We start from the raw sequence: 56,327 nt of genomic DNA, 5'->3' as shown, positions 1-56,327 counted from the left end.
GATGTGGGCGATCTTCTTCGCCCCGAACTGTTCAGGCCATCAAGGATCAGGGTTGGCGGGAGGACATCCCGACCACAGCCCGGAAACCGGCCGCGGCGAACCGGACCATATAGTCGCCGGCCGTTTCTAGATCGCCGGATCGCGCCCGCCCGTTCGACAGCCGGTCAAGACGCCCCGTCTCGCCCAGGGTCAGGGTCAGGGCGCCCGACAGATTGTGATAGCCCCAGTACAGGTCGACCTCGCTGGCGCCTGGCAGCACCTTGGCGATCAGCTCGATCAGCCGGTGGATGGCCGGGTCGAAATAGCGCGCCATGGTCTCGCCGCCGAAGCTGGGGTTGGCGTTGGTCTGAGCCACCAGGGCGGAATAGTGTTTCCAGCCCGGCCCGCCCTTCAGCGACCATTCGAACGGCGGCCGCAGGAAGGCTTCCAGCAAGCCTTCCAGCGTCATGTCGTCGCCCGCCGTCTCGGCATAGCGGTCGATGGCGGCGACGCGATCGTCGTTCCAGACTTCGGCCCGGCGCAGGAAGACGGCGTCGAACAGCTCGCGCTTGGCCCCGAAATAGTAGTGGACCAGGGCCGTATCGACACCCGCCTCGCGCGCCACCTCGCGGATGGTGACGCCGTAGAAGCCGTGTTTGGAAAACAGGTCCTCGGCCGCATCCAGGATCAGATCGCGCGTCTCGCCCGCCGCCTTGGCCTCGGTCTTGGGCGGGCGGCCGCGCCGCGCCGGCGCAGCGCCCGCCGCCTTGCGGCGCGCGGCGGCGACGGGGCGGGGAAGGGGGGCGGCGGCGTCCGGCTTGCTCATCCGGCAAGGCTAGGCGCACGACCGCGACGGTGCAACGGCGCCACGGTCGGCGACCCAAGTGACGCTGCGTCAGTCCAGTGTTTGACAGACGGCCGAAACCGGGTAGGTTCCGTGAAAATCATTGAACGCTGAATAAAAGCGTCCATCGGGCTGGAAACGACAAAGGGGTTTAGGATCATGAACCGTCATGTGAAGTGCGCGCTGCTGGCCGGCGCGGCGTGGGGCGTGCTTGCGGGGGCCACGGTCGCCCAGGACGCGGAGGCGACCGCTCAGGCCGCGAACGCCCAAGATGCGGCGACCGTCGACGACATCGTCGTCACCGCGCGCCGCCGCGCGGAAAGCCTGCAGGACGTCCCGGTCGCCGTGACCGCCGTCAGCGGCGAACAGCTTGAGGCGCGCGGCGCCCTGGACATCACCGAACTGGCGCGCTCGACGCCCAGCCTGACGCTGAACGCCGCGCGGGGCTCGAACTCGACCCTGATCTCCTTCATTCGCGGCGTGGGCCAGCAGGATCCGCTGTGGGGCTTCGATCCCGGCGTCGGCCTGTATATCGACGACGTCTATGTGGCCCGCCCGCAGGCCGCCGTTCTGGACATCTTCGACGTGGAACGGGTCGAGGTGCTGCGCGGTCCGCAAGGCACGCTTTACGGCCGCAACACCATCGGCGGCGCCATCAAATACGTCACCAGCCGCATCAATGCCGACGAGCCCGAGGGACGCCTGCGCGCCTCCTACGGCAGCTATAACCAGCGCGACGTGATCGCCAGCGCCCAACTGCCCTTCAGTGACGAGTTCAAGGTCTCGGCCGCCCTGGCCCGCTATCTTCGCGACGGCTACGGCAAGAACCTGAACACCGGCAACGAACACTACAACAAGGACGTGACCGCCTTCCGCGCCAGCGCGGAATGGAGCCCGACCGACAGCCTGTTCTTCCGTCTGGCCGGCGATCTGGTGAACGACGACTCCAACGCGCGCCACGGCCACCGCGAGTTCGCCCCGTCGCCCGCCGACGTCTATGACACCAACGCCGGCGCCGGCGACAAGAACCGCGTCCAGACGCGCGGCGTGTCGCTGACCGGCGAATGGGAGATGAGCGACATGTTCACCTTCAAGTCGATCACCGCCTATCGTGAAGGCCTGACGCGCGGCAACATCGACTTCGACAACCTGCCCCAGCCCATCCTCGACATCCCCGCTGCCTATGACGACGACCAGTTCAGCCAGGAGTTCCAGGTTCTGGTCAGCGCGGGCCGCCTGAACGGCGTCGCCGGCGTCTTCTACATGGACGCCAACGCCTCGGGCGCGTTCGACACCGTCGTGGGTCTGGCCAATCTGACGACCCTGACCTCGGGTTCTGTGGCGACCAAGAGCTACGCCGCCTTCGCCGACTTCTCCTATGACTTCACCGACGCCCTGTCGCTGTCGGTCGGCGGACGCTTCACCAAGGACGAGAAGGAAGGCACCGTCTTCCGTCAGCAGTATCTGGGCATCCGCAGCCCCTATTTCGGCAACAACGCCGCCGTGCCGCTGGGCGCGCCGCGCACCAACTACACCCGCACGCGCGAGTTCGAGAAGTTCACGCCGCGCGTCTCGGTCAACTACAAGTTCGGCCCCGATCTGACGGCCTACGCCTCGTGGGGCGAGGGCTTTAAGTCGGGCGGCTTCGACATGCGCGGCGATGCGGTCCTGTATCCCGCCACCGTCAACGGATATGCGCCCGAGACCGTCGAGACCTACGAGATCGGGCTGAAGGGTTCGCTGCTGGATCGTCGCCTGACCTTCGCCACCGCGATCTTCGATTCCAGCTACGAGAACCAGCAGATCACGACCCAGTATCCGGCCGGCGCGACCGTCGCCTCGGTGGTGGACAATGTCGGCTCGTCCTCGATCCGCGGTTGGGAGTTCGAAGGCCGCGTGCGCGCCACCGACGCCCTGACGTTCAACGCCTCGCTTAGCTACATCGACGCCAAGTTCCACCAGTTCCTGGCCTACATCCCGACGGCCTCGGGCAATACGTCCTGCCCGACCCTGCCGGGCTGCGTCGTCGACGTATCCTCGCAGCGCGACTTCCAGAACACGCCGGAATGGACCGGATCGATCTCGGCCAACTACAACTGGGTCATGGAGAACGGCTCGTCGATTGCCTTCATCCCGTCGGTCGCCTATCGCGGCGCCTATCAGCAGTTTGAAACGCCCGCGCCGCTGCTCGATCAGGACGCCTACTGGATGTATGACGCCAGCATCGTCTGGACGTCGTCCGACGACCGCCTGACCTTCGGCGTCCACGGCAAGAACCTGGGCGACGAACGCTATCGCGTCGGCGGCTACACCTTCCCCGGCGCCCTGACTGGCGACTCGATCATCGGCTTCTACGGCCCGCCGCGCACCGTCACGGCGACCCTGGGTCTGAAGTTCTGATCCACATCCATAACGCCTGACGACGAGGGGCGGCGGTCTCCGGGCCGCCGCCCTTTTTGCTTGTGGGGCCTATTTTGCACAGGGCGGACTTGCGGCTAGGCTCGCCGCAACGAACAAACAAGACGCCGAGGGGAAACGCCGATGACGACGGAGACGCTGACGGTCCAGGAGGCGCGGCCCGAGCGGCCCGGCTACCGCTACTATGTGCTGGCGGTTCTGATCCTGATCTACATGCTGAACTTCCTGGATCGCCAGATCATCGGCATCCTGGCCGCGCCGCTGAAAGAAGAGTTCGGCATGTCCGACAGCCAGTTCGGCCTGTTGGGCGGCATCGCCTTCGCCTCGGTCTATTCGACACTGGCCATTCCTCTGGCCTGGCTGGCGGACCGGTTCAGCCGGGTCTGGATCATGACCGGCGCCCTGGCCGTCTGGTCGGGCTTCACCGCCCTGTGCGGCATGGCCGGGTCGTTCGGCCAGCTGTTCCTGTGCCGGATGGGCGTGGGCATCGGCGAGGCGGGCGGCGTGGCCCCGGCCTATTCGCTGATCGCCGACTATTTTCCGCCGCATCAGCGCGCGCGGGCCATGGCGGCCTTCGCCTTCGGCATTCCGCTGGGCATGGCGGCGGGCACCCTGGTCGGCGGCCTGCTGGCGGCGACCTACGGCTGGCGTACGGCCTTCATCGTCGTCGGCCTGCTGGGCGTGCTGGTCGCGCCGCTGCTGCGGCTGACGGTGCGCGATCCCAGGCGGGGCGGAACCGATGCGATCAAGACCCCGGCCCAGGTCGCGGCCCTGGCCGCCGCCCCTGTCGGCACGGACCGGGCCGGCAAGATCGCCGCCCAGATCATGCTGGGTCTCGGCGCCGGTCTGCTGATCCTCGGCGCCTTGAGCTGGCTGATGGGCATGTCGCTGGGCAATCCGCTGGTGCTGGCGTTCGGCGGCCTGCTGGCGGTGGTGATCGGCGTTTCGCTGATGATCGCGCGGCGCACCGCCTCGGTGGTGATCCGCAAACCCAGCTTCTGGCTGCTGGGTCTGGGCGCCGCCTCGTCGTCGGTGTGCGGCTATGGCGTGGCCGGGTGGCTGCCGCTGTTCTTCATGCGCAGCTTCGACCTGACGCTGAAACAGACCAGCCTCTACTATTCCGGCATCGCCCTGATCGGCGGCATCCTGGGCATCTGGCTGGGCGGCATGATCGCCGACAAGCTGTCGAAGAAGGGCAAGGGCGCCTATCCGCTGACGCCCGCCGTCGCCTTCCTGATCTCGGCGCCGTGCTTCATCCTGGCGATGAACTCGCCCTGGCTGATCGGCCTGGTTCTGCCCGGCGGCGGCAGCCACGTGCAGCAGCTGACCCTGGCCTTCCTGATCTTCCTATTGCCGACCGGATTGAACCTGGCCTGGCTGGGCCCGATCACGGCGGCGGTCCAGCATCTGGTGCCGGCGGCCATGCGCTCGACGGCCTCGGCCCTGTTCCTGCTGCTGAACAATCTGCTCGGGATCGCGGTCGGCTTCTACTATTTCGGCTGGATGAGCGACCTGCTGGCCCCGCGCTTCGGGGAGGAAAGCCTGCGCTGGGCCATCTACACCGGCATGGGCTTCTATGTGCTGGCCGCGATCCTGCTGATCGGGGCGTCGCGCACCCTCAAGAAGGACTGGGTCGACTAAAGGGGGGCTGTGGACGGTTGCACCTGCGAAGCGGTGGGGCCTATAAGCCCCGCAACTCTCCCAGCAGCGGTTGCGACGGTCCCCCATGAACATTCACGAATATCAGGCCAAGCAGGTCCTCAAAGGCTTCGGCGCACCCGTGGCCGAAGGCGTCGCGGTGACGTCGGTCGATCAGGTCGAGGCGGCCGCCAAGTCGCTGCCCGGCCCGCTCTATGTCGTGAAGTCGCAAATCCACGCCGGCGGACGCGGCAAGGGCAAGTTCAAGGAACTGCCGGCCGACGCCAAGGGCGGCGTTCGCCTGGCCTTCTCGGTTGAGGAAGCCGTCGCCCACGCCAAGGAAATGCTGGGCAACACCCTGGTCACCGCCCAGACGGGCGACGCCGGCAAGCAGGTCAACCGCCTCTACATCGAGGACGGCGCCGACATCGATCGTGAACTGTACTGCTCGCTGCTGGTCGATCGCGCCTATGGCCGCATCGCCTTCGTCGTCTCGACCGAAGGCGGCATGGACATCGAAACCGTCGCCCACGACACGCCCGAGAAGATCCAGAACATCGTCATCGACCCGAGCGCGGGCGTGACCGACGCCGACGTCGCCGCCATCACCGCCGCCTACGGCCTGACGGGCGCCGCGGCGGAAGACGCCAAGTCGCTGTTCCCCGCCCTGTACAAGGCCTTCGTCGAGAAGGACATGGACATGCTGGAGGTGAACCCCCTGATCGTGATGAAGGACGGTCACCTGCGCGTTCTGGACGCCAAGGTCAGCTTCGACGGCAACGCCCTGTTCCGCCACGACGACATCAAGGAACTGCGCGACGAAACCGAAGAAGACGCCAAGGAAATCGAGGCGTCCAAGTGGGACCTCGCCTACGTCTCGCTGGACGGGAACATCGGCTGCATGGTCAACGGCGCCGGTCTGGCCATGGCGACGATGGACATCATCAAGCTGTACGGCAAGGAGCCGGCCAACTTCTGCGACGTCGGCGGCGGCGCCGGCAAGGAGAAGGTCGCGGCGGCCTTCAAGATCATCACCGCCGACCCGAACGTCCAGGGCATCCTGGTCAACATCTTTGGCGGCATCATGAAGTGCGACGTCATCGCCGAGGGCGTGGTCGCGGCCGTGAAGGAAGTGGGCCTGAAGGTGCCGCTGGTCGTGCGTCTGGAAGGCACCAACGCCGAACTGGGCAAGAAAATCCTGAACGAGTCGGGCCTGACCATCCAGGCCGCCGACGACCTCGACGACGCCGCCCAGAAGATCGTCGCGGCGGTCGGCTAAGGCTTCGGCCTTACTCGCCACCGCCCCGCTGACACATCGAATTCAGAGCACAGACCCATGTCCATTCTCGTCGACAAGAACACCAAGATCATCGTCCAGGGCCTGACCGGCAAGACCGGCGGCTTCCACACCGAACAGGCCCTGGCCTATCACGGCACCCAGATGGTCGCCGGCGTGCACCCCTCCAAGGGCGGCACGAACTGGACCGGATCGCACGGCGAGAGCCTGCCGATCTACGCCTCGGTCGCCGAAGCCCGCGACGCCACGGGCGCCGACGCCTCGGTGATCTACGTCCCGCCATCGGGCGCGGCCGCCGCGATCATCGAAGCCATCGACGCCGAAATCCCCTTCATCACCTGCATCACCGAGGGCATCCCGGTAATGGACATGGTCAAGGTCAAGCGCCGCCTGGAAGGCTCCAAGTCGCGCCTGTTGGGCCCGAACTGCCCCGGCATCCTGACGCCGGACGAGTGCAAGATCGGCATCATGCCGGGCAACATCTTCAAGAAGGGCTCGGTCGGCATCGTGTCGCGTTCGGGCACCCTGACCTATGAAGCCGTGTTCCAGACCACCAACGAAGGCCTGGGCCAAACCACGGCCGTCGGCATCGGCGGCGACCCGGTCAAGGGCACCGAGTTCATCGACGTGCTGGAGCTGTTCCTGGCCGATGAGGAAACCACCTCGATCATCATGATCGGCGAAATCGGCGGCGGCGCGGAAGAAGACGCCGCCCAGTTCCTGATCGACGAAGCCAAGAAGGGCCGCAAGAAACCGATGGCCGGCTTCATCGCGGGCCGTACCGCTCCGAAGGGCCGCACCATGGGCCACGCCGGCGCCGTCGTCTCGGGCGGCAAGGGCGATGCGGAATCCAAGATCGCGGCGATGGAAGCCGCCGGCATCCGCATGTCGGAATCGCCCGCGCGCCTCGGCAAGACCCTGGTCGAAGTCCTGAAGGGCTGATGCGCCCCGCCTGATCGCTTTTCGGCATCAAAAATGCCGTGAGATGCATCGATGGACGCCCTCGGCTCGAGCCGGGGGCGTTTTTTCTTGGGCCTGCGACCAATTTCCTACCAAATTGCCCCGTTTCGGTCATGACCCGTCAGGAAACGACGCCTATATGACGGGCGCGCCCCTCACGGAGATGTGTCCGTCGGGGCTCAGGGATTGCGAAACGATGGCGGACGATGCCGGTCGGCTGAACCAGGTCTTTGCCGAGACCTCATTCCTTTACGGGTCCAATGCGGCCTACGTCGAGGAGCTTCAGGAGAAGTGGGCGAAAGACCCCGGCTCCGTCTCCGCCGAATGGAAAGCCTTCTTCGACCAGCTGCGCGACAACGCCGCCCTGGTGACGGCTTCGGCCGGCGCCGGGAGCTGGGGCCGCGGCGTGGCGACCGAGCCGACCGAGGAGACCGGCGTCTTCGACGGCCGTTGGCCGGCGCCCAAGCCCGATCCCAAAAAGCCCGGCGCTGCGCCGGCTGCTGCTGCGCCCAAGGCCGCGTCCGCCGACGTCTCGGCCGATGCGATTCGCGCCGCCGCCCACGATTCCATCCGCGCCCTGATGCTGATCCGCAGCTATCGCGTGCGCGGCCACCTGCAGGCCAAGCTGGACCCGCTGGGCATCGAGCAGCCGGTCGAGAACCCCGAGCTGACGCCCGAATTCTACGGCTTCAGCGGCGCCGATCTGGATCGTCCGATCTTCCTGGACGGCGTGCTTGGTCTTCAAACCGGCACGATCCGCGAAGTGCTGGAGATCCTGAAGCGCACCTACTGCGGCAATATCGGCATCCAGTTCATGCACATTGCTGAACCGGAAGAGAAATCCTGGCTGCAGCAGCGGTTCGAGGGCGCCGACAAGTTCGAGCAGAACGCCTTCTCCAAGGAAGGCAAGCTGGCCATCCTGTCCAAGCTGGTCGAGGCCGAAGGCTTCGAACGCTTCCTGCACAAGCGCTTCCCCGGCACCAAGCGCTTCGGTCTGGACGGCGGCGAGGCCATGGTCCCGGCGTTGGAGCAGGTCATCAAGCGCGGCGGTTCGCTGGGCGTCGACGAGGTGGTGCTGGGCATGGCCCACCGCGGCCGCCTGAACGTGCTCGCCGCCGTGATGGGCAAGCCCTACAAGGTCATCTTCCACGAGTTCCAGGGCGGCTCGGCCGTGCCGAGCGACATCGAGGGTTCGGGCGACGTCAAATATCACATGGGCGCCTCGTCGAACCGCGAGTTCGACGGCAACCACGTCCACCTGTCGCTGACCGCCAACCCGTCCCACCTCGAGATCGTCAACCCGGTCGTGCTGGGCAAGGCGCGCGCCAAACAGGCGTTCGACATTCGCGAGGCCAACGAGGGCGTGCCCGAAGGCCAGTGGGCGCTGGATCGCTCCAAGGTCGTGCCGCTGCTGATCCACGGCGACGCCGCCTTCGCCGGCCAGGGCGTGGTTGCGGAATGCTTCGCCCTGATGGGGCTGAAGGGCTACCGCACCGGCGGCACGCTGCACTTCGTCATCAACAACCAGATCGGCTTCACCACCAGCCCGCGCAACTCGCGCTCGTCGCCCTATCCGTCGGATGTGGCCCTGATGGTCCAGGCCCCGATCTTCCACGTCAACGGCGACGACCCCGAGGCGGTCGTCTTCGCGTCCAAGGTGGCCACGGAATACCGCCAGAAGTTCCACAAGGACGTGGTGGTGGACATGTTCTGCTACCGCCGCTTCGGCCACAACGAAGGCGACGATCCCACCTTCACCCAGCCGCTGATGTATTCGAAGATCCGCGCCCAGCCCTCGACCCGCGAACTGTATTCGCAGCGTCTGGTGGCCGAAGGCGTGATCAGTCAGGCCGAGGTGGACGCCGAGGTCGAGCGGTTCGAGAAATTCCTCGACGAGCAGTTCGAGGCCGGCAAGACCTGGTCCGCCGAGAAGGCCGACTGGCTGGACGGCCAGTGGCAGGGCTTCCAGTCGCCCAAGGACGAGCTGCGCGGCGACACCGCCGTGCCGCTGGCCAAGCTGACCGACCTGGGCCACCGCCTGACCACGATCCCCAACAGCGTCGACATGCACAAGACGCTGAAGCGCGTCATCGACGGGCGCCGCGAAGCCATCACCTCGGGTCAGGGCCTGGACTGGGCCACGGCCGAGAGCCTGGCCTTCGCCAGCCTAGTGGATGAAGGTTTCCCGATCCGTCTGTCGGGTCAGGATTCGGTGCGTGGCACCTTCTCGCAGCGTCACTCGGGCATCATCGATCAGACGACCGAAGAGCGCTACATCCCGCTGAACAACCTGCGCGAAGGCCAGGCCAATTTCGAGGTTATCGACTCGGCCCTGTCGGAAGAGGCGGTGCTGGGCTTCGAGTACGGCTATTCGCTGGCCGACCCTAATACGCTGGTCATGTGGGAGGCCCAGTTCGGCGACTTCGTGAACGGCGCCCAGGTGGTGATCGACCAGTTCATCAGTTCTGGCGAACGCAAATGGCTGCGCATGAGCGGCCTGACCATGTTGCTGCCCCACGGTTATGAAGGCCAGGGACCGGAACACTCCTCGGCCCGTCTGGAGCGGTTCCTGCAACAGTGCGCCGAAGACAATATGCAGGTCGCCAACTGCACCACCCCGGCCAACTATTTCCACATCCTGCGTCGCCAAATGCATCGGCCGTTCCGCAAGCCGTTGATCCTGATGACGCCCAAGTCGCTGCTGCGCCACAAGAAGGCCGTCTCGTCCATGGCGGACCTGGCGGAGGGCTCAGCCTTCCACCGCGTCCTGCACGACGACGCCCAGACGCGGCCCGAGATCGCCGGCATCACGATCAAGGCGGACAAGGACATCCGCCGCGTTATCCTGTGCTCGGGCAAGGTCTATTACGACCTGCTGGACGCGCGCGAGAAGAAGGCCAAGGACGGCCAGGCGGTGGACGACGTCTACATCCTGCGTCTGGAGCAGTTCTATCCGTGGCCGATCCAGTCGCTGCGCAAGGAACTCGCCCGCTTCCCCAACGCCGAACTGGTCTGGTGCCAGGAAGAGCCGAAGAACATGGGCGGCTGGACGTTCGTCGATCCGTGGCTGGAGCTGACGCTGGACAAGCTGGACGTGAAGGCCAAGCGCGCCCGCTACGTCGGCCGTCCCGGCTCGGCCTCGACCGCCGCCGGTCTGATGAGCCGGCACCTGAAGGAACTCGAAGCCTTCACGACCGAAGCCTTCGCCTGATACACGTATAAAAGACCGACTAGAGACGAGCTGGACCTGACATGGCCGACATCCTGACCCCCGCCCTCGGTGAATCCGTCACCGAAGCCACCATCGCAAAGTGGACCAAGAAGGTCGGTGATCCGGTCAAGAAGGACGAACTGCTGGTCGAGCTGGAGACCGACAAGGTTTCGCTGGAGGTCGTCTCGCCCGCCGACGGCGTGCTGGGCGACATCAAGGCGGCGGAGGGCGACAACGTCGTTCCCGGCACGGTCCTGGGTTCGGTGACGGAAGGCGCGTCCGCCGCCGCCGCTCCGGCCGCTGCGCCCGCCGCTGCCCCTGCCAAGGCCGCCAAGGCTGACACCAAGGCCGCGCCGGCCGCCGCCGCCATCGACATCACCGTGCCGGTCATGGGCGAGAGCGTCGCCGAGGGCTCGATGGGCAAGTGGGTCAAGAAGAACGGCGACACGGTCAAGAAGGACGAGCTGCTGGTCGAAATCGAGACCGATAAGGTCGCGGTCGAGGTGTCGGCTCCGGCTGACGGCGTTCTGACGATCGCCGCCGACGAAGGCGCGACCGTGACGCCGGGCCAGAAGATCGGCTCCATCTCGGGTTCGGGCGCCGCCGCATCGGCTTTCGCCGCCGCTCCGGCCCCTGCCGCCGCGCCCGCCAACACCGGCTCGGCTCAGGTTTCGGGCGCCAAGAACGAAACCCTGTCGCCCGCCGTTCAGCGCGTGGTCGGCGAGAACAATCTGGATCCCAAGGCCATCAACGCCACGGGACCGAAGGGCAACATCACCAAGGCTGACGCCATCGCCGCCATCGGCCAGGCCTCGGCTCCGGCCCCCGCCGCCGCCGCTGCGCCCGCCGCCCCGCGCGCCGACCAGCCGCGCGAAGAGCGGGTGAAGATGACGCGCCTGCGTCAGACCATCGCCCGTCGTCTGAAGGAATCGCAGAACACGGCCGCCCAGCTGACCACCTTCAACGAGGTGGACATGACCAACGTCATGGCCCTGCGCGCCCAGTACAAGGACGTGTTCGAAAAGCGCCACGGCGTGAAGCTGGGCTTCATGTCCTTCTTCACCAAGGCCGTCGTCGCGGCCCTGCATGAGATCCCGGCCGTCAACGCCGAGATCGACGGCACGGACATCATCTACAAGAACCACTACGACATCGGCGTCGCCGTCGGCACCGACAAGGGTCTGGTGGTTCCGGTCCTGCGCGACGCCGACACCCTCAGCCTCGCCGGCATCGAAAAGGGCATCGGCGCCCTGGGCAAGGCCGCGCGTGACGGCTCGCTGACCATGGATCAGATGCAGGGCGGCACCTTCACCATCACCAACGGCGGCACCTATGGCTCGCTGATGTCGACGCCGATCCTGAATGCGCCGCAGTCGGGCATCCTGGGCATGCACAACATCGTCCAGCGCCCGATGGCCATCAACGGCGAGGTCAAGATCCGCCCGATGATGTATCTGGCCCTCAGCTACGATCACCGCATCGTGGACGGCAAGGAAGCCGTGACCTTCCTGGTCCGGGTCAAGGAACTGCTCGAAGATCCGGCGCGGGCCCTGCTGGACCTCTGATTTCCTGAAAGGCGGCGATGATCTCGCCGCCTTTTTCTTTGCTGCGAGGCGCGACCATGCTGACCCTCTACGCCGCGACCGGATCCTGCAGCCGGGCCAGCCATATCGCGCTGGAAGAGTCGGGGCTGGCCTATGAGGTGCGGTTGGTCGACTTCGCCAAGGCCGAGCAACGCGAGCCGGCCTATCTGGCGATCAATCCCAAGGGGCGCGTTCCTGCGCTCGCGACCGATCAGGGCGTTTTGACTGAAAGCCCGGCCATTCTGGCGCACATCGCCGCCCTGTCGCCGCCTGGCCTCTTGGCGCCGACCGATCCCTTCGCCTTTGCCCGGATGCAGTCGTTCAACCTCTATCTGGCCACCACCGTCCACGTCGCCCACGCCCACGGTCGTCGCGCCGCGCGCTGGAGCGACGATGCCGCCGCACGGGCGTCGATGGCGGCCAAGGTCACGCAGAACATGCGCGACGGCTTCGCTCTCATTGAAGCAGACCTGACCGGCGAATGGGCGATGGGCGACGCCTATACGGTCGCGGACCCCTATCTGTTCACCTTCGCCGGCTGGCTGGAAAGCGACGGCGTCGACATCGCCGAGTTTCCGCGCGTCCAGGCGCATTTCGAGCGCATGTCGGCGCGTCCGGCGGTCCAGCGCGCCCTGGCCGCCAAAGCTTAGCGCGCGCGCTCGCAGACCAACGGTTGTGTCTAATTTGCGCCGGTCGTTAACGATCCGAATCGGCGTCGCATTTTCCCTGATTACAACCGCCGAAAATGGCGCCTTATTTCGGACATGGAGTGGGCGGCGCGCGCAATAGGGATGTTCTACGTCTTGGGCGGACTGATGCTTTTGTATCAGGCCTGGCTCAACTGGCGTCTTCAACGGGCCTTGTCCGGCGTCATCGCCGTTCCCGCAGACGATCAGATCGCAGACGGGGTGATCGCTCTGGGCGGCGTGGTGGTGCTTATGTCGGGCGTCGCGCTGGCGGCGCTCAGCGCCTGGGCCGTAGTCGCCTTCCTCGCCGGTTGGGCGATCCAGGCCGCCTATCTGCTGTGGATCAACCGCGCCGATCTCGACAGCCCGCTGGCCAGCGGCCGGTTGAAGTCGGTCCACGCCTTCGCCGCCTACACCGCCGTCACCGGCGTGGTGCTGTGGCTGCCGCTGACCGGCGTACTGGGCTGATCAGCCGAACTCGGCTTCCAGATCGGCCAGACGCGCCGCCTGGTCCTCGGCGATCAGGGCGTTCAGCAGCGGATCGATATCGCCTTCCATGATCTGGGGCAGGCTGTGCAGGGTCAGGTTGATGCGGTGATCGCTGACCCTCCCTTGCGGATAGTTGTAGGTGCGAATTCGTTCCGACCGGTCGCCCGACCCGACCTGGGACTTGCGGCTGTCCGAACGGGCCAGGTCCTTGGCTTGGCGCTGCATGTCGTACAGGCGCACGCGCAGGTTCTTCATCGCCTTGTCGCGATTGACGTGCTGGGACTTCTCCGACGACGTCACCATGATGCCGGTGGGCAGGTGGGTGATGCGCACGGCGGAATCGGTCGTATTGACGTGCTGGCCGCCCGAACCCGACGCGCGGAAGGTGTCGATGCGGATGTCCTTGTCGTGGATTTCGATCTCCACGTCCTCGACCTCGGGCAGGACCGCCACCGTCGCCGCGGAGGTGTGGATGCGCCCCTGCGACTCGGTCGTCGGCACGCGCTGCACCCGGTGAACGCCGCTCTCGAACTTCAGACGGCCGAACACGCCATCGCCTGTCACCGTGGCGATGATTTCCTTATAGCCGCCGGCGTCGCCCTCGGTCGCCGAGTCCAGCTCGATCCGCCAGCCGCGCGTGGAGGCGTAGCGCGAATACATGCGGAACAGGTCGCCCGCGAACAGGGCCGCCTCGTCCCCGCCGGTGCCGGCGCGCACTTCCAGCACGGCCGAGGCGTTTTCGTCAGCGTCGCGCGGGGCCAGCAGCAGGGCGACCTCACGCTCCAGCTCGGGCAGCCGGTCGGTCAGCGCCCGCAGCTCTTCCTCGGCCATCGCCGCCATTTCCGGATCGGCCGTCATGGCCTCCAGGTCCTTCATTTCGGCGCGCGCGCGCGCCAGGCCCTGGACCGCATCGACGACGGGCTTCAGCTCGGCGTGCTCCTTGGACAGCCGCACAATCTCGGCGCCGTCGGTCGCCGAACCCATGCGCGCCTCCACCTCGTGGAAACGGTCGAGCACCTGATCGAGACGGGCCTGGGGCAGTCGCAAGAGGGAAATGTCCTGAGAAAAAGCGGAGCGCCGTCCTTACCCGCCGGGCGGGCTCGTGTCGATTGCAGCCGTATCGGGGGCGCGGGCCAGCGCCGGCGCCGCGCTTGTGATCGGCGATGACGGCCGGGTCACGATGGCGTCAATCGCGGTGACGCAATCGGCTCGAAGCCATTAGTTGAGATCGAACAATCGTGAGGAGGACGCCATGTTCGATCGCCCGCCCCCGTCGCACCCCGACGCCGCCGAGGTCGCCGAAAGCGTCGATCGCCTGTGCCGCCTGTACGACAGCCGTCTGGCCGAGACCGGCGGCGACCTGTCGCCCGAGGACGCCCGCGAACTGAAGGCCATGGCCGCCATCTATGATCTGGACACCGACCGCCCGTCGACCGAGGTCTGGCGCGACCTTCGCGCGGTGGTCACGCGTCAGACGCCGCTTGACGCCACGGCGCCGGCCGAGGTCGAGGCCCTGACCCTTCTGGTGGTCGAGGACGATCCCGACGCCGCCGCCTCCCTGACCGAACTGCTGACCGAGGCGGGCCATAATGTCGTCGGTCCGTTCCACAGCGCCGCCACCGCCGAGGCCGCCGCTGCGCTGCACAGCATTGATGCGGCCCTGCTGGACATCAATCTGTCGGGCGAGATGACCGGGGTGGAACTGGCCCGCGTCCTGACCGACCGCTGGGCCGTGCGGGTTATCTTCATTTCTGGCGATGTCGCCGCCGCGGCGAAGAATGCGGACATGGCCGAGGCCCTGGTGTTGAAACCCTATAATGGCGCGCAGATTCTGGAGGCGGTGGCGCGCCTCGCCTGAGGGTCGGGCCAGCCACCGCGGCTTGCGTCTAAGGCGCAGGCGGGCGATCACGGATCATGCTGTCGAACCGGTCCCGCTACGCCCTGCGCGCCATGGTGCATCTGGCCGGTCTGCCGGACGGCGGACCCGCGACCATCGCCGAGATCGCCGAGGCGGCGGCGGCTCCGCGAAAGTTCCTGGAGGCCATCCTGCTGGATCTGCGCCGTCAGGGTCTGCTGGCTTCGAAGCGGGGCAGGGCGGGCGGCTATGCGCTCGGCGCGCCCGCCGACGCGATCAGCTTCGCTGACGTGATCCGCGCGCTGGAAGGCCCGCTGGCCCTTGCGCCCTGCGCCTCGCGCACCGCCTATGGTCCGTGCGAGACCTGCCCGGATGTCGAGACCTGTCCGTTGCAGCCCGTGCTTCAGGACGGGCGCGACGCGATCGCCGCCGTCTTCGAGGCGCGAACCCTTCTGCAAGCCGCCGTCACTTCTTCTCCTATTGACCGACTAGGGAAATAGCCCGCACCGTTGGACTAAGTTCTGAGGACGCCATGCAAGATTTCCTGCTCTTCCTCGCCGTCGGTTTTCTGGCCCAAATCGTGGATGGGGCGCTGGGCATGGCCTATGGCGTGATCTCCTCCACCGTCCTGCTGTCGTTCGGCGTGCTGCCCGCGACGGCGTCGGCCAGCGTTCACGCCGCCGAGGTCTTCACCACGGCGGCGTCGGCCGGGTCCCATACGGTCAACAAGAACGTGAACTGGAAGCTGTTCGTGCCGCTGGCGCTCGGCGGCGTCGTCGGCGGCGGCTTCGGCGCTTTTGTCCTGACCAGCGTCGACGGGGATTTGCTGAAACCCTTCATCACCACCTATCTGGCCATCATGGGCGTGGTGATCATCTGGCGCGCCACCCGTCAGACGCGCGAGCGGATCTTCCCGCGCAAGTTCGCCGGCCCCCTGGGTCTGGTCGGCGGCTTCTTCGACGCCATCGGCGGCGGCGGCTGGGGACCCACGGTCACCACCACCCTCCTCGGGACGGGCCAGGATCCGCGCGTCTCGATCGGCACCACCAATACAGCGGAGTTCTTCGTCACCTCCGCCATTTCCGCAACTTTCCTGGTCGCCCTGCTGACCGGACATTGGCAGGAGGCCGAGGGCTTCTCTACCCACGCCATGGCGGTGCTGGGCCTGATCCTCGGCGGCCTGATCGCCGCCCCCTTCGCCGGCGTCATCGCCCGCATCGCCCCGCGCCGCGCCCTGACCTACGGCGTCGGCGCCGTGGTGCTCCTGTCCGCCGGCTATCAGGCCCTGCGTCTGTTCAAGGTGATCTGAAACAGAAAACGGCGGCGGGCTCGCACCCGCCGCCGTCTCACGTTCAATCGCGGGTCTTCGGCTATTGACCGCCCGGCGCGCCGGTGGTCGGGGCCGGAGTGCGGGCCGCTGCCGCCTCTTCGGCCGGCGTGCGCAGGGTGACGACCAAAGGATTAGGCTTCAGGTCGTTCATGGCGCCGGATGTGGCGTCGATGGCCCCGCCGATGATGCCGCCGACCAGAATATTGCCGGCCATGGCCGTTCCGCCGGCGCCGGAAACGCTGCTGGTGATCTCATGCGTTTGCGAGACATAGCCTTCCTTGGCGACCGTGATGCGGAAGCCGTCCTTGCGCGGCATGCGGAAGGTGCAAGGCGTCGCCTGGCATTCAAAGCCGTTCGACGTGCTGACCTGGGCCCCGGGCGGCGTGCTTTCGACCGTGAACTGCTGGCTGGAGCCGCGCGTGACGGTCGCGCAGGCAGGCAACGAAAGCGCCACGCCGGCAAGCGCGAGCAGACGCACGCCAAGGCGTGCGGCGTTTTTGGAAATCATGGGCCCCTCAGTGGATTAACGGGTCGGCCCCCCGGCCGAACCTGACGCACAGGTCGCACGCAGACCCGTTGTCGTCAATCACAGGTTTGTGACGCGCGCCAAGTTTCTGCAACCAGAGCGGAGCGACCGCTACTCCGCCGCCTGAAGCTCTGCCGCGCGTGCGGCGTCCAGTTCGGCGGCCTTCTGTTCGACCAGGTCGACAATGTGGTCGATCATACCGTCGTTGGCCTGTTTGTGGGCGATCTTGCCGTTCAGATAGATCATGCCCGCACCTTTGCCGCCGCCGGTGAAGCCGATGTCGGTATAGAGCGCCTCGCCCGGTCCGTTCACGACGCAGCCGATCACCGACAGGCTCATCGGCGTCGAGATATGGGCCAGCTTCTCTTCCAGCACCGCCACCGTTTCGATGACGTTGAAGCCCTGACGCGCGCAGGACGGGCAGGCGATGATGTTGACCCCCCGGTGGCGCAGACCTAGCGACTTTAGGATGTCGAAGCCGACCTTGATCTCCTCGACCGGATCGGCGGCTAGAGACACACGGATGGTGTCGCCGATCCCGGCCCACAGCATCGACCCCAGGCCGATGGCCGACTTGATGGTGCCGGTGCGCAGCGGCCCCGCCTCGGTCACGCCCAGGTGCAGGGGGCAGTCGATGGCGTCCGCCAGCTGCTGATAGGCGGCGACGGTCAGGAACGGGTCGGACGCCTTCACCGAAATCTTGAACTCGTGGAAGTCGTGGTCCTGCAGGATGCGCGCGTGGTTCAGGGCGCTCTCGACCATGGCGTCGGGGCAGGGCTCGCCGTATTTTTCCAGCAGTTCCCTTTCCAGCGAACCGGCGTTGACGCCGATCCGCATCGAGCAGCCATTGTCCTTGGCCGCCTGGATCACGTCGCGGACGCGGTCGGCCGAACCGATGTTGCCCGGATTGATGCGCAGGCAGGCGGCGCCCGCCTCGGCCGCCTCGATGCCGCGCTTGTAGTGGAAGTGGATGTCGGCGACCAAGGGGACCTTGGCCTCGCGCACGATGGTCCTGAAGGCGGCGGTCGATTCCACGTCGGGGCAGGAGACGCGCACGATGTCGGCGCCCGCCTCTTCCAACTGACGGATCTGGTCGATGGTCGCCGCCGCATCCGTCGTCGGCGTATTGGTCATCGACTGTACGCTGATCGGGGCGTCGCCGCCCACCAGGACCGAGCCGACGCGGATCTGGCGGCTCTTGCGACGCTCGATGTGGCGCCAGGGTCGGACGTGGGTGTGGTCGCTCATGGGAGCATCATATAGGCCGATGATGACGGCGGGACCACGGCCGTCGTGTCAGTTCGGCGCCGGGGCGGGTGAAGAGGGCATCGACGCGGGGGAGGGCGTCGCGGCCGCCTGGGTCCGGGCCTGAGCGGCCTGAGCCTGGACCTGGGCACGCGCCTGGCTGGCGGCCAGCGCCTTGGCCGCCTGATCTGCGCGGCTGTTCAACTGGGCCAGCGGCGTCAGGACGCCGGCCAGCGGTCCGCCGTACTCGCCGTTCAGGAAGACGTCGAAGGCGGCCGGGTCGGACACGTCCACCGTCGCCGCCACGCCGATGGGCGCGCGCCAGGCCTCGCCCGGCGCCATCTGGCGCGCGAACAGGGCCTGACCGTCGCCCAACCGCACGACCAGGGCGCCGGCCGTCTTGGCCTGGATCACCACCATCGAGGCGTTGGCTGAGGCGCCATAGACGGCTCCGCGGGGGTTGAACGCCTTCTGCACCGGCTCGGGATTGGCGGCGGCGGCGATCACGGCCGGATCGGTCGGATCGACCCCGGTCAGTTCGGCCTCCAGCCCCGGGGTGATGTAGAGGGCCGGCGTCGTCTGGTCGGGCGGGGCGGACATGGGCGCGCTGAGCGCGACCTGCGGATCCGGATCGGCCGCCCCGGTCCAGGTCTTCGGCACGGCGGCGATATCGGACGGATGGGCGGTCTGATGCAGGCTGGCGCGCTGGAACACGTTCCAGCCGATGACGGCGACCACCACGGCGGCGACGCCGGCGACGATGCGCGGCGAATGACGTTTCACATCCTCGAAGGCGATGCCGATGGGCGCCTTCAGCGGCACGGAGGTGTCCGGACTCTCGCGCTTGAACCGCTCGACGGCGGTCTGTTCGTCCAGCGCCAGGGCCGAGGCGTAGGCCCGCACATAGCCCAGGGCGAAAACGCGCGAGGGCAGGGACGACCAGTCGTTTTGCTCCAGGGCGGTCAGGAAGCGGCGATGCACCTTGGTCTCGGCGGCCAGTTCGGCCGGCGACTTGCCCGACCACTCGCGGGCGGCCCGAAAGCCGTCGCCCAGGGTCGCGGCGTCGACGAAGGCGGCCGTCGGATCGGGCCGGTCCGCAATGCTTTCGATCGCCTCGGGGGCGACCCCCGCATTCAGCGTCATGACGCCTGACCCCATGTCCGGGAAACACAGCGCCGACGCGCCGTTCACAGGGCCCGAGATAGACGATTGCGCGCCGACCAGCAACGCCGCCCGTGCGTGCAGACGTCTGCGATCAGACCGCGACGTTCAGCTTGCGCGCCAGGGATTCGATCTCGTTGCGGACCGAGCCGGTGGACAGGTTCAGCAGATTGGCCATGCCGCGCCGGGCCGCCGACAGGTCCGCCGACAGGATCATCCGCTTGACCGGCCCGACACCGCCCGCCGGCGCCGACAGGCGGGTGAAGCCCAGCACGATCAGGGCGAAGGCCTCCAGCGGCCGCCCCGCCAGTTCGCCGCAGATCGAGACCGGCGTGCCCGTATCGGCGCAGGCCTTCTGGATAGTCTGGAGCGCCCGCAGGGTCGGCGGCGACAGCGGGTCATAGCGATCCGACACCAGCGGATTGGTCCGGTCGGCCGCGTACATGTATTGGAACAGGTCGTTGGTGCCGATGGAGACGAAATCCGTCAGCGGCAGCAGGGCGTCCAGATGCCATAACAGGGACGGGCATTCGACCATCGCCCCGACGCGCAGCAGGGCGGGCAAGGCGCGCCCGCGACGCCGCGCCCAGGCGCATTCGATATCCACCAGCTCGCGCGCGGCCCGGAACTCGTCCACCGTGGCGATCATCGGGAACATGACGCGCAGTTCGCGCCCGGCCCCCGCCGCCAGCAGCGCCCGAAGCTGCATCCGCAGCAGTGACGGCCGATCCAGACCCAAACGGATGGCGCGACGGCCCAGCGCTGGGTTCTCTTCGCGCTCGGCCTCAAGATACGGCAGGACCTTGTCGCCGCCGATATCCAGGGTGCGGAAGGTGACGGGTTTGTCGCCCGCCGCGTCCAGCACCAGCTTGTAGAGCGCCGTCTGGGCGTCCAGCCGGGGCAGTTCGTCCGAGACCATGAACTGGAACTCGGTGCGGAACAGGCCGATGCCCTCGGCGCCGGTCTCGATCATGTTTTCCAGATCGACCGCCAGGCCGGCATTGGTCAGGACCGTGATCCGCTGCCCGTCCAAAGTCACGGCCGGCACGTCGCGCAGCTGGGCGAACTCGGCCTGGCGCTGTTCGCGCACGGCCATGCGCGACTGCACCGCCTCCAGCATGTCGGGACGGGGGCGCAGATAGGTCTCGCCGGTCTCGCCGTCGGCGATGACCATATCGCCTTCCGACAGCCGGTCGCGCAGGCCCATCAGGCGTCCGACGCACGGGATCTGCAGCGCGCGGGCGACGATGGCGGCGTGGCTGGCGGCCGAGCCCTCTTCCAGCAACAGCCCTTTCAGCTTGTCGCGCGGATATTCCAACAGGTCGGCGGGGCCCAGGTTGCGCGCCACCAGTATGGCGTCGTCGGGCAGTTCGCGCTCGCCCGGCTTGTCGCCCGCCAGCACCCGCAGCAGCCGGTTGGCCAGGTCCTCGAAGTCGTGAAGCCGCTCGCGGATATAGGGGTCGCGCGCCTGGGCGAAGCGGGCGCGGTGTTCGTTCCTGACCCGGTCCACCGCCGCCTCGGCGGTCAGACCGTTCCTCACAGCCTCTTCCAGCGACCGGTTCCAGCCCCGGTCGTCGGCGAACATCCGATAGGTTTCCAGCACCTCGAACGACGGACCGGCCAGGCCCTGGCCCTTGTCCAGCATGACGTCCAGGCCGGTTTTCAGCGTGGCCAGCGCCAGCTTCAGCCGCGCCTCCTCCATCGCCGGGTCGTCGGATAGCAGGCGTTCGGGCGCCAGCGGCGCCTCGTGCAGAACCACATGGCCGAAAGCTAGGCCGTCGGCGAACTTCTGACCCTTCAGCCGTTCGGGCCGGTGCGGCGCCAGCTCCACGTCGCGCAGCTCGTCCAGCGCCAACAGTTCGCCGGACGACACGGTTTCGGACAGGACCATGGCGATGGTCTGGATGTCCTCGACCTCTTCCTCGTCATAGCGCCGCTCGGTGCGGTTCTGGACGACCAGGACGCCGATGGCCCGACCGCCGCGCAGCAGGGGCGCGCCCAGAAAGGCGTGATAGGGGTCTTCGCCCGTCTCGGGACGATAGGAGAAGGACGGATGCGACGGCGCGTCCGACAGGCTGATGGGCTGGGCCATCCGCGCCACTTCACCCACCAGACCCTCGCCGGGCCGCAGGCGGGTGTTGTGCACGGCGTCGGGGTTCAGACCCTCGGTGGCGAACAGCTCGAGTTCGCCCGACGCGCGACGCAGATAGATGGAGCAGACCTCGGCGACCATCGACCGGGCGATGATCTTGACGACCATGTTCAGCCGGTCCTGCGCCGGCGTCGCGCCCGCGCCGGCCCCGCCCAGAGCCTCGCGGATCTGGCGCAGGAGGATCCGGGGTCCTCTGGTCATCGCGCCGCCTGCCGGCATCATGTCTCCCGCGCCCCGGCGCCTAGGCGCCTTCTGAAATCACCCTATACCGCGTCCAGACCATATGCCGAATGCAGAGCTCGAACGGCGAGCTCGGCGTAGGCGGCGTCGATCAGCACGCTGATCTTGATCTCGGAGGTCGAGATCGCCTGGAACTTCACGCCCTTGTCGGCCAAGGCCTTGAACATGGTCTGGGCGACGCCCGCATGGCTGCGCATGCCCACGCCGACGACCGAAACCTTGGCCACGTCCTCGTCGACGCGGATTTCCTCGAAGCCGAGCTGCTCCTTGGCGGCGGTCATCAGGTCGGCGGCGCGCACGGCGTCGCGACGGCCGGTCGTGAAGGTCAGGTTGACCGTTCCGGCGGTGCGCGACTGGCTCTGCACGATCATGTCGACGTTGACGTTGGCCTCGGCCAGGCGCGTGAAGACGTCGGCGGGGGCGTCCACCCGGTCGGACAGGCCCAGCAGGGTGATGCGGGCCTCGTCACGGCTCATGGTCACACCGGACACGATACGTTTTTCCACGATCTCCTCCTCGTCGCAGATCAGGGTTCCACCCTTGTCGGGCATGACGCCATTCGCGTCGGGTTCGATAAAGCTTGAAAGAACGCGGACAGGGACCTGTTTGGCCATGGCCAGCTCGACCGAGCGGGTCTGCAGCACCTTGGCGCCCAGGGACGCCATTTCCAGCATCTCTTCGTACGACACCTTGGCCAGGCGGCGCGCGCGATTCTCGATGCGCGGGTCGGTCGTATAGACGCCGTCCACGTCGGTATAGATGTCGCAGGGGCAGCCCAGAGCCGCCGCCACGGCGACCGCCGATGTGTCCGAACCGCCGCGCCCCAGGGTCGTGATCTTGCCGTCCGCCGTCACGCCCTGGAAGCCAGGCACGATGGCGATCTCGCCGGCGTCGACCGCGGCGCCCAGCTTCTCGCCGGGGATGTCGATGATGCGGGCGCGGGCGTGGGCGTCGTCGGTCAGGATCGGCACCTGCCAGCCCATCCACGAGCGGGCGTTGAAGCCCATGTTGCGCAGAGTCGCGGCCAACAGGCCCGAGGTCACCTGTTCGCCCGAGGCGACCACCACGTCATATTCATCATCGCTGAGCGGCAGGCCCGCAGCGGCCGGTCCGGCGCCGTCTGTCCAGGCTACCAGTTCGTTGGTCTTGCCCGCCATGGCGGAGACGACGACGGCGACCTTTTTGCCCGCCGAGACTTCGGCCGCGACGATCCGCGCCGCACGGCGAATGCGTTCGAGGTCGCCCATCGAGGTGCCGCCGAACTTCATCACCAGTCGTGTGGTATCTGATTGTGAAGAATCAGGCCGCGTCATCGTGGCGTTCCGCCCCCTGCTTGCGTGAAAGGGCGCGAAGGTTCATCCCTCGCGTCATGACCGCTTCTAACGGCGCCGCTCCGTCTCGCCTACCCCAACAGGGGCATGGTTTTTCGCAAAATTCGTCCGAAACGGCGTTCGGCGCATCGATCGACCCCGCCGACGTGGCGCGCTTCTCGGCCCAGGCGGCCGAATGGTGGGATGCGCACGGGCCGTTCGCGCCGCTGCACCGCTTCAACCCGGCGCGGCTGGCGCTGATCCGCGAACAGCTTTGCACGAGGCTGGGCCGCGATCCCAAGGCGCGGGCGCCGTTCGAAGGTCTGACCCTGCTCGACGTCGGCTGCGGCGGCGGACTGATCGCCGAGCCGATGCGGCGGATGGGCTTTGACGTCACCGCCATCGACGCCTCGTCCGAGAATATCGGCACGGGCCGCGCCCACGCCGACATGGTCGGCCTGGATATCGCCTATCGCGCCGCCACGGTCGAACAAATCGAGGCGGAAGGAGCGGGGCCGTTCGACGTGGTCCTGACGATGGAGGTAATCGAACACGTCGCCGATCCCGAAAGCTTCGTGCGCGCCTGTTCGCGCCTGGTCCGGCCGGGTGGGGTGATGATGGTCGCCACCCTGAACCGCACGCTGAAGTCGCTGGCCCTGGGCAAGGTGGCGGCGGAATATATCCTGCGCTGGGTTCCGGCCGGCACCCACGACTGGCGCCAGTTCCTGAAACCCGACGAAATCCGCGCGATGCTGGCCGCCGAGCCGGTGGCGGTCGAGGGGCCCTACGGCCTGAACTACGATCCGCTTCACGATCGATGGAGCCAGACCGACGATGCGGGCATCAACTATATGATGGTCGCGACGCGCGCCTGAGCCAGCTTTTCCCTCCCCGTTCCGGGGAGGGTGGTCGCGCTAGCGACCGGGTGGGGGCGGCCGGCAAGGCCGCACCTGTTCAACCTAAGACAGACTTGCGACGTGTCGCCCTGCCGCCCCCACCCGGCTTCGCCTTCGGCTCAGCCACCCTCCCCCGCAGGGGAGGGAGAGGCGCCAGTCCGCCCCTAGACCTTCGAAGCCCGGCTGCGCGTCCAGGCGTACAGGCCGAACACCGCGACGGCGAAGCCGACGATGCCCGCCAGCATGGCCGGCCACGCCGATCCTTCGGGCAGCATGGCGAAGGGCGCGTCGTCCCTGGTCGCCACGATGACGCCAGCGGTGAAGACGCCGAACAGGCTCTCGCCCACGATCAGGCCCGAAGCCAGCAGCACGCCCATCCGCCGCGCCACGTCGGCGTAGCGGGTGGACGAGACCGCCTTGTCGTAGATCCATCCGGCGACGGCGCCGATGACCAGCATGGTCGTCACCGCAGCCGGCAGATAGAAGCCGATGCCGACGGCCAGCGGCGGCAGCTTGACCTTGCCCTTGGTCGCCTTCGACACGACCGCGTCCAGCACGATGATGACCACGCCGATCGCTGCGCCCAGGCCGATCAGGTCCCAGCGCAGGTCGCCGCCGATGACGCCGCGCGCCAGGGCCGAGATCAGGGTCGCCTGGGGCGCCGCCAGGGTCTTGGCGCCTTCCACGATGGCGGGCGGGCCGCCTTCGAAGCCGAAGGCCTGGTTCAACAGGTTCAGGATGAAGGGGATCACCAGGGCGCCGGCGCCGACGCCGACGATCAGCGCCACCTGCTGACGCCACGGCGTGGCCTCGACCAACTGGCCGGTCTTCAGGTCCTGAAGGTTGTCATTGGCGATGACGGCGACGGCGAAGACCACCGCCGTCACGATCAGGGCGAAGGCGATGATCGACGGATCGGCCGGCACGCCGGCGATGGCCATGACGCCCAGCATCAGCAGGGAGGCGATGACGATGGCCAGGATGCCGACGCCCGACACGGGGCTGTTCGACGAGCCGATCAGACCGGCCATGTAGCCGCAGATGGCCGCCACGGCGAAACCGATCAGCACCACATAGACCAGGCCGCCGATCACCAGGAGCGGCGTCGAGCCCGCCAGCGCCGGGGCGCTCTGGGCGAACCAGGCCAGAAGGCCGGCGATGCCGACCAGACAGGCGACCGACACGCCGCCCACCAGTTTGATCGGCAAATCTTGTTCGGTGCGCTCAAGCACCTCGCCGTGGGCGCGTTTGGCGTTGGCGGCCAGCGCCGAGGTCAGGCCGCCGATCAGCGGACCGGCCAGTTTGATCAGGGTCCAGATGGCGGCGACGCCGATGACGCCGGCGCCCATGAAGCGGACCTCGCGCGCCCAGACGGTGGTCGCCAGCTCCTCGGCCGGCGCGCCGGCGGGCAGGGTCGAGGCGATCGACGGAATGCCGTGCGCCGTCAGCCACGCGATGGTGTCCGGGCTGGTCAGGATCGGCACGGCGATGGCCCAGGCCAGCACCAGGCCGAACAGCTGCGCCAGACCGACCGTCAGGCCGATCAGGTGACCGGCGCCCAGCAAGGCGAACTGCATGCCGAAGCCCATGCCCGTCGCCCCGCCGCCCAGCGCGGCCGGCAGTTTGAAGAACTTGGCCGCTTCGCCCGCAAAGACCCGACCCGCGACCAGCAGGGCGTACCCTGACGACACCACGGCGCCGGCGACCACGACCCACAGGCCGGACTTGTTCTCGCGCACCGCGCTTTCGGTCTGTTCGGCCCCGCGCGAGCCGACCTTCAGCACCTCGGCGGCGGCGACGCCTTCGGGGTAGGGCAGGCCGCCGTTGACGACCAACGCCCGACGCAGCGGGATCGAGAAGGTCACGCCCAGCACGCCGCCCAGGATGCAGATCGCCACCGACTGCCAGAACGGAAACTCCAGCCACCAGCCGATCATCACCAGGCCCGGCAGGACGAAGATGATCGAACTCATGGCCCCGCCGACCGAGGCCACGGTCTGGACGGTCATATTCTCCCAGATGGTCGAGGTGCGGAACGCCCGCAGCACCGCCATCGAGATCACCGCCGCCGGAATGGCCGAGGCGAAGGTCAGGCCGACCAGCAGGCCCAGATAGGTGTTGGCGGCGGTGAAGATCACCGCCAGCAGGCAGCCCAGCACCAAGGCGCGGAGCGTAAGTTCTAGCCGGCCCTTCGGGGCGGCGGCGGCGTCAGTCATCGGCAGGGTCCCACGTTTGCGCGGACGTAAGCGCATTCTGTCGCAGGCGGCAACTGGTCGCGGTCAGATGCGAGCGCCCCCGCCGCTTGGCCCCGCGACCCGGACGGGCTAGGACCGGCCCATGCCCGAACTTCCCGAGGTCGAAACCGTCCGACGCGGCCTGACGCCGGTGCTGGAGGGCGCGCGGCTGTCGCGGGTCCGGATCAACCGGCCCGACCTGCGATTTCCCTTCCCCGAGCGTTTCGTCGAACGGCTGGAGGGGGCGACGGTCCTGCGGATCGACCGGCGGGCCAAATATCTGCTGATGCCGTTGTCCATCGGCGAGACCTGGATCACCCATCTGGGCATGACCGGCCGCTTCACCCTGGACGGAACCCTGCTGGGCGAGTTCGAGGAGGCCGCGCCCATCGCCGGCAAGCACGAACATTTCAGCGGCTGCGCCATCCGCGATGGGGCGGCGACCCGCATCGGATACGCCGACGCGCGCCGGTTCGGCTTCATGGGCCTGATCCCCAGCGACCAGGTCGAGACCCATCCCTGGTTCGCCGGCCTGGGGCCCGAGCCGCTGGGCAACGGCTTTTCCGGCGCCCATCTTGTCGAGGCCTTCGCGGGCAAGAAACAGAACATCAAGGTCAGCCTGCTGGATCAGCGGATCGTCGCCGGCCTGGGCAATATCTATGTGTGCGAGGCCCTGTACCGCGCCCGCATCTCGCCCCTGGTCGCGGCCGGATCGGTGTCGAAGGCGCGGCTGGAGCGTCTGGCGACCGAGGTCAGAAACGTCCTGAACGACGCCATCGCCGCGGGCGGCTCGACCCTGCGCGACTTCGCCAACGCCGAGGGCGGGCAGGGCTATTTCCAGCACCGGTTCGACGTCTACGGCCGCGAGGGCGATCCGTGCCGGGGCGACAAGTGCACAGGTGTCGTCGCCCGCATCGTCCAGGGCGGCCGCTCCACCTTCTACTGTCCCTCCTGCCAGAAGCGATAAGCCGTCGAGGTCCGACCTATGCGCAAAATCCACCTGTGGATCAGTCTGATCGTCGGCGTCCTGGTCTGGGGCGCCTATTTCGTCCATTTCGTCCAGGGCTTGCGCGCCGGCGACCTTGGCGACCTGATCTGGTGGTTCGTCGCCGCCCTGGTCGTCGCGGCTGTCGCGGAGGCCGCCGCCACCGGCCTGATCGCGCGTCTGTTGCGCCGCCGCGCCCGCGTGCTGGACGAGGGGCCGACGCTTCAGGCGGCGCTGAAGGCGGGTCACGTCGCCCTGATGCTGCTGGTCGGCCTGGTCCTGCTCTCGGCGCTGATCCTGGCCCTGTCGTCCGTCTTCGGCTGGACGCTGGACCTGTCGGGCGCGCGGGGTCAGGTGATCGCAGCCAATCTTCTTCTGGGCATGGTGGTCGTGGTCGAGCTGGCGCGCGCCGCCCTGACCCTGGCGCTGATGCCCCGACGCTGACCCGGCACTCCTTCTTTCGTCATTCCGGGCGAAGCGCAGCGCAGACCCGGAACCCAGCGGCGCCGAAGGCGAAATGCTTGGGCCTCGCCAATGTCTTGCGCAGGTGTCCGCGACAGGTTCGCGCTCACGCCCGCCGCTGGGTTCCGGGTCTTCGGGCCAAGCGGCCCTTCGCCCGGAATGACGAAAGAGGCGGTGTCCGCTATGACCGATCAAACGAAGGAGACCGACCATGGCCGACGCCTATTCCAATCTGCTGATCGAACGCCACGCCGACGGCTATGCGGTGGTGACCCTGAACCGGCCCGAGGCGCTGAACGCCCTGAACTCGGCCCTGTTCAAGGACCTCGCCGACTTCCTCGACAGTGTCGAGCACGACGACAGCGTACGCTGCCTGATCCTGACGGGCTCGGGCGAAAAGGCCTTTGCCGCCGGCGCCGACATCAAGGAGATGGCGGACCAGACCTATGCCCAGATGTACACGGGCAACTATTTCGCCCTCGGCCACGACCGCATCACCCGCTTCAGAAAGCCGATTATCGCCGCGGTCAACGGCTTCGCTCTCGGCGGCGGCTGCGAACTGGCCATGCTGTGCGACTTCATCGTCGCCTCGGACAAGGCGAAGTTCGGTCAGCCCGAGATCAACCTGGGCGTAGCGCCGGGCATCGGCGGCTCCCAGCGCCTGACCCGTCTGGTGGGCAAGTCCAAGGCCATGGACATGGTCCTGACCGCCCGGATGATGGATGCGGCGGAAGCGGAACGCGCCGGTCTGGCCTCGCGCGTCTTCCCGCACGACACCCTTTTGCACGAAACGCGCAAGATCGCCGCCAAGATCGCCTCGCAAAGCCCGCTGGCGATCATGGCCAACAAGGAGATGGTCAACGCCGCGCTGGAGACGACCCTGACGCAAGGCGTCCAGTTCGAACGCCGCCTGTTCCACTCCCTGTTCGCCTTCGAGGACCAGAAGGAGGGCATGTCCGCCTTCGTCGAAAAGCGCAAACCCGAGTTCAAGGGGCGATAGGTCGCACGCACGCGTCAACCGATCGCCGTGATCGGGCGTTAGGGGCGGATGATGATCCGCCTCCTCGCCTCGCTCCTTGCGACCCTGTTCGTTCTCGCCCCGGTCGCCGTCCAGGCCCAATCCAAGACCCAAGCTCAGGCTCCGGCCTTCAGCTCTAGCCGCATCATCGTCGAGACGCGCGGGCGGGGGCCGGACATCATCTTCATCCCCGGCCTGGGTTCGACCGGCTCGGCCTGGCGATCGACGGCGGATCGGCTCGATGACCGCTACCGGGTGCATCTGGTCACCCTGCGCGGCTTTGGCGAGACCCAGATCGGCGACAATGTCAGCGGCGGTCTGGCCGGCCCCGCCGCCAGCGAGATCGAACGCTACATCCGCGAGCAGCGCATCGACCGTCCCGCGGTGATCGGCCATTCGCTGGGCGGCCAGATCGCCCTGCGCGTCTCCGCCGATATGGGCGACCGGATCGGGCGCGTCATGGTGGTCGATTCCTCCCCCTTCTTCCCGTCCCTGATCGACGCCCGCACCACATCGGATCAGGTCGAGCCCCTGGCCCGGCTGGGCTATCAGGCCCTGCTCCTGTTCGGCGATCAGGCGCTGAAGTCCCAGGTCGCGGCCTTTGGCGTGGACATGGGTCTGGCCGGCGACATGGTGTTCCAGGGGCTGGGGCTTCAGGGCGGCGACCGGCGCGTCCTGGCCCAGGGCCTGTATGAGGCCCTGACCGTCGATCTGCGGCCCCGCCTGTCGCAGATCACCGCCCCGGTCACTGTCGTCTATGGCTGGACCCGCGATCCCGACGCGCCCCGCAACCGGCTGGAGGGTCTGTATCGCTTTGGCTTCGAAGGCCTGGCGCGCACGGCCCGGTTCGAGCGGATCGAAGGCGCCGAGCACCAGGTGATGATCGAACAGCCGCAGCGGTTCCTGGCGGCGGTGCAGCGGTTCCTGAGCTGACGCTCAATTCTTCAGCGCATCCACGACCACGCCCTCGGTCAGCAGTTGCGGCAGGATTTCCGGCTCGGCCCGACCCGGTCGATACAGCAGATACAGCGGCACGCCCGAGCGCCCATGGGCCTGAAGCTCGCGGGTGATGGCGTCGTCGCGTCGGGTCCAGTCGGCGACCAGATAGGCGGCATTCGCCTCGCGCATCGCCTTGGCCACACGGGGGGAGGACAGGGCCGCGCGTTCGTTAATCTTGCAGGTCACGCACCAGTCGGCGGTCAGATTGACCAGCACGGGTCGCCCCGACGCGGTCGCCGCACTCACCGCCGCCGCCGACCAGGGCTGGGCCGCCAGCGGGCCGCTGTCGCCTTGCGGCGCGGCGTCCGCACTCCGTGCCGCGCCGGCCGCAACGCCTGCCAAGCCCAGCGCCAGAACGCCGACGACGATCGCACAGATCGTGGTCAGGATCGGCCGTTCATCACGCTGGCGCGCCGCTTGCGCCAGACCCGTCAGCCAGGCCGCCAGGGCCAGCAGCAGCGCCGCTGTCAGGAGCAGGCCCAGGGCGTCGACGCCGCCCTGTCGCGTGAACACCCACAGCAACCACAGCGCCGCCCCATACATGGGAAAGGCCAGCAGACCCTTCAGCCGCTCCATCCAGACGCCCGGTCGCGGCAGGCGCGACAGCAGGCCGGGCGACAGGCTGATCGCCAGATAGGGCAGGGCCAGGCCCAGCCCCAGCATCAGGAACACGGCCAGCGCCATCGGCCAGGACAGCACCAAAGCCGCGCCAAGCGCTGCGGCCATGAAGGGCGCGGTGCAGGGCGCGGCAACGACCACGGCCAGCACCCCGGTGAAGAAGGCGCCCGCCGAGCCGGGCAGGCGCGACAGGGGGCCGGACCCCGCGTTCTGCAATCCGGCGCCGACATGGAAGACGCCCGACAGATTCAGTCCGACCAGCAGCATGACCAGGGCCAGGGCCGCGACCACGCCGGGCGACTGAAGCTGGAAGCCCCAGCCGATCGCCTGACCCGCCGCCCTCAGCGCCAGCAGGGCGCCGGCCAGAACCAGGAAGCTGACCAGCACCCCGGCGGTGAAGGCCAGGCCGTCGCGCCGCGCCCGCGCCGGATCATGCGCCGCCGCCGACAGCGACGCCGCCTTCATCGCCAGGACCGGGAAGACGCACGGCATCAGGTTCAGCACCAGCCCCCCCAGCAACGCCAGGCCCAGGGCCTGAAGGAAGACCAGAGCGCCTGTCTTCGCCGGCGCGGCCGTGGTTTCGTCCAGCGGCTTCAGCGCCGCGCCGCCTTGGGCGCCCGCCAGAGGCGCGCCTGGCTCCGCCGTTATCTCCCACGCGCCCTTGTCGGTCGCCAGGACCCCGCTCAGCGCCGTCGTCGCCATCTCCTTGCCGGGCGCCAGCGTCAGGGTCAGGCCATTGGGCCCCCGCTGACCCGACTGCGCCGCCGCATGGTCGATCCGCCCGCCGTCGAAAGGATAGAAATAGACCTGTCCGATGTCGGCGCCCACCTGGTCACCAGATAGCGGCCCGCCGGTCGCGGTCAGGATCAACTGGCCGCCCTGACGCGTGACGCGCGCCTCGATCCCGGCCGGGCGCGGCGCGGTTTCGACCAGCCGCTCGATCTCCGCGCCCCAGGGTTTGGCCAAGGGCGCTGCGCCCTCGCGCACCGGCAGGGCCAGCGACAGGGTCATCGGCTCGGGCACGCACATCTGGTCGCTGCACACCAGGAACAGCACGTCCGTCGTCAGGGTCAGCACTTCGCCCGGCCGCGCCGTCGGCGGCACGTGGATCGGCACGGGCAAGAGCACCGCGCCCGAATAGCCATAGTTCATCAGGCTCATCAGCCGCTGCCGGCTGGGCAGGGGCCACAGGATCGGATCGGCGCTCACCCCGGCGGGCAGGCTCCAGATCAGGCCGGTCGCACCGCCGCTGTCGCCGGGATTGCGCCAATAGGTGTGCCAGCCGGCCGCGATCTTCTGGCGCACCGCCACGACGGTCGTCGAACCGGGCGCGACCCATTGCGACATGGGGACCAGTTCGGCCTCGATCCGCTCGGTCCGCTGCGGCCCGAAGGCGACGACGCCCGTGGGCTGGCTCTGCACCGGCTGGGCGACGGTCGCCGAAACGCCCGTCAAACTAAACAGCAGGCCAAGGAGAAGGGCGAAGAGGCGCAAACGCGTGTTCCGGCAGGCGAGGGAAGCGCCGCAACCTAATGCGTCACGCGTCCCCGCGCCATGGCTGCGCCCGCCCCGCGTCGATCAGCGCGGATAGGCCTCGTAGATCACTTCCGCACGGCGCCGCAGCGGTTCGTCATTGCCGGCTGCGGTCATGGCCCCCGCATCGCCCGCGGCGTTCAGCTCGAAGATCGGCGCCGGCATGCCTGCCTGGGTCAGCGCCTCGACCACCGTCCGGGCGCGCCGCTGTGACAGGTTCAGATTGGCTTCGGGCGTTCCCGTGGCGTCGGCCAGGCCCACCACGCGCACCTTGCGCACGTCGCATTCCTTCGCCTTGCTCGCCGCCGCCTTCAGCACCATCGCCGCCGGCTCGGTCAGCCGCGCCTGATTCTCCAGGAAATAGATATCGAAACGCCCCGGCGCGCACAGCGATTCGCCCACCACCAGCGCCTCGCGCTTAGGCATCGGCGCGCACGCCGCCAGCATTCCCACGGCCGCCACAGCCAGACCCATCGATCGCTTCATCTCAGCCCTCCTCCGGCTCGGCCGGCCCATTACGCAAAGAGGCGGCCAGTCGTCCGACAGGCCGCCTCTTCAACCTAGCGCCGGTCGCGGACCTTCGCGACCGGCATTTGATCACTGATCAATAACGGCGCTGACCGTTGTCCCAGTAGCACTCGTCCTGGCGATTATCGTAGCAGTAGTAGTAGCGGCCTTGATTGTCGCGGTAGCGCTGCTGGTTGTTGCGGTCCTGGTTGGAGCCGCGGATGGCGCCGGCCGTGCCGCCCAGGGCGCCGCCAATCAGGGCGCCGGTCGCAGCGTTGCCGCCGCCGACGTTGTTGCCGATGATGGCGCCGGCGACGGCGCCCAGGCCGGCGCCGATGGCGCCTTGGCGGACGGTTTCGTTCGAACCGTTGTTATAGCCGTACGGGTCGCTGGCGCAGGCCGAAGCCAGCAGGCCGGCGCCGGCAATCGCGATAATCGCCTTTTTCATGATGAATTCCTTTGTCCCTGGGTGTTGGCCCCTGTGGGCAGCAAACGTGTCCTCGCGGCATAGGTTCCGCGTCGGCAAACCGCATCGGCAAATATGGTGACGCTTGGGCGGAACGACGGCGCGTGCGGGGCGTTCGGCCGCCATGACCGACGTCGCCCAACCCCCCTCCGATGCAGACGACAAAACTGCGTTGACGCCCCACGCCCAGATCCGGCACGCCGTGATGCTGGTCAATCCGCTGTCCGGAAGCGTGGGCCCACGCGCCGCCGGCGAGGCCGAAGCCCTGTTGGAACAGTATGATCTCAAAGCCGAGGTCGTATCGTTCGAAGGGGGCAACTTCGACCAGATCATCGCCGACGCCTTCGCCGCCAAGCCTGACGTGATCTTCGTTCTGGCCGGCGACGGCACGGCGCGCTCGGTGGCGTCGAAGGCCAAGCCGGACGGTCCGATGATCGCTCCTTTGCCGGGCGGCACGATGAACATGTTGCCCAAGGCGCTTTATGGCACCGCGGACTGGAAGCTGGCGCTGAAGCGGGCGCTGGAGGAGGGCGAGCCTCAGGCCGTTTCGGGCGGCGAGGTTCAGGGCGAATACTTCTATTGCGCCGCCATTCTCGGATCGCCCGCCCTGTGGGCGCCGGCGCGCGAGGCGATGCGGACCGGCAAGATCAAACTGGCCTGGCAATATGGCCGCCGCGCCCTGAAACGCGCCTTCTCCGGTCGGCTGCGCTTCAGCCTGGACGGCGGCGAGAAGCGCCGCACCGAGGCGCTGGTGCTGATCAGCCCGATGATCTCCAAGGCGATGGAGGATCCCATCGGACTGGAGGCCGCCGCCATGGACCCCAGCGACACAACCCAGGCCTTCCGCCTGGCTGCGACCGCCTTGTTCAGCGATTGGCGCCAGGATCCGGCCGTCTCGACCCGCCCGGCGAAACGGATCGAGGTGCGCGCCCGCTCGAAAATTCCGGCCGTGATCGACGGCGAGCCGCTGCTGCTCAAGCCCGAGGCCGTGATCCGTTTCGTGCCCAAGGCCTTCAAGGCTCTGGCGCCCAAGCCGCCCTCGGCCGAGGACAGCATCTAGTGGGACGCGTTCTTCAGTTCTCCGACGTCCATTTCGGCTGCGAGCACAAACGCGCCTGCGCCGCCGCCTTGGAATACGCCCACGCCACGCCCAACGATTTGGTGCTGATCACCGGCGACATCACCCAGAAGGGGTTCCCCGACGAGTTCACGGCCGCCGGCGAATGGATGCGGGCCATGCCCGAGCCGCGCTTCGTCATCGTCGGCAATCACGACGTGCCCTACTGGGACGCCATCGCGCGGGTCTTCCACCCCTGGCGGGCATTCGAGACGGCGACCGGCTTTCCGGCCCACGACGGCCAGTTCTGCAGCGATTCGGTCATGGTGCGCGGCGTCGTCACCGCGCGCGGCTGGCAGGCGAGGCCCAACTGGTCGAAGGGCGTCATCGATCTGGACCAAACGCGCCGTGCGGCCGAGGCCCTGCGTCAGGCGCCGATCGGCGCGCTGCGAATCCTGGCCTGTCACCATCCGCTGATCGAGATGGTCGGCACGCCGATGACCGGCGACGTCAAGCGCGGCGACGAGGCGGCGCTGATCTTCGCCGAGGCCGGGGTGGACCTGATCATGACCGGACACGTCCATGTGCCGTTCGCCATGCCCATCCCGCTGGCGGATCGCTGCTCCTACGCCGTCGGCTGCGGAACGTTGTCGCACCGCGAGCGCGGCGCGCCGCCCGGCTTCAACCAGATCGACTGGGACGCCAAGACCATTACGGTCACGGCCCTGGCCTGGGATGGAACCAGCTATCGCTCGCACCAGGTGTGGCGCCTGCCGCGCCGTCAGGACACCCGCAAGGCGACCACCGCGCCCCGGCCGGATAAGCCCGGCGAACTGGAGAAGGCGGTGGTCTGAAGACCTCAGACCCGTCCCCTCCTTCCGAAGCGGGGAGGTGGCCCGAAGCGTAGCGGAGAGACGGAGGGGTTCTTCACAGCATCACCGCCGCCGGCGGGATTTCAAAAACCCCTCACCACGCTTTGCGCCGTCTCCCTCCCCACGCTGTGGGGAGGGAGACGGCTTGGATTACCGGAACGGCGGCTCGTCGAAGGCGCGCAGTTTGCGTGAGTGCAGCTTGGAGCCTTCGCTGCGCATCAGGTCGACCGCCTGAATGCCGATCTGCAGGTGTTCGGAGATCGAGCCTTCGTAGAAGCGATTGGCCTGACCCGGCAGTTTGATCTCGCCGTGCAGCGGCTTGTCCGACACGCAAAGCAGCGTCCCGTAAGGCACGCGGAAGCGATAGCCCTGGGCTGCGATGGTGGCGCTTTCCATATCGATGGCGACGGCGCGGCTTTGGTTGAAGCGCAGGGCCGACTTGGAATAGCGCAGCTCCCAGTTCCGGTCGTCGGTGGTGACGACGGTGCCGGTGCGCAGGCGCAGCTTGACCTCGTCACCCGGCATGCCGCTGACCGACTTGGTGGCGTCATAGAGCGCGCGTTGAACCTCGGCGATCGAGGGGATCGGAATGTCGGGCGGCAGCACCGCGTCCAGCACATGGTCGTCGCGCAGATAGGCGTGGGCCAGCACATAGTCGCCGATGGTCTGGCTGGCGCGCAGACCGCCGCAGTGACCGATCATCAGCCAAACGTGCGGGCGGGTGACGGCCAGGTGATCCGTGATCGTCTTGGCGTTGGACGGACCGACGCCGATGTTGACCAGGGTCACGCCCTTATGGCCCGGTGCCGTCAGGTGATAGGCCGGCATCTGGTGCTTCTTCCACGCCGTGTCGCTGATCGCCGCCTCGGGATTGGGCGTGTCGCGCGTGATGATCACGCCGCCGGCGCAGGACAGGGTCTGATACGGCGAGCCGGGCGTCCGAAGCTGCTCGATGGCCCAGCGCACGAACTCATCGACATAGCGATTGTAGTTGGTGAACAGGACATAGGACTGAACGTCGTCCACCGGCGTGCCGGTGTAGTGTTTCAGCCGCGCCAGCGAGAAGTCGGTCCGCAGACCGTCGAAGTGCGACAGGGGGAAGTCGCCGCCCATTTCGAACAGGCCATCGGCGATCTCGTCGCCGATATGGGCCAGGTCTGTAGTCGGGAACCAGCGCGCAAGAGCCGCCGTCATCGACCGGTCCAGCGCGACTTCCAGCCCGTCCGTCACGTAGGGGAAGGGAATTTCCTGGCGCGAGACGCCGACCTCGAAGGTCGCATTATATTCCTGCTCCAGCAGGCCCAGCTGTTCGGTCAGATAGGGGCGGAACAGATCCGGGCGCGTGATGGTGGTGGCGTAGGTTCCCTGTTTCGACAGCCGGGCATAGGCGCGCGGCTCCAGGTCCTGGGGGCGATCCCCGTCCCAGCGGATGCGAAGTTCGGGATAGGCGAACACCCCTTCGGCGCGCTTGACCGGATCGGGCCGCGCGCCGGTATTGACGAAATCCCGCACGGCGTCGCGCAGGTTGGTCACGGATTGGGTGTAGAGGGTTTCGAGGCGGTCCAGCGCCGCCTGTGCTGTCATCTGTTCTGTCATGACTTCCTCTAGCGAAGCTTCGCGGCTTTGGCGAGGCGCCGCCCGTTCAAACCCGATTTCGCTGCATTGCAGCAATTTATGACGGGCGTGCGGTTGCGGATCGGGGCGTGACGGCGCATCTGGCCCGGATGTCTTCTTCCCTTGCGTCAGCGCCCGCCAAGAAGGAGCTCGGCTTCGTCGAGTTCGTCTGCCTCATCGCCCTGATGATGGCGCTGAATGCGCTGGCGATCGATTCCATGCTGCCAGCCCTGCCGCACATCGGCTCCGACCTGAACGTGGCGACCGACAACGACCGACAATGGGTGGTGACGGCCTATCTGCTGGGCTTCGGCGGGGCGCAGCTGTTCTACGGTCCGTTGGCGGATCGGTTCGGCCGAAAGCCCGTCCTGCTGTTCGGCGTCGGCGTCTATGTGATGTTCAGCCTGCTGGCGACCCTGGCGCCGACCTTCGAGACGCTGATCATGGCCCGTGTCGGCCAGGGTCTGGGCAGCGCCTGCACCCGCGTGCTGGCCGTCTCGATCGTGCGGGATCGTTACGAGGGGCGCACCGTGGCGCGGGTCATGTCGTTCAGCTTCCTGGTCTTCCTGGGCGTGCCGATCCTGGCGCCGTCGCTGGGACAATTGATCATGCTGGTGGGACCGTGGCGCTGGATCTTCGCCGGGCTGGGCCTGATCGGGGTCGGCCTGATGGTGTGGGCGTCGTTGCGTCTGCCCGAGACGCTGAAGCCCGAGGATCGGCTGCCGATCCAGGTCAAGCGGCTGACCGCAGCCTACAAGATCGCCCTGACCGACCGCACGGCCGTCGGCTACACCCTGGCCATGACGGCGATCACCGGGGCCCTGTTCGGCTTCATCAACTCGTCGCAGCAAATCTTCGCCGACGTTTTCCACGCCGAGGCGGCGTTTCCGGCCGTGTTCGCGCTGATCGCGGGCGGCATCGCCGTGGCCTCGATCGTCAATGCGCGGCTGGTGGTGAAGCTGGGCTCACGCAAGATTTCGCACACCGCTCTGATCGGCTTCACCAGCATCGCCGCCATTCATGCGGGGGTGGCGATCAGCGGTCATGAATCGATCTGGACCTTTGCGGTGCTGCAGACCCTGACCATGTTCTGTTTCGGCCTGATCGCGGGCAATTTCGGATCGATGGCGATGGAGACGATGGGCAAGATCGCGGGCACGGCGGCGTCGATCCAGGGCTTCATCTCCACCATCGTCGGCTCGCTGCTGGGCTTTGCGGTGGGCCAACAGTTCAATGGCACGACCATTCCGATGTCGGTCGGCTTCACCGTCTTCGGCCTGATCGCCCTGGGTTGGGTGCTGTTCGCCGAGCGGGGACGGCTGTTCCGGGCCCATCACGCGCCGGTCGCCGCCAAGGCTTGATCTTTTTCGCGTTTCCGCGCGTTCTCCGGGCCAATCGTCAAGATCAGCCCAGGAAAACCTCGATGACGCGCAAAGCGCTCGGTCTCGTCTCCGCCCTCGCCCTGGCCGCCGCCATGGGTCTGAGCGCCTGCTCCACCACGACGGGAGGGTCGGCCATGACCCCGCCCGCCATCGCCCCGGCGCCCGGTCCCGAAGCGGTGGACGTCCACACCCATGCCCGCCCCGAGATCGCCCGCGTGGTCGATGTGGCCCTGGACCTGACCGCCGACTTCAACGCCAAGACCCTGGCGGGCACGGCGACCCTGGACATCCTGGCGATCCCGGGCGCCAACGAGATCGTGCTGGATATTCGCGACCTGGACATTCAGGACGTGCGCGACGCGGCGGGTCAGCCGCTGCGCTATGTCGTCGGCGACAATGACGCCGTCCTGGGCCAGCCGCTGACGGTCTATTTTCCGGCCTTCGCAGCCAATGAGCGGCGCAAGATCACCATCCGCTATTCCACCCGCCCGAACGCGGCGGCGCTTCAATGGCTGAATCCCAGCCAGACGGCGGGCGGACAAAAGCCCTATCTGTTCAGCCAAGGCCAGGCGATCCTGACCCGCACCTGGGTGCCGACCCAGGACAGCCCCGGCATCCGCCAGACCTATTCGGCCCGCATCACCGCGCCCGAAGACCTGACAGTGGTCATGAGCGCCGATCATCTGACGCCGAACGGCGAGCGGGCCGCACCCCATTCTGAAGGGGGCGGGATGAAGACCTGGCGCTTCCGGATGGACAATCCGATCCCGCCCTATCTGATCGCGCTGGGCGTCGGCGACATCGCCTTTGCACCGTTCGACGGCCGCACCGGGGTCTGGACCGAGCCCAGCCGCCTGCGGGCCGCCCAATGGGAACTGGAGCCGACCGCCCAGATGGTGACGGCGGCCGAGAAGCTGTACGGCCCCTATCGCTGGGGCCGCTACGACCTCTTGGTCCTGCCGCCCTCCTTCCCGTTCGGCGGGATGGAGAACCCGAAGCTGACCTTCGCCACCCCGACCATCATCGCCGGCGATCGCTCGCTGGTGTCGCTGGTCGCGCACGAGCTGGCGCACTCCTGGTCGGGCAATCTGGTCACCAATGCGACCTGGAACGACTTCTGGCTGAACGAGGGCTTCACCGTATATTTCGAGAACCGGATCATGGAGTCGGTCTATGGCCATGACCGCGCCATGCAGGAGCAGGTGTTGGGCTGGGACAGCCTTCAGGACACGCTGAAGTCCCTGCCAGCGGCGGACACCCGCCTGCATCTGGATTTGAAGGGCCGCGATCCCGACGACGGTATGAACGACATCGCCTATGAGAAGGGCGCCCTGTTCCTGCGGACCATCGAACGCACCGTCGGACGGGATCGGTTCGACGCCTGGCTGCGCGGCTATTTCGACCGCAACGCCTATCGTCCGATGACCACGGCCATGTTCCTTGAGGACATCCGCGACAACCTGATCAAGGGCGACGCGGCGCTGGAAAGCCAGTTGCAGATGGACGCCTGGGTTTATCAGCCCGGCCTGCCGTCCAACGCCGTGGCGCCGGTGTCTCACGCCTTTGAGCCGGTGGATGCGGCCGCCGTCGCCTTCTTCAAGGACAAGGGACCGGCCTCGGCCATTCCGTGGTCGGACTGGAACACCCAGCAGCGCCAGCGCTTCCTGGGCTGGCGTCCCGAGGGTCTGCGGACGGGCGCCGACTGGCTGACAAATGCGCAGCTGGCCGATCTGGAGCGGACGCTGAACCTGGCGAACGAAGGCAACGCCGAACTGACCTTCGCCTGGCTGCAGATCGCCCTGGCCCATCGCTATCAGCCGTCGGTCGCCACGGCCGAGAAGTTCCTGACCAGCCAGGGCCGTCGCAAGTTCGTCCTGCCGCTGTTCCAGACCCTGTGGAACGAGGGCGACTGGGGTCGGGGTAATGCGCGGCGCATCTACGCCGAGGCCCGGCCGCTGTATCACCCGGTCACCAGCGGTTCGGTCGATCAGCTGGTCGGACGGCCGTAAGGCTAGAGGTCCACGACCGCCACGCCGGTTTCCGCCGACAGTCGTTCCGCCAGGACGGCGCGGTGGCAGCCGGCGTGGTCGGCCTCGAAGCACAGCAGGGCGACGGGTTTGTCGGCCGCCAGCGCCTTCAGCCGCTCATACTCGATCTGCGCCTGGGGCTCGGCCAGGTGATCGGCGAAGATGGCGCGCATCTCGTCGACACGGCCCTTGCGCGCCGCTTCACGTCCGGCCTTGGGCGTGCCCAGCCCGCGCAGGTGGACATAGTCGATCCCTTCGGCCTTCAGGCTTTCGCCCAGGATCGTCTTGGAAAAGCCGGCGCGGCGGGATGCGGCGACGGCGCGGACATCGACCAGGGTGTGCACGCCGGCCGTCTTCAGCCGCGCGATGACGTCGGCCTGGGTCGCGCCCTCGTAGCCAATGGTGAAAAGCTTCATCCGCCTCAGATGGGCGGCCGCGCGTCGAACGCCAGCGTGACCGTGAAGGCCCGCGTTGCGGTGCGGCGCCCTATCGTCTATCCCGCCGAAACGGATTTCGACTGGAGCTTTCCCCATGGCTGACCTCGCCCCCGGCGTCGTGACCCTCTTTGGAGGTTCGGGCTTTATCGGGTCGCAGGCGGTGCGCGCCCTGGCGCGTCGCGGCTGGCGCATTCGGGTCGCCGTGCGCAACCCGGTCCTGGCGATCGAAATCCAGCCGCTGGGCGATCCCGGCCAGATCCAGTTCATGCGCTGCGACATCACCAACCCGACGGATGTGGCGCAGGCCGTGCGCGGCGCGGACGCCGTCGTCAATCTGGTCGGCGTGCTGCATGACGCAGGCGGCAAGCGCGGTTTCGACGCCGTTCACACCGAGGCGGCCAAGACCATCGCAGAGGCCGCAAAGGCGGCGGGCGTTCAGCGCCTGGTCCAGATCTCGGCCATCGGCGCCGACGCCGCCAGCCCTTCGGCCTATGGTCGCACCAAGGCCCAGGCCGAGGCGGCCGTTCGCGCCGTCTATCCGGATGCGGTGATCCTGCGTCCGTCGCTGGTGTTCGGCGCGGGCGACAGCTTCCTCAATCGCTTCGCCGCCATGGCGACGATGGCGCCGGCCCTGCCGCTGATCGGCGGCGGCGAGACCCGGTTCCAGCCGGTCTATGTCGGCGATGTCGCCGAGGCCATTGCGCGCGGCGTGACCCGCGTCGATGCGGCGGGCCGGACCTTCGAACTGGGCGGGCCGAGCCTGTACACCTTCCGCGAGGTGCTGGAGCTGGTGCGTCGTGAGACGGGGCGCGACCGGATGCTGGTTTCGGTGCCCTTCATCGTCGCCAAGCCCCTGGGTTCGGTGCTGCAACTGAGCCGGTTCGTCGGCCTGACCCCGCCGCTGACGCGCGACCAGGTGCTGATGCTGGAAAAGGACAATGTGGTCGCCGCAGATGCGCTCGGCCTCAGCGATCTGGGCATCGACCATCCGGCCGGCATGGCGGCGATCGCCCCGTCCTATCTGTGGCGCTACCGCGTCGGCGGCCAGTTCGCCGAAGCGCCCGCCCACTAAAACCTTCCCCCTATGATGTCGTCGCCGGTCGCCATCGCGGCCAGCGGCGCCTTCTGTTCGGGAACAAAGAGTGCACAGCTTAAGGATGCCGGCCACGCGCCCCCAGTTTTCCTCGACCGATATGCCTGACCTGAACGACGCGCGGGCGTTGTTGGCGCGCGTCTGGGGTCACGCCGACTTCCGGGGGCTGCAAGGGCGGGTGGTCGAGCAGATCCTGTCGGGCGGCGATGTGCTGGCGGTCCTGCCGACCGGCGGCGGCAAGAGCGTATGCTATCAGATCCCGGCCATCCTGCGCCCCGGACTGGGGCTGGTGGTGTCCCCCCTGATCGCCCTGATGACCGATCAGGTCGAGGCGTTGAAGCAGCAGGGCGTCGCGGCGGCGCGGCTGGACTCCGGCGTGTCGTTGGACGAGCGTTCGGCCATCTGGGCGGCGGCGCGGTCGGGGGAGCTGGACCTGCTCTATGTCTCGCCCGAAGGTTTGGCGGCGGGCGCCATGATGGATCGGCTGGCGGAACTGCCGCTGAGCCTGATCGCCATCGACGAGGCGCACTGCGTCTCGCAATGGGGTCACGACTTCCGCCCCGACTATCGCAACCTGGGCCTGCTGGCCGAGCGGTTCCCCGACGTGCCCCGCATCGCGGTGACGGCGACCGCCGACGCCCGCACCCGCGACGACATCCTGCGCTCGCTGAGGCTGGAAGAGGCGACGGTCTTCGTCGACAGTTTCGCGCGTCCGAACCTGCAGTTGTCGGCCGAGCGCAAGGAGAGCGCGTCTCGGGCCAAGACCGATGCTCGGGTTATCGAACTGGTGCGCGAACGGCGGGGCAAGTCGGGCGTGGTCTATTGCGGCAGCCGCGACGGTTGCGACCGCGTGGCCCAGGCCCTGCGCGACGCCGGGACCAACGCCATCGCCTATCACGCCGGCATGGACACGAAAGAGCGCGACCGCCGGCTGGAACGCTTCTTGGCCGAGGAGGGCGCCGTCATGGTCGCGACCATCGCCTTCGGCATGGGCGTCGACAAGGCCGACGTGCGCTTCGTCATTCACGCCGATCCGCCGGGCAGCCTGGAGGCCTATTGGCAGGAGATCGGCCGGGGCGGACGCGACGGCGAGCCGGCCGAGGGCATCACCCTGTATGGGCCGTCCGACATCGCCTGGTCCTTGCGTCGGCTGGACAGCCGCCCGATGGCCGAGGAGGTCAAATCGGTCCAGGTGCGCAAAACGCGTCAGCTGTTCGCCATGCTGGACGGCGCCGTCTGCCGCGCCCAGGCCGTGCGGCGATACTTCGGCGAGCATGACGCCCAGCCTTGCGGCGTCTGCGACATCTGCGGCGACCCGCCCCAGCTTTATGACGCGACCGTCCCGGCCCAGAAGGCGCTGGCGGCGGTGCAGCGGCTGGGCGGCCGGTTCGGGCGCAACCGCGTCGTGGATCACCTGACCGCCCGCACCAAGGATGTGCAGCCGTGGGAGCAGCAACTGTCCACCTGGGGCATCGGGCGCGAGATTTCGCTGAACAGCTGGCGCGAGATTGTCGATCACCTTCTATTCGAAGGTCTGCTGGCCGAGGATCCCAATGACGGCAAGCCGCTGGTCGGGCTGGGCGATCCCGAGGCGGTGCGCGCCGTCTATCGCGGCGAGCGCCAGATCGAGGTGCGTCGCGCGCCTTTGAGGGCCGATACGGCCCCGCGTCGTCGTGACCGATCGGGCGAAGGGCGCAATGCGGCGCTGGAGACGATGGACGCGGACGTCCGCGCCCGGTTCGAGGCCTTGCGCGCCTGGCGCCGCGACCGCGCCTCGGAACAGCACGTCCCGCCCTATGTCATCTTCCAGGACCGGACGCTGCTCGAGATCGCCCACGCCGAGCCGGGCGACCTGAACAGTCTGGGCGCCATTTCCGGCGTCGGTCAGTCCAAGCTGGATCGCTACGGCAAGGGCGTGCTGGAGGCGCTGGCCGCTCTTTAGAAGGCGTCAGACTTCCGGCTTGGGCGGGGCGGTGATGACTTCGACGTTGTCGTTCAGCAGATAGGACAGTTCCGACAGGGCCGTGGCGCGCTCGGCCGGGTTGGCGGCGGCCTGAACGGCCTGAACCTTCTTGGGCATGTCTTCGGAAATGCCGCGCAGGATGCATTTCAGATCGCCGTCGGTGCCGCGTTCCTTCAGGATCAGATGGCCCTGCATGTCCAGGGCGGCCAGCTGTTCGGCCTGCGCCTTGAAGCCGGTGAAGGCCTGGCTGGTGAAGAAGGCGGCGTCGTCGGCGGCCTTGGCGGCGGCCCAACCGTCCACCACGGCCTTCAGGCTGGCCGAGCGCGAGATGATGTCGGCGAACAGCGGCTCGCCCGCCACCGAGACCGGCGCGCCGGGCGCGGCGGCCGGCCGTTCGGCGGCCAGGGCCACCGAGGGATTGGACATCGCTAGGGCGATCGTGAGAGCAAGGCCGCAGGACATGGAGGTGACTTCCTGTTTCAGCGTCCGCTGGGACGTTGAACCTGAATACGCCCCAGCCGTAAACGAGTGTTTACCCTGTCATTCCCGATGGAGACGACGATGACCCGCGACGCCGCCTGGACCGCCTTCGACCAAGCCGCCGCCGAGGCCGCCTCCGCGCGGATCGTGGATCAGTTCGCCGCCGATCCCGACCGGCTGGCGCGGATGTCGGTCGAGGCGGCAGGCCTTTATCTCGACCTGTCGAAGCAAAGCTGGACCAAAGCCGCCTTTGACGCTTGTCTGGACTTGGCGCGCGCCAGCGGCGTCGAAGGGCGTCGCGCGGCCCTGTTCGCCGGTGAGGCCGTCAATCTGACCGAGGGGCGGGCGGTCCTGCACCCGGCTCTGCGCGCTGCGCCGGGCGCCGACTTCAAGGCCTTGGGCGAGCCGGTCTCGGCCGAGGTGGACGCCGTGCGGGCGGACATGAAGGCCTATGCCGATGCGGTGCGGTCGGGCGCCGAGGCGGGCGCGACGGGCAAGACGTTCGAGGCGATCGTTCATGTCGGCATCGGCGGGTCAGACCTGGGGCCGCGCGTGGTCTGGGATGCGCTGCGCCCGCTGGACCCGGCCATCGACCTGCGCTTCGTCGCCAATATCGATCCGCGCGACATGGCCGAGGCGCTAACGGGCCTGAATCCCGAAACCACCCTGGTGGTGGTCGTGTCCAAGACCTTTACGACGCAGGAAACCCTGGCCAACGCCGAGGCGGCGAAGGCCTGGCTGGCGGCGTCGCTGCCGGCCGAGGGGATGACGAAACACTTCATCGGGGTGACGGCGGCGCCGGACAAGGCGGCGGCCTTCGGCTGCGGCCGCACCTTCGCCTTCCGGGACTGGGTCGGCGGGCGCTATTCGCTGTGGTCGGCGGTCAGCCTGTCGTGCGGCATCGCCTTGGGCTGGGACGTGTTCGAAAAGATGCTGGCGGGCGCCGCCGCGATGGACGACCACTTCGTGTCGGCCCCGCTGGAGCGGAACGGGCCGATCCTGCTGGCCCTGGCCCAGGTGTTCAACGTTGACGGTCTTGACCGGCCCGCCCGCACCGTCGCCCCCTACGCCCACGCCCTGCGCCGCCTGCCGTCCTTCCTGCAGCAGCTGGAGATGGAGTCGAACGGCAAGCGGGTGCATCGCGACGGCACGCCGGTGACGCGTCAGACCTGTCCCGTCGTCTTTGGCGAGCCCGGCACCAACGGCCAGCACGCCTTCTTCCAGCAAATCCACCAAGGGCCGCAGACCGTTCCGGCAGAGTTCGTGATCGTCGCCAGGACGCATGAGGACGCGCCGGAGTCGCCGCTTTGGTCGAATGCGCTGGCTCAGGGCCAGGCCCTGATGCTGGGCAAGACGACCGAGGCCGCCAAGGCCGAGGGGTTGGCTCAAGGGTTGTCGGAGGAGGAGGCGACGCGTCTGGCGTCCCACCGCACCTTCACCGGCAACCGTCCGTCGACGGCCATCGTCATGGAGCGGCTGACGCCCGAGACCCTGGGCGCGCTGCTGGCCCTGTATGAGCACAAGACCTTCGTTGAGGGCGTGATCTGGGACATCAACAGCTTCGACCAGTGGGGCGTCGAACTGGGCAAGGTCCTGGCCAAGGCGATCCTGAAGGACGTGGACGCGGGCGGCCCGTCGGAGAACCTAGATCCGTCCACGGCGGCCCTGTTGACGGCGTTGATGGGCTGACGCGAAAAGGGCCCGTCCTTGCCGGACGGACCCTTCCAGTCATCTAAACTATCAAACGCTTACCAGCGGCGGTCGTAGCGGTAGTCGCGATTGTTGCGATAGTCGCGGCGGTCATAGCGCGAGTCGTAACGGCGGCCGTCGTAGCGGTAGTCGTAGCCCGAGCGGCTGCGGTCGATGCCGTGCTCGCGCTCCCAATGGCCTTGGTTACGGTAGCATTGGCCGCCGCGATAATATTCGCAGCCCGAGCCGCGGTTGGAGGCCACCGCGCCCAGCGCCGCACCGGCAAGCGCACCGCCCGCGATGTAGCTGCCGTCGCCGTTGCCATAGATGGCGCCGGCCAGACCGCCCACGGCGGCGCCGATCAGGGCGTTACGGCCGGTGTTGTCGCGATCGCGCGATTGGGCGGAAGCCGGAGCGGCCATCAGGCTCAGGGCCACGACGGGAGCGGCGGCGACCGCAGTGATCTTCAGCAGCTTGGACATTTTGGTCTCCTTCTTGGCTTGCCGATCTGCGTTTCCGGGGCGGGAAGGCATCCAGCGTTGAGTCCCTTTTATCGCTCTCAGTTTGAACGACCCCGGAGGCCGGCATTCATTTTCGGTTCATTTGTCACAGAGAATTCGCGCGGCGGACGGGCGGCGCCGCTTGACGGTCACGCCACCTCTGCCTAACTCCCGCTCGCGTTAGCACTCTCGCCGGTCGGCTGCCAAAACGGCGATCGCGAGAGCGCCGCACACCGTTTCAAAAACGCCCCGATCCGGGGGTTTTACAGGGAGAAGTCCGATGGCGTTCCGTCCGCTCGGCGACCGCGTGCTGGTCAAGCGCGTTGAAGAAGAATCCAAGACCAAGGGTGGCATCATCATCCCCGACACCGCCAAGGAAAAGCCGCAGGAAGGCGAAGTCGTCTCCGTCGGCCCTGGCGCCCGCGACGACACCGGCAAGGTCAATGCTCTTGAGCTGAAGGCCGGCGACCGCATCCTGTTCGGCAAGTGGTCGGGCACGGAAGTGAAGATCGACGGCGAAGACCTGATCATCATGAAGGAATCCGACGTCCTGGGCGTGCTGTCCTAAGCACCCGACGTCCGACGTTCTTCAATCCAATTCATATAGATAGGAGCTGCCCGCATGGCCGCTAAAATCGTACACTTCAACACCGACGCGCGTGACAAGATGCTGCGCGGCGTCAACGTCCTCGCCAACGCCGTCAAGGTGACCCTGGGTCCCAAGGGCCGCAACGTCGTGATCCAGAAGTCCTTCGGCGCTCCGCGCTCGACCAAGGACGGCGTGTCGGTCGCCAAAGAGATCGAGCTGGAAGACGCCTTCGAGAACATGGGCGCCCAGATGATCCGCGAAGTCGCTTCGAAAACGAACGACAAGGCGGGCGACGGCACCACCACCGCAACCGTGCTGGCTCAGGCCATCGTGCAAGAGGGTCTGAAGGCCGTCGCCGCCGGCATGAACCCGATGGATCTGAAGCGCGGCATCGACAAGGCCGTCGGCCTGGTGCTGGAAGAGATCAAGTCGAACTCCAAGCCGGTTTCGAACAACTCGGAAATCGCCCAGGTCGGCACCATCTCGGCCAACGGCGACTCGGAAATCGGTGAGCTGATCGCTCAGGCGATGGCCAAGGTCGGCAACGAAGGCGTCATCACCGTCGAGGAAGCCAAGACCGCCGACACCACCGTCGACGTCGTCGAAGGCATGCAGTTCGACCGCGGTTACCTGTCGCCTTACTTCATCACCAACGCCGACAAGATGGAGGCCCAACTCGAAGAGCCGCTCATCCTGCTGTTCGAGAAGAAGCTGACCTCGCTGCAAGCCATGCTGCCGATCCTGGAAGCCGTGGTGCAGTCGGGCCGTCCGCTGCTGATCATCGCCGAGGACATCGAGGGCGAAGCCCTGGCGACCCTGGTCGTCAACAAGCTGCGTGGCGGCCTGCGCGTCGCCGCCGTCAAGGCTCCGGGCTTCGGCGATCGCCGCAAGGCCATGCTGGAAGACATCGCCATCCTGACGGGCGGCCAGGTCATCTCGGAAGACCTGGGCATCAAGCTTGAGAGCGTGACCATCGACATGCTTGGCAAGGCCAAGAAGGTCTCGATCACCAAGGACGACACCACCATCGTCGAAGGCGTCGGCGGCAAGGACGAGATCGAAGCCCGCGTGGCCCAGATCAAGCGCCAGATCGAAGACACCACCTCGGACTACGACAAGGAAAAGCTGCAGGAACGTCTGGCCAAGCTGGCCGGCGGCGTTGCAGTCCTGCGCGTCGGCGGTTCGACCGAAGTCGAAGTGAAGGAAAAGAAGGACCGCGTCGACGACGCCCTGAACGCCACGCGCGCCGCGGCTGACGAAGGCATCGTTCCGGGCGGCGGCATCGCCCTGCTGAAGGCCTCCAAGATCCTGGCCGACGTCAAGGGCGACAACGCCGACCAGAACGCCGGCATCGCGATCATCCGTCGCGCCCTGCAGGCTCCGATCCGTCAGATCGCCGAAAACTCCGGCGTCGAAGGCTCGATCGTGGTCGGCAAGGTGCTGGAAAACGGCGACGCTTCGTTCGGCTTCAACGCCCAGACCGAAGAGTACGGCGATCTGGTGCAGATGGGCGTCATCGACCCCGCCAAGGTCGTCCGCACGGCTCTGCAAGACGCCGCTTCGGTCGCTGGCATCCTGATCACGACGGAAGCGGCCGTCGCCGACGCGCCCAAGAAGTCGGGCGGCGCTGCTGCTCCCGACATGGGCGGCATGGGCGGCATGGGCGGCATGGACTTCTAAGTCCAAGCTAACCCACGCTGAAATGCAGAAGGGCGGGACCGCAAGGTCCCGCCCTTTTTGTTTGCCTATCCTCTCTGCGAAGCGGGGAGGGTATGGCTGTTTCAGAATTCCGAAATCGCGCCTGGCTTACGGGACCGCGTCTTCAGCCACATGACGCCCAAGAGGTCCGAGACCGACGCCCGCAGGCGGCCCCAGTTGGTGTATTTCGAGCGGCCGACCTCGCGGTGGCGGTGGTCCACGTCGAGGTACTGGTTCTTGAACCCTTCGCGGATCATCAGGGCCGGCAGGTAGCGGTGGATGTGATCGAAGTAGGGCAGGCGCAGGAAGACGTCGCGGCGGAAGGCCTTCAACCCGCAGCCGGTGTCGTCGGCGTCGTCGCCGAGCAGTTTGCGTCGGATGCGGTTGGCCCAGATCGAGGCCTGGCGCTTGGCCTCGGTGTCCTGGCGTTTGGCGCGACGGCCGCCGACCAGGCCCACGTCGCCGGGGGCGGACAGAAGCGCATCGACCAGGCGGGGCGCATCGGCCGGCGGGTTCTGGCCGTCGCCGTCCATCGTCACCACGACCGGCGCGCGCGCGGCCAGAACGCCGGTGCGAACCGCCCGGCTCTGGCCCGCATTGGTCCCGTGGGCCAGCACGCGCAGCGCCGGCAGTTCGGCCATGGCGGCCTTCAGCTCGGCCAAGGTCGCATCCTTGGACGCATCGTCCACGAAGATCATCTCGTACGAACGGCCGGCGAAGGCGGCGGCGATCTCGCGCGCCAGGGGCACGGCGGCGCCCGCCTCGTCATGGACGGGAACGACGACGGAGATTTCGGGCGTTTCGACGGTCATCGGCGCTCCATAGAGGATAACGAGAGCTTAGGGGAGACGGCTGACGCAGGCGTGGTCGCCGTGTAAGGAGTCTGGAATGAAGACTTTCGATCTGGATGGCCGCATTGCCGGCTGGCGCGGGCCGGTTCTCGCGGCCCTGCTGACGCTGATCGCCGGCCTGCCGGGCCTGCTGCTGCTGCCGCCGCTGGATCGCGACGAAAGCCGGTTCGCCCAGGCCACGTCCCAGATGCTGGAAAGCGGCGACTATGTCGACATCCGCTATCAGGACGAGCCGCGCTGGAAGAAGCCGGTCGGCATCTACTGGATGCAGGCGATCGCCGTGGGCCTGACCTCGGATGTCGAGGACCGTGAAATCGCGCCCTATCGCATCCCCTCCCTGCTGGGCGCCATGCTGGCGGCCTGGGCCGTCGCCTGGGCGGGCTCGGCCATGCTGGGCAGTCGGGTCGGCTTCTTCGGCGGGGCCATCATGGGGGCGACCTTCCTGCTGTCGACCGAGGCGGGTATCGCCAAGACCGACGCCATGCTGTGCGGGGCGACGACCCTGGCCATGGCGGCGCTGGCGCGCATCTATATGGCGACGAAGGCCGGCGAACGACCGATCCGGCCGCACAAGCTGCTGTTCTGGATCGGCATCGGTCTGTCGATCCTGATCAAGGGACCGATCGGGTTTCTGGTCGTGGCCCTGGCCATCATCGCCCTGTCGATCTGGGATCGGAACGTCAAATGGCTGTATCGCCTCGGCTGGGGTTGGGGGCTGCCGCTGGTCGCACTAATGGTCGGACCATGGGCCATCGCCATCACCATCGCCACCGACGGCGGTTTTTGGCGCGAGGCCATCGGCGGCGATTTGGCGCCCAAGATTGCCGGTGCGCATGAGAGCCATTCGGGCTTCCCCGGCATGTATCTGCTGCTGGCGCCCCTGCTGTTCTTCCCTTCGACCCTGTTGTTGCCCGCCGCCGTCTCGACGGGCTGGAGCCGACGCGCCGAGCCGGCGATCCGGTTCCTGGTCTGCTGGCTGGTCCCGGGCTGGCTGATGTTCGAACTGGCCCCGACCAAGCTGTGGCACTACACCCTGCCGACCTTCGGGGCGCTGGCCCTGTTGGCGGCCGCCGCCCTGGCCCAGCCCATCGGCAAGGTCTCGCGCATCACCGGCGCGGCGCTGGGCGCGTTCGCGGCTCTGCTGATCATCGGCATCACCGTCTATGGCTTGACCGTCTATGGCACCTCGACGGCCCAGACCTGGGCGGCGTTGACGGTGGTCATGGCGCTGGCGGCGGGGGCGATGGGGGGCTTCCTGTTGCTGAACCGGGCGCCGGTCGCGGCCCTGGTCGCCTCGCTGGCGTTCGGGGTCGTGGCGCACGCGGCCCTGTCGGGCACGATCCGCCAGCTGCGGCCTCTGGCCATCGCGCCCCAGCTGGAAAAGGCGCTGGAGGCGGCGGATCTGCATCCGCGTCAGGGGCGCACGCCGGGGCCGGTGGCGATCACCGGCTTCCATGAACCCAGCTTCGTCTTCCTGACCGGGCGCGACACCGACCTGACCGACGCCCAAGGCGCGGCCGAGGCCTTGGCCGAGGGGCGGCCCGCCATCGTCGAAGGACGTGACGCCGACGCCTTCCGTGCGGCCGCCGCGCGTCTGGGCGTGTCCGGTCGCGCGGTCGGGACGGTCAACGGCTACAACTATTCGGCGGGCGATCCGGTCAGCCTGACCATCTATGCGCCGCCGCCCCGAAACGGGAATGGCGCCGCCGCTGCGGGAGGCGAGTGATGGGCCGCTTCATCCAGATCGTCGAAGTCGGGCCGCGCGATGGCTTGCAGAACGAAAAGGCTGTGCTTGAGCCCGCGGTCCGCGCCGATCTGGTGCGGCGGCTCGAGCAGGCGGGGGCGAAACGGATCGAGGCCGTCTCCTTCGTCCATCCCAAATACGTGCCGCAGATGGCCGGCGCCGAGGAGGTCATGGCCGCCCTGCCGCATGAAGCGGGGCGCAGCCGTATCGGCCTCGTGTTGAACGGCAAGGGCTATGACCGGGCGCTGGCGACCGGGGTGGACGAGGTCAATGTCTCGGTCGCCGCCACCGACGGTTTCGGCCTGAAGAACCAGGGCCTGGCGGTGAAGGATCAACTGGCCATGCTGGGCGAGATCGTCGCCCGCCGCCACAACGCCGAGGCCAGCGAGGGCGCGCCGTCGCTGTCGGCCATGATCTCCTGCGTCTGGGGCTGTCCGTTCGACGGCGAGGTGTCGGTCGATCAGGTCGCGGACATGGTCGGCGCCATCGCCGAGATGGGCGTCGGCGAGATCGGGCTGGCCGACACCATCGGCGCCGGCGATCCTTGGGCGGTGACGCGCAAAGTCGAGGCGGCCAGGGCGGCCGCGCCGAATGCGACCCTACGCCTGCATTTCCACGACACCCGCAACACCGGCCTGGCCAACGCCTATGCGGGCGTCGAGGCCGGGATCGACGTGCTGGACGCCTCGGTCGGGGGCATCGGCGGCTGTCCGTTTGCGCCGGGCGCCACGGGAAACATCGCCACCGAGGACCTGGTCTATATGCTGGCGCGGGCCGGGTTCGAGACCGGCTATGACCTGGACGCCCTGATCGCGACGGCGCGCTGGATCGGCGAAGCCATCGGCCGGCCGGCGCCGTCGGCGCTCAGCCGGGCAGGCGGATTTCCCAAGAGCTGAACCTTTGTGGCGGCGTATCGCAAACGGCGCTAAATCAGGGTGAACAGGCGTAGCCGTTGGACCGGCTGCGAAGAGGACCGTCCATGCTGCTCGCCATTCCGCTGCTGCTGATCCCGGTGGTGCTCTACAATATCGTGGTGCTATTCGGCGCGCCGAGCGGGGCGGGGATGGTGCAGGCGGACGTGCTGCTGCGCGATCCGCTGTTTTCCGTCACCATGACTTCGGGCGCGCAATGGACGATCGGGTCCGGCGACCTGATTCTGTTCCTCGGCCTGATCCTGCTGTTCTTCGAACTGGTGAAGTCCACCTCCAGCCAGCGGATCGCCATCATCAATCACGCCCTGTCGATGATCCTGTTCATCGGCGTGCTGGTGGAGTTTCTGCTGCTGCCGGGCTTTGCGACCTCGACCTTCTTCCTGATCGTGATCATGATCCTGCTGGACGTGCTGGCCGGGTTCATCGTGACCATCATCGCGTCGCGCAAGGATTTCGAGTTCGGCGGGGCGTGAGCCGAACGGCTCTCCCCAAGAACGGGCTCAAGTAGCGAAGCGCGATAGCCTTAAGAAAAAGCCGTGAAGATCAGGGCGACGACGGCGACGTCGAAGGCTTTGGCGGCGAGGGCGAAGACGGCGGGCATGGGCGGGTCCGGCAAAGGGCGTTCTGCCTCGCCCCCAGCAAACCCCGTGCCGCCCGAGCGGCGTCAGCTCAGATGTCGGTCTTGGCGGTCCTGCCCGTTTTTGGACGACGCTCGGCCGCGCCCGAATATTCGGCTCCGAGGTAGGCAGAGCGGGCAGCATCCAGCACCGGTGGGCCGCCGCGCAGGCCGCGTTTCTGCCCGCTCTGGCCCATCTGCTGGGCGACGAAGGCGGCGGCGCCGGGCTCGGGCGTCGGCAGGGCGGCAGCTCTTGCCGGGGCCGGTTGGGGCTCGATCATCTCAGGCGCATCGAGGGGGACCAGGGCGCGCGAGGCGGATCGGGCGCGCCGCTCGCGCTCGCGGCGTTCGCCTTCGCGGCGATCCACCCGGTCCGGTCCACCGACGGCCTGGATCCGGTCGGTCATTTGCCCTTGCCGCCCGCCAGTTTCTCGATCTGACGGCGCATCTCGTCCATCTGGCGACGCATTTCGTCCAGGGCGTCAGGCGCCTCGGGCGGCGGGGCCGGCTCTGCCTTGTCATCGGACGCGGCGGGGGTCGGCTCGGCGCGGGGATAGGAGAAGGCCGGGAACATCTGCATGGCGCGCTCGAACATCGCCATATTGGCGCGCGCGGCGTCCTCCATCAGGGTCGCGCCTGCACCGGTTCCGAAGGCGCGCCCCATCTGACTGGCGAACTGCTCCTGCTGGCGACCGAAGTTGGCCAACGACATCTCCAGATAGGAGGGCAGGACGCCCTGCATCTGACCGCCGTAGAAGCCGATCAGCTGGCGCAGGAACTGAACCGGCAGCAAGGCCTCGCCCCGGCTCTCTTCCTCGAAGATGATCTGGGTCAGGATCTGGCGGGTCAGGTCGTCGTTGGTCTTGGCGTCATAGACGACGAACTCCATCCCCTCGCGCACCATGGTCGCCAGGTCTTCCAGCGTCACATAGGCGCTGGTCCGCGTGTTGTAGAGCCGGCGGTTCGCATACTTCTTGATAACGACCTGAGCACTGTCGCCGGTCTTTCCACCCTTGGTCTTTTCGTCAGCCACGCTTGTTCTCGCGATGTTGCAACGCGTCACTATCCTCCGTTGCGACGCGATGCGCCAGAGGGGGACAAAACCGCCGGGAACGGACGGTCGATCAGTGACCCATAGCCGGGGCAAGCACGACGCCGACCAGCACGGCCGTCCAGTGGACTGTCGCCCCGGTAACGACGAACCCGTGCCAGATGGCGCGGCGGAACTTCACGCGCGGGCTGATGAAGACAAAGACGCCGGCGGTATAGATCAGGCCGCCGATGACCAGCAGGGCCAGGGCGATCGGATGCACCGTCTCCACCATCGGCTTCAGGGCCGCCACCGCCAGCCAGCCGAAGACGACATAGACGCCGCTCCAGAACTTGTCCGAGATGCGCGGCGCGAACAGCTTCACCCCGGCTCCGAGGAAGGCCAGGGTCCAGATCAGGGTGGTGAAGCCGATGGCCCACAGACCCTCGAACCGCTGGGTGGTGAAGGGGGTGTAGCTGCCGGCGATCATCAGGAAAATGGCCGCCTCGTCCAGTCGCCGCAGCACGGGCCGCGCGGCGCAGGGGTTGGTCCAGTTGTAGATGGTTGAGGCCGTCAGCATGCCGACGAGGCAGAGGGCGTAGATCGCAGTGGCCATCACGCCCCCGATCCCTGCATAGACCCCGGCCAGACCCGCCAGGATGATGCCGCCGACCGCCGCCAGCATCAGGCCGACGATGTGGACCCACAGATCCGCCAGCTTTTCCGCGCGCGTCGGATAGTGCTCGATCATGTCCAGCTCGTCCGGCGTGCAGACGTGGGTGACAAGACGTTTCAGCGTGCGCAGCATGGACCTTCCAATCCGTCGATCGCCTCTATCGTTCCGTGACAATGCGCCGACGGGGTGACGATTGGCTGAATCGCGCCCTGTTCATGTCGTCGCAGGTGACGAACGCGCTGCAATGCGGCAAAACAGTCACGCCGAATTATTCTCCAAAGAGTGAAATCCCATGACCGACGTCGTCATCGTTTCCGCCGCGCGCACCCCGGTCGGCTCCTTCCTGGGCGCCCTGTCGTCCCTTCCGGCGTCCAAGCTGGGCGAGATCGCCATCAAGGCGGCGCTGGAACGGGCCGGTGTTTCCGGCGACGAGGTCGATGAGGTGATCCTGGGTCATGTGCTGCAGGCCGCCGCAGGTCAGGGCCCTGCACGCCAGGCCGCCGTGGGCGCGGGCGTTCGAAAGGAGGCCGCCGCCTGGAGCCTGAACCAGATCTGCGGCTCGGGCCTGCGCGCCGTCGCCATCGCCGCCCAGCAGATTGCTCTGGGCGACGCCAGGATCGTGGTCGCCGGCGGCCAGGAGAGCATGAGCCAGGCGCCGCACGCGCAACAGCTGCGCAACGGTCACAAGATGGGCGACGTCGCCCTGGTCGACACCATGGTCAAGGACGGTCTGTGGGACGCCTTCAACGGCTATCACATGGGTCAGACGGCCGAGAACATCGCCGATAAGTGGTCCATCAGCCGCGAGGCGCAGGACGAATTCGGGCTGGCCAGCCAGCACAAGGCCGAGGCGGCCCAGAACGCCGGCAAGTTCGATGACGAGATCACGCCGGTCGTTATCCCCGGCCGCAAGGGCGACGTGACGGTCGGCAAGGACGAATACATCCGCCACGGCGCGACGCTGGAGCTGATGCAGAAGCTCAAACCCGCCTTCACCAAGGACGGCAGCGTCACCGCCGCCAATGCGTCCGGGCTGAACGACGGCGCCGCCGCCCTGGTGCTCATGAGCGCCGACGAGGCCAAGGCGCGCGGGCTGGAGCCGCTGGCCCGCATCGCCTCCTACGCCACCGCCGGCGTCGATCCGTCGATCATGGGGACCGGCCCGATCCCGGCGTCGAAGAAGGCGCTGGAGAAGGCGGGCTGGAGCGTCGCGGATTTGGATCTGGTCGAGTCCAACGAGGCCTTCGCCGCCCAGAGCCTGTGCGTGGTCAAGGAGCTGGGTCTCGACCCGGCCAAGGTCAACGTCAACGGCGGCGCCATCGCCATCGGCCACCCCATCGGCGCCTCGGGCGCGCGCATCCTGACGACGCTGCTGTTCGAGATGAAGCGGTCAGGCGCGAAGAAGGGTCTGGCGACCCTGTGCATCGGCGGCGGCATGGGCGTGGCCATGTGCGTCGAGCGCGCGTGATCCGATAAGAAGAAAAGGGGCGAGGTCTCCCTCGCCCCTCAACTCTTAGTCCGCCGCGGGATATTCGAACGGATCGCTCGGCGTGGGCTGGGTCGGCAGCGGCATGCGGGGCAGGGGCTCGTCGCGGTTGGCGGCGTTCAGCAGGAAGCTGGCCAAAATGACGGCCGCCTGACGCAGGTCCTCGGCCTTCAGGTGGTCATAGCTGTCGATGCTGGTGTGGTGCAGGCGGCTGGAATAGTCGAGCGGGTCCTGGATGAACTGATATCCCGGCACGCCGACGGTCTGCATATAGACGTGGTCGGTGCCGCCCGAATTGCGCAGCGAGACCGTCGTCGCGCCCATGCTGGCGAACGGGGCCAGCCATTCCTGGAAGATGGGGGCGGCGGCGACATTGCCCTCGGCGTTGATGCCGCGAATCTTGCCCGAGCCGTTGTCCAGATTGAAATAGGCGACCAGGTCGCGATAGCCCGCGCGCGGCTCGATCGGCCAGCGGCTGCGCCAGGTGCGGTTGTCCGGCAGGCCCGCCAGCGCCGGATCGTTCGACGCAGCGCGCGTCGCCAGATGACGGTCGACATAGGCCAGCGAGCCCAGGATACCTTGCTCCTCGCCGTTCCACAGGGCGAAACGGATGGTGCGTTTAGGCTTGACGTTCAGGGCCTTCAGGATGCGGGCCGCCTCCATGACCACCGCGCTGCCGGCGGCGTTGTCGACCGCGCCGTCCGAGGCGACCCAGCTGTCCAGATGGGCGCCGGCCATGACGTATTCGGTTCCGCGCGTCGTGCCGGGGATGTCGGCCAGGATGTTGTAGGCGTTGACGTCCTCGTCGTGGAAGCGGACTTCGCTCATCAGCTCCAGCGTCGGCGGTGCATCGGTCAGGGCGAGGCGCGCCAGACGGCGATAATCCTCGGCCGCCAGCTCCATCCCCGCCAGCTTGGGCGTGGCGCCGACCTGATAGGTGTAGCCCGTG

The 56,327-nt window shown here is 67.6% G+C and carries 50 protein-coding genes (2 of these 50 only partly in view); 30 read left to right on the top strand and 20 right to left on the bottom strand.

Translation table 11 applies throughout. The annotated features are described in order from the left end of the window. Positions 1-130 carry the final stretch of a DUF2306 domain-containing protein gene (locus HNP47_RS11700; RefSeq protein WP_184279696.1) on the top strand. 500 nt of this gene lie to the left of the window's left edge, so the window shows 130 of its 630 coding nt (coding positions 501-630); the start codon falls outside the window, past its left edge; its stop codon occupies positions 128-130. Here HNP47_RS11700 and HNP47_RS11695 read toward each other — a convergent pair. After that, entirely contained in the window at positions 47-805 is a 759-nt protein-coding gene (locus HNP47_RS11695) for a TetR/AcrR family transcriptional regulator (protein ID WP_184279695.1), read from the bottom strand. The two genes, HNP47_RS11700 and HNP47_RS11695, sit on opposite strands and share 84 nt — an antisense overlap. 177 nt (positions 806-982) lie before the next feature. Here HNP47_RS11695 and HNP47_RS11690 point away from each other — a divergent pair, with 177 nt between their 5' ends. The 8 genes from HNP47_RS11690 to HNP47_RS11655 all read left to right on the top strand — a co-directional run bounded on the left by HNP47_RS11690 (position 983) and on the right by HNP47_RS11655 (position 13,084). Beyond that, the gene (locus HNP47_RS11690; protein WP_184279694.1) at positions 983-3,223 is read left to right on the top strand and encodes a TonB-dependent receptor; all 2,241 of its coding nucleotides are present in this window, start codon (positions 983-985) and stop codon (positions 3,221-3,223) included. A 141-nt stretch (positions 3,224-3,364) separates the two neighbouring features. Continuing rightward, complete coding sequence (locus tag HNP47_RS11685; protein WP_184279693.1) at positions 3,365-4,882, top strand: MFS transporter; 1,518 nt, start codon at positions 3,365-3,367, stop codon at positions 4,880-4,882. A gap of 85 nt (positions 4,883-4,967) precedes the next feature. Next, complete coding sequence (gene sucC, locus HNP47_RS11680) at positions 4,968-6,158, top strand: ADP-forming succinate--CoA ligase subunit beta (protein ID WP_184279692.1); 1,191 nt, start codon at positions 4,968-4,970, stop codon at positions 6,156-6,158. A gap of 57 nt (positions 6,159-6,215) precedes the next feature. Continuing rightward, positions 6,216-7,118: a succinate--CoA ligase subunit alpha gene (gene sucD, locus HNP47_RS11675; RefSeq protein WP_017506566.1), complete on the top strand. Its 903-nt coding sequence runs from the start codon at positions 6,216-6,218 to the stop codon at positions 7,116-7,118. A 214-nt stretch (positions 7,119-7,332) separates the two neighbouring features. Further along, positions 7,333-10,347 carry a 2-oxoglutarate dehydrogenase E1 component gene (locus HNP47_RS11670; RefSeq protein WP_184279691.1) on the top strand — a complete coding sequence of 1,005 codons (3,015 nt, stop codon included), beginning with the start codon at positions 7,333-7,335 and terminating at the stop codon, positions 10,345-10,347. Positions 10,348-10,388: 41 nt separating this feature from the next. Continuing rightward, a complete protein-coding gene (odhB, locus tag HNP47_RS11665) occupies positions 10,389-11,912 on the top strand; it encodes a 2-oxoglutarate dehydrogenase complex dihydrolipoyllysine-residue succinyltransferase (RefSeq protein WP_184279690.1) in 1,524 nt (507 codons plus the stop codon). A gap of 56 nt (positions 11,913-11,968) precedes the next feature. Then, positions 11,969-12,580, top strand: a complete 612-nt coding sequence (locus tag HNP47_RS11660) for a glutathione S-transferase family protein (protein WP_184279689.1) — start codon at positions 11,969-11,971, stop codon at positions 12,578-12,580. A gap of 165 nt (positions 12,581-12,745) precedes the next feature. Continuing rightward, positions 12,746-13,084, top strand: coding sequence for a hypothetical protein (locus HNP47_RS11655; RefSeq protein ID WP_221415081.1), 339 nt, complete (start codon positions 12,746-12,748; stop codon positions 13,082-13,084). Here HNP47_RS11655 and prfA read toward each other — a convergent pair whose 3' ends face one another. After that, positions 13,085-14,152, bottom strand: coding sequence for a peptide chain release factor 1 (gene prfA / locus HNP47_RS11650; RefSeq protein WP_184279687.1), 1,068 nt, complete (start codon positions 14,150-14,152; stop codon positions 13,085-13,087). A 205-nt stretch (positions 14,153-14,357) separates the two neighbouring features. Here prfA and HNP47_RS11645 point away from each other — a divergent pair, with 205 nt between their 5' ends. From HNP47_RS11645 to HNP47_RS11635, 3 genes are read left to right on the top strand one after another with little or no spacing between them, the layout of a single operon-like run. Continuing rightward, positions 14,358-14,963: a response regulator gene (locus HNP47_RS11645; RefSeq protein WP_184279686.1), complete on the top strand. Its 606-nt coding sequence runs from the start codon at positions 14,358-14,360 to the stop codon at positions 14,961-14,963. A 56-nt stretch (positions 14,964-15,019) separates the two neighbouring features. After that, on the top strand, positions 15,020-15,460 hold the full coding sequence (locus HNP47_RS11640; protein WP_055808795.1) for an Rrf2 family transcriptional regulator: 441 nt from the start codon (positions 15,020-15,022) through the stop codon (positions 15,458-15,460). 32 nt (positions 15,461-15,492) lie between these two features. Continuing rightward, complete coding sequence (locus HNP47_RS11635) at positions 15,493-16,269, top strand: sulfite exporter TauE/SafE family protein (protein WP_184279685.1); 777 nt, start codon at positions 15,493-15,495, stop codon at positions 16,267-16,269. A gap of 61 nt (positions 16,270-16,330) precedes the next feature. Here HNP47_RS11635 and HNP47_RS11630 read toward each other — a convergent pair whose 3' ends face one another. The 5 genes from HNP47_RS11630 to HNP47_RS11610 form a co-directional block, all read right to left on the bottom strand. Continuing rightward, positions 16,331-16,798: a PEGA domain-containing protein gene (locus HNP47_RS11630; protein WP_184279684.1), complete on the bottom strand. Its 468-nt coding sequence runs from the start codon at positions 16,796-16,798 to the stop codon at positions 16,331-16,333. Positions 16,799-16,927: 129 nt separating this feature from the next. After that, entirely contained in the window at positions 16,928-18,064 is a 1,137-nt protein-coding gene (gene ispG / locus HNP47_RS11625; protein WP_184279683.1) for a flavodoxin-dependent (E)-4-hydroxy-3-methylbut-2-enyl-diphosphate synthase, read from the bottom strand. Positions 18,065-18,112: 48 nt separating this feature from the next. Beyond that, positions 18,113-19,204, bottom strand: coding sequence for a RodZ family helix-turn-helix domain-containing protein (locus HNP47_RS11620; RefSeq protein ID WP_221415080.1), 1,092 nt, complete (start codon positions 19,202-19,204; stop codon positions 18,113-18,115). A 112-nt stretch (positions 19,205-19,316) separates the two neighbouring features. Beyond that, entirely contained in the window at positions 19,317-21,575 is a 2,259-nt protein-coding gene (ptsP, locus tag HNP47_RS11615) for a phosphoenolpyruvate--protein phosphotransferase (protein ID WP_409360155.1), read from the bottom strand. A 62-nt stretch (positions 21,576-21,637) separates the two neighbouring features. Then, positions 21,638-22,927, bottom strand: a complete 1,290-nt coding sequence (locus HNP47_RS11610; protein WP_184279680.1) for an aspartate kinase — start codon at positions 22,925-22,927, stop codon at positions 21,638-21,640. A gap of 56 nt (positions 22,928-22,983) precedes the next feature. On the opposite strand from HNP47_RS11610, the gene ubiG reads away from it, so the two are divergent. Then, a complete protein-coding gene (ubiG, locus tag HNP47_RS11605) occupies positions 22,984-23,799 on the top strand; it encodes a bifunctional 2-polyprenyl-6-hydroxyphenol methylase/3-demethylubiquinol 3-O-methyltransferase UbiG (protein WP_221415078.1) in 816 nt (271 codons plus the stop codon). 185 nt (positions 23,800-23,984) lie between these two features. Here ubiG and HNP47_RS11600 read toward each other — a convergent pair whose 3' ends face one another. Then, a complete protein-coding gene (locus tag HNP47_RS11600; protein ID WP_174085447.1) occupies positions 23,985-26,036 on the bottom strand; it encodes an OPT family oligopeptide transporter in 2,052 nt (683 codons plus the stop codon). A 121-nt stretch (positions 26,037-26,157) separates the two neighbouring features. Between HNP47_RS11600 and mutM the strand changes: the two genes are divergently transcribed. From mutM to HNP47_RS11580, 4 genes are all read left to right on the top strand, one after another. Beyond that, entirely contained in the window at positions 26,158-27,021 is an 864-nt protein-coding gene (mutM, locus tag HNP47_RS11595; protein ID WP_184279679.1) for a bifunctional DNA-formamidopyrimidine glycosylase/DNA-(apurinic or apyrimidinic site) lyase, read from the top strand. A gap of 18 nt (positions 27,022-27,039) precedes the next feature. Beyond that, positions 27,040-27,483 carry a hypothetical protein gene (locus tag HNP47_RS11590; RefSeq protein WP_184279678.1) on the top strand — a complete coding sequence of 148 codons (444 nt, stop codon included), beginning with the start codon at positions 27,040-27,042 and terminating at the stop codon, positions 27,481-27,483. Positions 27,484-27,712: 229 nt separating this feature from the next. Further along, a complete protein-coding gene (locus HNP47_RS11585; protein WP_184279677.1) occupies positions 27,713-28,501 on the top strand; it encodes an enoyl-CoA hydratase-related protein in 789 nt (262 codons plus the stop codon). A gap of 51 nt (positions 28,502-28,552) precedes the next feature. Further along, positions 28,553-29,452, top strand: coding sequence for an alpha/beta fold hydrolase (locus HNP47_RS11580; RefSeq protein ID WP_221415077.1), 900 nt, complete (start codon positions 28,553-28,555; stop codon positions 29,450-29,452). Between the two features lie 3 nt (positions 29,453-29,455). On the opposite strand, the gene HNP47_RS11575 is transcribed toward HNP47_RS11580, so the two are convergent. The 3 genes from HNP47_RS11575 to HNP47_RS11565 all read right to left on the bottom strand — a co-directional run bounded on the left by HNP47_RS11575 (position 29,456) and on the right by HNP47_RS11565 (position 32,624). Continuing rightward, positions 29,456-31,630, bottom strand: a complete 2,175-nt coding sequence (locus HNP47_RS11575; RefSeq protein WP_260394804.1) for a protein-disulfide reductase DsbD — start codon at positions 31,628-31,630, stop codon at positions 29,456-29,458. A gap of 84 nt (positions 31,631-31,714) precedes the next feature. Further along, complete coding sequence (locus tag HNP47_RS11570) at positions 31,715-32,143, bottom strand: OmpA family protein (RefSeq protein WP_184279675.1); 429 nt, start codon at positions 32,141-32,143, stop codon at positions 31,715-31,717. A 130-nt stretch (positions 32,144-32,273) separates the two neighbouring features. Beyond that, entirely contained in the window at positions 32,274-32,624 is a 351-nt protein-coding gene (locus HNP47_RS11565) for a glycine zipper domain-containing protein (RefSeq protein WP_055754593.1), read from the bottom strand. Positions 32,625-32,766: 142 nt separating this feature from the next. Here HNP47_RS11565 and HNP47_RS11560 point away from each other — a divergent pair, with 142 nt between their 5' ends. Together HNP47_RS11560 and HNP47_RS11555 are read left to right on the top strand one after the other, a co-directional pair. Then, on the top strand, positions 32,767-33,702 hold the full coding sequence (locus tag HNP47_RS11560) for a diacylglycerol kinase family protein (protein WP_184279674.1): 936 nt from the start codon (positions 32,767-32,769) through the stop codon (positions 33,700-33,702). After that, on the top strand, positions 33,702-34,553 hold the full coding sequence (locus HNP47_RS11555) for a metallophosphoesterase (protein ID WP_184279673.1): 852 nt from the start codon (positions 33,702-33,704) through the stop codon (positions 34,551-34,553). The genes HNP47_RS11560 and HNP47_RS11555 overlap by 1 nt, the downstream gene beginning before the upstream one ends. Before the next feature lie 168 nt (positions 34,554-34,721). On the opposite strand, the gene HNP47_RS11550 is transcribed toward HNP47_RS11555, so the two are convergent. Continuing rightward, entirely contained in the window at positions 34,722-36,167 is a 1,446-nt protein-coding gene (locus tag HNP47_RS11550) for an AMP nucleosidase (RefSeq protein ID WP_184279672.1), read from the bottom strand. A 128-nt stretch (positions 36,168-36,295) separates the two neighbouring features. Here HNP47_RS11550 and HNP47_RS11545 point away from each other — a divergent pair, with 128 nt between their 5' ends. Then, positions 36,296-37,546 (top strand): multidrug effflux MFS transporter, encoded by a 1,251-nt coding sequence (locus HNP47_RS11545; RefSeq protein ID WP_184279671.1) that lies wholly within the window; start codon positions 36,296-36,298, stop codon positions 37,544-37,546. Between the two features lie 62 nt (positions 37,547-37,608). Then, positions 37,609-39,576 carry a M1 family metallopeptidase gene (locus HNP47_RS11540; protein WP_184279670.1) on the top strand — a complete coding sequence of 656 codons (1,968 nt, stop codon included), beginning with the start codon at positions 37,609-37,611 and terminating at the stop codon, positions 39,574-39,576. 2 nt (positions 39,577-39,578) lie between these two features. Here HNP47_RS11540 and HNP47_RS11535 read toward each other — a convergent pair whose 3' ends face one another. After that, a complete protein-coding gene (locus HNP47_RS11535; RefSeq protein ID WP_184279669.1) occupies positions 39,579-40,010 on the bottom strand; it encodes a DUF488 family protein in 432 nt (143 codons plus the stop codon). Positions 40,011-40,125: 115 nt separating this feature from the next. On the opposite strand from HNP47_RS11535, the gene HNP47_RS11530 reads away from it, so the two are divergent. Together HNP47_RS11530 and recQ are read left to right on the top strand one after the other, a co-directional pair. After that, positions 40,126-41,103, top strand: coding sequence for a complex I NDUFA9 subunit family protein (locus HNP47_RS11530; RefSeq protein WP_184279668.1), 978 nt, complete (start codon positions 40,126-40,128; stop codon positions 41,101-41,103). 121 nt (positions 41,104-41,224) lie between these two features. Further along, the gene (gene recQ / locus HNP47_RS11525) at positions 41,225-43,066 is read left to right on the top strand and encodes a DNA helicase RecQ (RefSeq protein WP_260394803.1); all 1,842 of its coding nucleotides are present in this window, start codon (positions 41,225-41,227) and stop codon (positions 43,064-43,066) included. Positions 43,067-43,072: 6 nt separating this feature from the next. Here recQ and HNP47_RS11520 read toward each other — a convergent pair whose 3' ends face one another. Beyond that, complete coding sequence (locus HNP47_RS11520) at positions 43,073-43,549, bottom strand: hypothetical protein (RefSeq protein ID WP_184279666.1); 477 nt, start codon at positions 43,547-43,549, stop codon at positions 43,073-43,075. A gap of 99 nt (positions 43,550-43,648) precedes the next feature. Here HNP47_RS11520 and pgi point away from each other — a divergent pair, with 99 nt between their 5' ends. Continuing rightward, positions 43,649-45,256, top strand: a complete 1,608-nt coding sequence (gene pgi / locus HNP47_RS11515) for a glucose-6-phosphate isomerase (RefSeq protein ID WP_184279665.1) — start codon at positions 43,649-43,651, stop codon at positions 45,254-45,256. Between the two features lie 59 nt (positions 45,257-45,315). On the opposite strand, the gene HNP47_RS11510 is transcribed toward pgi, so the two are convergent. After that, complete coding sequence (locus HNP47_RS11510) at positions 45,316-45,738, bottom strand: hypothetical protein (RefSeq protein ID WP_055809009.1); 423 nt, start codon at positions 45,736-45,738, stop codon at positions 45,316-45,318. 298 nt (positions 45,739-46,036) lie between these two features. Between HNP47_RS11510 and groES the strand changes: the two genes are divergently transcribed. Next, positions 46,037-46,324 carry a co-chaperone GroES gene (gene groES, locus HNP47_RS11505; RefSeq protein WP_055808823.1) on the top strand — a complete coding sequence of 96 codons (288 nt, stop codon included), beginning with the start codon at positions 46,037-46,039 and terminating at the stop codon, positions 46,322-46,324. A 54-nt stretch (positions 46,325-46,378) separates the two neighbouring features. Continuing rightward, complete coding sequence (gene groL / locus HNP47_RS11500; RefSeq protein WP_184279664.1) at positions 46,379-48,025, top strand: chaperonin GroEL; 1,647 nt, start codon at positions 46,379-46,381, stop codon at positions 48,023-48,025. Between the two features lie 101 nt (positions 48,026-48,126). On the opposite strand, the gene HNP47_RS11495 is transcribed toward groL, so the two are convergent. Continuing rightward, entirely contained in the window at positions 48,127-48,855 is a 729-nt protein-coding gene (locus HNP47_RS11495) for a glycosyltransferase family 2 protein (protein ID WP_184279663.1), read from the bottom strand. A gap of 76 nt (positions 48,856-48,931) precedes the next feature. Between HNP47_RS11495 and HNP47_RS11490 the strand changes: the two genes are divergently transcribed. From HNP47_RS11490 to HNP47_RS11480, 3 genes are all read left to right on the top strand, one after another. Beyond that, entirely contained in the window at positions 48,932-50,620 is a 1,689-nt protein-coding gene (locus HNP47_RS11490) for a glycosyltransferase family 39 protein (protein ID WP_184279662.1), read from the top strand. Then, positions 50,620-51,534, top strand: a complete 915-nt coding sequence (locus HNP47_RS11485) for a hydroxymethylglutaryl-CoA lyase (RefSeq protein WP_184279661.1) — start codon at positions 50,620-50,622, stop codon at positions 51,532-51,534. Before HNP47_RS11490 ends, HNP47_RS11485 begins: the two co-directional genes overlap by 1 nt. Positions 51,535-51,617: 83 nt before the next feature. After that, complete coding sequence (locus tag HNP47_RS11480; RefSeq protein ID WP_184279660.1) at positions 51,618-52,043, top strand: hypothetical protein; 426 nt, start codon at positions 51,618-51,620, stop codon at positions 52,041-52,043. A 196-nt stretch (positions 52,044-52,239) separates the two neighbouring features. Here HNP47_RS11480 and HNP47_RS11475 read toward each other — a convergent pair whose 3' ends face one another. The 3 genes from HNP47_RS11475 to trhA form a co-directional block, all read right to left on the bottom strand. After that, positions 52,240-52,593, bottom strand: coding sequence for a hypothetical protein (locus HNP47_RS11475; RefSeq protein WP_184279659.1), 354 nt, complete (start codon positions 52,591-52,593; stop codon positions 52,240-52,242). Next, positions 52,590-53,219, bottom strand: coding sequence for a polyhydroxyalkanoate synthesis repressor PhaR (phaR, locus tag HNP47_RS11470; protein ID WP_184279658.1), 630 nt, complete (start codon positions 53,217-53,219; stop codon positions 52,590-52,592). Before phaR ends, HNP47_RS11475 begins: the two co-directional genes overlap by 4 nt. A 91-nt stretch (positions 53,220-53,310) precedes the next feature. Then, positions 53,311-54,024 (bottom strand): PAQR family membrane homeostasis protein TrhA, encoded by a 714-nt coding sequence (gene trhA, locus HNP47_RS11465; protein ID WP_184279657.1) that lies wholly within the window; start codon positions 54,022-54,024, stop codon positions 53,311-53,313. A 160-nt stretch (positions 54,025-54,184) separates the two neighbouring features. On the opposite strand from trhA, the gene HNP47_RS11460 reads away from it, so the two are divergent. Continuing rightward, the gene (locus HNP47_RS11460) at positions 54,185-55,360 is read left to right on the top strand and encodes an acetyl-CoA C-acetyltransferase (RefSeq protein WP_184279656.1); all 1,176 of its coding nucleotides are present in this window, start codon (positions 54,185-54,187) and stop codon (positions 55,358-55,360) included. 45 nt (positions 55,361-55,405) lie between these two features. On the opposite strand, the gene HNP47_RS11455 is transcribed toward HNP47_RS11460, so the two are convergent. Then, positions 55,406-56,327 carry the 3' portion of a M20/M25/M40 family metallo-hydrolase gene (locus tag HNP47_RS11455; RefSeq protein ID WP_184279655.1) on the bottom strand. Its footprint extends 686 nt past the window's final position, so the window shows 922 of its 1,608 coding nt (coding positions 687-1,608); its start codon lies beyond the right edge, outside the window; the stop codon is at positions 55,406-55,408.

The organism is Brevundimonas vesicularis, from assembly GCF_014204545.1.
Classification (GTDB): domain Bacteria; phylum Pseudomonadota; class Alphaproteobacteria; order Caulobacterales; family Caulobacteraceae; genus Brevundimonas; species Brevundimonas vesicularis_B.
The sequence above is the reverse complement of the archived record's forward strand: the minus strand, read 5'-3'. Positions and strand labels throughout refer to the sequence as shown.

Excerpts from the sequence above, each read along its gene's own strand:
- HNP47_RS11560 (WP_184279674.1), top strand. The coding sequence starts at position 32,767 with ATGACCGACGTCGCCCAACCCCCCTCCGATGCAGACGACAAAACTGCG.
- ispG (WP_184279683.1), bottom strand. The coding sequence starts at position 18,064 with ATGAGCGACCACACCCACGTCCGACCCTGGCGCCACATCGAGCGTCGC.
- groES (WP_055808823.1), top strand. The coding sequence starts at position 46,037 with ATGGCGTTCCGTCCGCTCGGCGACCGCGTGCTGGTCAAGCGCGTTGAA.
- HNP47_RS11610 (WP_184279680.1), bottom strand. The coding sequence starts at position 22,927 with ATGACGCGGCCTGATTCTTCACAATCAGATACCACACGACTGGTGATG.
- groL (WP_184279664.1), top strand. The coding sequence starts at position 46,379 with ATGGCCGCTAAAATCGTACACTTCAACACCGACGCGCGTGACAAGATG.
- HNP47_RS11480 (WP_184279660.1), top strand. The coding sequence starts at position 51,618 with ATGCTGCTCGCCATTCCGCTGCTGCTGATCCCGGTGGTGCTCTACAAT.
- HNP47_RS11690 (WP_184279694.1), top strand. The coding sequence starts at position 983 with ATGAACCGTCATGTGAAGTGCGCGCTGCTGGCCGGCGCGGCGTGGGGC.
- HNP47_RS11495 (WP_184279663.1), bottom strand. The coding sequence starts at position 48,855 with ATGACCGTCGAAACGCCCGAAATCTCCGTCGTCGTTCCCGTCCATGAC.
- sucC (WP_184279692.1), top strand. The coding sequence starts at position 4,968 with ATGAACATTCACGAATATCAGGCCAAGCAGGTCCTCAAAGGCTTCGGC.
- HNP47_RS11490 (WP_184279662.1), top strand. The coding sequence starts at position 48,932 with ATGAAGACTTTCGATCTGGATGGCCGCATTGCCGGCTGGCGCGGGCCG.
- HNP47_RS11640 (WP_055808795.1), top strand. The coding sequence starts at position 15,020 with ATGCTGTCGAACCGGTCCCGCTACGCCCTGCGCGCCATGGTGCATCTG.
- HNP47_RS11535 (WP_184279669.1), bottom strand. The coding sequence starts at position 40,010 with ATGAAGCTTTTCACCATTGGCTACGAGGGCGCGACCCAGGCCGACGTC.
- HNP47_RS11655 (WP_221415081.1), top strand. The coding sequence starts at position 12,746 with ATGCTTTTGTATCAGGCCTGGCTCAACTGGCGTCTTCAACGGGCCTTG.
- ptsP (WP_409360155.1), bottom strand. The coding sequence starts at position 21,575 with ATGACCAGAGGACCCCGGATCCTCCTGCGCCAGATCCGCGAGGCTCTG.
- HNP47_RS11585 (WP_184279677.1), top strand. The coding sequence starts at position 27,713 with ATGGCCGACGCCTATTCCAATCTGCTGATCGAACGCCACGCCGACGGC.
- HNP47_RS11475 (WP_184279659.1), bottom strand. The coding sequence starts at position 52,593 with ATGACCGACCGGATCCAGGCCGTCGGTGGACCGGACCGGGTGGATCGC.
- HNP47_RS11545 (WP_184279671.1), top strand. The coding sequence starts at position 36,296 with ATGTCTTCTTCCCTTGCGTCAGCGCCCGCCAAGAAGGAGCTCGGCTTC.
- pgi (WP_184279665.1), top strand. The coding sequence starts at position 43,649 with ATGACCCGCGACGCCGCCTGGACCGCCTTCGACCAAGCCGCCGCCGAG.
- HNP47_RS11685 (WP_184279693.1), top strand. The coding sequence starts at position 3,365 with ATGACGACGGAGACGCTGACGGTCCAGGAGGCGCGGCCCGAGCGGCCC.
- recQ (WP_260394803.1), top strand. The coding sequence starts at position 41,225 with ATGCCTGACCTGAACGACGCGCGGGCGTTGTTGGCGCGCGTCTGGGGT.
- HNP47_RS11550 (WP_184279672.1), bottom strand. The coding sequence starts at position 36,167 with ATGACAGAACAGATGACAGCACAGGCGGCGCTGGACCGCCTCGAAACC.
- HNP47_RS11530 (WP_184279668.1), top strand. The coding sequence starts at position 40,126 with ATGGCTGACCTCGCCCCCGGCGTCGTGACCCTCTTTGGAGGTTCGGGC.
- HNP47_RS11635 (WP_184279685.1), top strand. The coding sequence starts at position 15,493 with ATGCAAGATTTCCTGCTCTTCCTCGCCGTCGGTTTTCTGGCCCAAATC.
- HNP47_RS11645 (WP_184279686.1), top strand. The coding sequence starts at position 14,358 with ATGTTCGATCGCCCGCCCCCGTCGCACCCCGACGCCGCCGAGGTCGCC.
- HNP47_RS11600 (WP_174085447.1), bottom strand. The coding sequence starts at position 26,036 with ATGACTGACGCCGCCGCCGCCCCGAAGGGCCGGCTAGAACTTACGCTC.
- HNP47_RS11590 (WP_184279678.1), top strand. The coding sequence starts at position 27,040 with ATGCGCAAAATCCACCTGTGGATCAGTCTGATCGTCGGCGTCCTGGTC.
- sucD (WP_017506566.1), top strand. The coding sequence starts at position 6,216 with ATGTCCATTCTCGTCGACAAGAACACCAAGATCATCGTCCAGGGCCTG.
- trhA (WP_184279657.1), bottom strand. The coding sequence starts at position 54,024 with ATGCTGCGCACGCTGAAACGTCTTGTCACCCACGTCTGCACGCCGGAC.
- HNP47_RS11580 (WP_221415077.1), top strand. The coding sequence starts at position 28,553 with ATGATCCGCCTCCTCGCCTCGCTCCTTGCGACCCTGTTCGTTCTCGCC.
- odhB (WP_184279690.1), top strand. The coding sequence starts at position 10,389 with ATGGCCGACATCCTGACCCCCGCCCTCGGTGAATCCGTCACCGAAGCC.
- HNP47_RS11670 (WP_184279691.1), top strand. The coding sequence starts at position 7,333 with ATGGCGGACGATGCCGGTCGGCTGAACCAGGTCTTTGCCGAGACCTCA.
- HNP47_RS11570 (WP_184279675.1), bottom strand. The coding sequence starts at position 32,143 with ATGGGTCTGGCTGTGGCGGCCGTGGGAATGCTGGCGGCGTGCGCGCCG.
- HNP47_RS11540 (WP_184279670.1), top strand. The coding sequence starts at position 37,609 with ATGACGCGCAAAGCGCTCGGTCTCGTCTCCGCCCTCGCCCTGGCCGCC.
- HNP47_RS11630 (WP_184279684.1), bottom strand. The coding sequence starts at position 16,798 with ATGATTTCCAAAAACGCCGCACGCCTTGGCGTGCGTCTGCTCGCGCTT.
- HNP47_RS11520 (WP_184279666.1), bottom strand. The coding sequence starts at position 43,549 with ATGTCCTGCGGCCTTGCTCTCACGATCGCCCTAGCGATGTCCAATCCC.
- HNP47_RS11660 (WP_184279689.1), top strand. The coding sequence starts at position 11,969 with ATGCTGACCCTCTACGCCGCGACCGGATCCTGCAGCCGGGCCAGCCAT.
- HNP47_RS11695 (WP_184279695.1), bottom strand. The coding sequence starts at position 805 with ATGAGCAAGCCGGACGCCGCCGCCCCCCTTCCCCGCCCCGTCGCCGCC.
- mutM (WP_184279679.1), top strand. The coding sequence starts at position 26,158 with ATGCCCGAACTTCCCGAGGTCGAAACCGTCCGACGCGGCCTGACGCCG.
- HNP47_RS11510 (WP_055809009.1), bottom strand. The coding sequence starts at position 45,738 with ATGTCCAAGCTGCTGAAGATCACTGCGGTCGCCGCCGCTCCCGTCGTG.
- HNP47_RS11565 (WP_055754593.1), bottom strand. The coding sequence starts at position 32,624 with ATGAAAAAGGCGATTATCGCGATTGCCGGCGCCGGCCTGCTGGCTTCG.
- ubiG (WP_221415078.1), top strand. The coding sequence starts at position 22,984 with ATGACCGCTTCTAACGGCGCCGCTCCGTCTCGCCTACCCCAACAGGGG.
- HNP47_RS11460 (WP_184279656.1), top strand. The coding sequence starts at position 54,185 with ATGACCGACGTCGTCATCGTTTCCGCCGCGCGCACCCCGGTCGGCTCC.
- HNP47_RS11485 (WP_184279661.1), top strand. The coding sequence starts at position 50,620 with ATGGGCCGCTTCATCCAGATCGTCGAAGTCGGGCCGCGCGATGGCTTG.
- HNP47_RS11620 (WP_221415080.1), bottom strand. The coding sequence starts at position 19,204 with ATGACGCTGAATGCGGGGGTCGCCCCCGAGGCGATCGAAAGCATTGCG.